Origin of the sequence: Anaerostipes sp., assembly GCF_018381315.1 — a bacterium.
Lineage (GTDB): Bacteria > Bacillota > Clostridia > Lachnospirales > Lachnospiraceae > Anaerostipes.
Map to the genome: position 1 here is coordinate 1 of NZ_JAGZSD010000003.1, position 57,671 is coordinate 57,671.

Annotated in this window: 50 protein-coding genes, 1 tRNA gene, 1 pseudogene and 1 other annotated feature (1 of these 53 running past the window's edge); of the genes and pseudogenes, 33 read left to right on the forward strand and 19 right to left on the reverse strand. The window is 41.7% G+C overall.

Annotation, left to right across the window (positions count from 1 at the left end; genetic code table 11):
- Nucleotides 1-121: 121 nt before the first annotated feature.
- Both fliB and KH180_RS02485 read left to right on the forward strand, forming a co-directional pair.
- Entirely contained in the window at nucleotides 122-1,189 is a 1,068-nt protein-coding gene (gene fliB, locus KH180_RS02480; protein WP_290756045.1) for a flagellin lysine-N-methylase, read from the forward strand.
- Nucleotides 1,190-1,218: 29 nt separating this feature from the next.
- Nucleotides 1,219-2,421 (forward strand): GGDEF domain-containing protein, encoded by a 1,203-nt coding sequence (locus KH180_RS02485; RefSeq protein ID WP_290756047.1) that lies wholly within the window; start codon nucleotides 1,219-1,221, stop codon nucleotides 2,419-2,421.
- Here KH180_RS02485 and KH180_RS02490 read toward each other — a convergent pair.
- Nucleotides 2,409-3,407, reverse strand: a complete 999-nt coding sequence (locus tag KH180_RS02490; protein ID WP_290756048.1) for an SPL family radical SAM protein — start codon at nucleotides 3,405-3,407, stop codon at nucleotides 2,409-2,411. The genes KH180_RS02485 and KH180_RS02490 overlap by 13 nt on opposite strands.
- 184 nt (nucleotides 3,408-3,591) lie before the next feature.
- Here KH180_RS02490 and KH180_RS02495 point away from each other — a divergent pair, with 184 nt between their 5' ends.
- The 3 genes from KH180_RS02495 (at nucleotide 3,592) to KH180_RS02505 (ending at nucleotide 5,676) form a co-directional block, all read left to right on the forward strand.
- Complete coding sequence (locus tag KH180_RS02495; RefSeq protein ID WP_290756050.1) at nucleotides 3,592-4,437, forward strand: hypothetical protein; 846 nt, start codon at nucleotides 3,592-3,594, stop codon at nucleotides 4,435-4,437.
- A gap of 22 nt (nucleotides 4,438-4,459) precedes the next feature.
- A complete protein-coding gene (locus tag KH180_RS02500; protein WP_290756052.1) occupies nucleotides 4,460-5,377 on the forward strand; it encodes an NYN domain-containing protein in 918 nt (305 codons plus the stop codon).
- Between the two features lie 80 nt (nucleotides 5,378-5,457).
- Complete coding sequence (locus KH180_RS02505) at nucleotides 5,458-5,676, forward strand: helix-turn-helix domain-containing protein (protein WP_137328595.1); 219 nt, start codon at nucleotides 5,458-5,460, stop codon at nucleotides 5,674-5,676.
- 95 nt (nucleotides 5,677-5,771) lie between these two features.
- Here the strand turns inward: KH180_RS02505 and KH180_RS02510 are convergent, their stop codons facing one another.
- Nucleotides 5,772-5,978 carry a DUF378 domain-containing protein gene (locus KH180_RS02510; protein WP_137328596.1) on the reverse strand — a complete coding sequence of 69 codons (207 nt, stop codon included), beginning with the start codon at nucleotides 5,976-5,978 and terminating at the stop codon, nucleotides 5,772-5,774.
- 61 nt (nucleotides 5,979-6,039) lie between these two features.
- Nucleotides 6,040-6,171, reverse strand: a complete 132-nt coding sequence (locus KH180_RS02515; protein ID WP_290756058.1) for a hypothetical protein — start codon at nucleotides 6,169-6,171, stop codon at nucleotides 6,040-6,042.
- A 117-nt stretch (nucleotides 6,172-6,288) separates the two neighbouring features.
- Here KH180_RS02515 and KH180_RS02520 point away from each other — a divergent pair, with 117 nt between their 5' ends.
- From KH180_RS02520 to KH180_RS02555, 8 genes are all read left to right on the forward strand, one after another.
- Complete coding sequence (locus KH180_RS02520) at nucleotides 6,289-6,477, forward strand: DUF6472 family protein (protein WP_290756059.1); 189 nt, start codon at nucleotides 6,289-6,291, stop codon at nucleotides 6,475-6,477.
- Between the two features lie 206 nt (nucleotides 6,478-6,683).
- Complete coding sequence (locus KH180_RS02525; RefSeq protein WP_290756061.1) at nucleotides 6,684-8,018, forward strand: hypothetical protein; 1,335 nt, start codon at nucleotides 6,684-6,686, stop codon at nucleotides 8,016-8,018.
- A gap of 4 nt (nucleotides 8,019-8,022) precedes the next feature.
- Complete coding sequence (locus KH180_RS02530; RefSeq protein WP_290756063.1) at nucleotides 8,023-9,687, forward strand: glycosyltransferase family 52; 1,665 nt, start codon at nucleotides 8,023-8,025, stop codon at nucleotides 9,685-9,687.
- A complete protein-coding gene (locus KH180_RS02535) occupies nucleotides 9,684-10,361 on the forward strand; it encodes an acylneuraminate cytidylyltransferase family protein (protein ID WP_290756065.1) in 678 nt (225 codons plus the stop codon). The genes KH180_RS02530 and KH180_RS02535 overlap by 4 nt, the downstream gene beginning before the upstream one ends.
- Nucleotides 10,354-11,952 (forward strand): aldolase catalytic domain-containing protein, encoded by a 1,599-nt coding sequence (locus KH180_RS02540; protein WP_290756067.1) that lies wholly within the window; start codon nucleotides 10,354-10,356, stop codon nucleotides 11,950-11,952. The genes KH180_RS02535 and KH180_RS02540 overlap by 8 nt, the downstream gene beginning before the upstream one ends.
- Before the next feature lie 5 nt (nucleotides 11,953-11,957).
- Nucleotides 11,958-13,073, forward strand: coding sequence for a polysialyltransferase family glycosyltransferase (locus tag KH180_RS02545; RefSeq protein ID WP_290756068.1), 1,116 nt, complete (start codon nucleotides 11,958-11,960; stop codon nucleotides 13,071-13,073).
- Nucleotides 13,048-14,796 (forward strand): glycosyltransferase family 2 protein, encoded by a 1,749-nt coding sequence (locus KH180_RS02550; protein ID WP_290756070.1) that lies wholly within the window; start codon nucleotides 13,048-13,050, stop codon nucleotides 14,794-14,796. Before KH180_RS02545 ends, KH180_RS02550 begins: the two co-directional genes overlap by 26 nt.
- 72 nt (nucleotides 14,797-14,868) lie before the next feature.
- Complete coding sequence (locus tag KH180_RS02555; RefSeq protein WP_290756071.1) at nucleotides 14,869-15,339, forward strand: VanZ family protein; 471 nt, start codon at nucleotides 14,869-14,871, stop codon at nucleotides 15,337-15,339.
- Nucleotides 15,340-15,380: 41 nt separating this feature from the next.
- Here KH180_RS02555 and KH180_RS02560 read toward each other — a convergent pair whose 3' ends face one another.
- Nucleotides 15,381-16,043: a hypothetical protein gene (locus KH180_RS02560; RefSeq protein WP_290756072.1), complete on the reverse strand. Its 663-nt coding sequence runs from the start codon at nucleotides 16,041-16,043 to the stop codon at nucleotides 15,381-15,383.
- Between the two features lie 166 nt (nucleotides 16,044-16,209).
- Here KH180_RS02560 and KH180_RS02565 point away from each other — a divergent pair, with 166 nt between their 5' ends.
- The 14 genes and pseudogenes from KH180_RS02565 (at nucleotide 16,210) to KH180_RS02625 (ending at nucleotide 35,400) form a co-directional block, all read left to right on the forward strand.
- Complete coding sequence (locus tag KH180_RS02565) at nucleotides 16,210-18,123, forward strand: DNA gyrase/topoisomerase IV subunit B (protein WP_290756074.1); 1,914 nt, start codon at nucleotides 16,210-16,212, stop codon at nucleotides 18,121-18,123.
- Nucleotides 18,124-18,135: 12 nt separating this feature from the next.
- A complete protein-coding gene (locus KH180_RS02570; protein WP_290756076.1) occupies nucleotides 18,136-20,397 on the forward strand; it encodes a DNA gyrase/topoisomerase IV subunit A in 2,262 nt (753 codons plus the stop codon).
- Nucleotides 20,398-20,417: 20 nt separating this feature from the next.
- Nucleotides 20,418-21,341 (forward strand): glycosyltransferase family 2 protein, encoded by a 924-nt coding sequence (locus KH180_RS02575; RefSeq protein ID WP_290756078.1) that lies wholly within the window; start codon nucleotides 20,418-20,420, stop codon nucleotides 21,339-21,341.
- Nucleotides 21,342-21,416: 75 nt separating this feature from the next.
- Nucleotides 21,417-22,481 carry an LCP family protein gene (locus KH180_RS02580; RefSeq protein ID WP_290756080.1) on the forward strand — a complete coding sequence of 355 codons (1,065 nt, stop codon included), beginning with the start codon at nucleotides 21,417-21,419 and terminating at the stop codon, nucleotides 22,479-22,481.
- Between the two features lie 135 nt (nucleotides 22,482-22,616).
- The gene (locus KH180_RS02585; protein ID WP_290756082.1) at nucleotides 22,617-23,897 is read left to right on the forward strand and encodes an LCP family protein; all 1,281 of its coding nucleotides are present in this window, start codon (nucleotides 22,617-22,619) and stop codon (nucleotides 23,895-23,897) included.
- Nucleotides 23,898-23,963: 66 nt separating this feature from the next.
- Entirely contained in the window at nucleotides 23,964-24,464 is a 501-nt protein-coding gene (ilvN, locus tag KH180_RS02590) for an acetolactate synthase small subunit (protein ID WP_290756084.1), read from the forward strand.
- A 70-nt stretch (nucleotides 24,465-24,534) separates the two neighbouring features.
- Nucleotides 24,535-25,551 (forward strand): ketol-acid reductoisomerase, encoded by a 1,017-nt coding sequence (ilvC, locus tag KH180_RS02595; protein WP_290756086.1) that lies wholly within the window; start codon nucleotides 24,535-24,537, stop codon nucleotides 25,549-25,551.
- A gap of 495 nt (nucleotides 25,552-26,046) precedes the next feature.
- Nucleotides 26,047-27,426: an MATE family efflux transporter gene (locus tag KH180_RS02600; protein ID WP_290756088.1), complete on the forward strand. Its 1,380-nt coding sequence runs from the start codon at nucleotides 26,047-26,049 to the stop codon at nucleotides 27,424-27,426.
- 20 nt (nucleotides 27,427-27,446) lie between these two features.
- Nucleotides 27,447-27,512: pseudogene (locus KH180_RS16925) on the forward strand (cysteine-rich KTR domain-containing protein); the annotation flags it as partial.
- 136 nt (nucleotides 27,513-27,648) lie between these two features.
- Nucleotides 27,649-29,595 carry a 5'-nucleotidase C-terminal domain-containing protein gene (locus KH180_RS02605; protein ID WP_290756090.1) on the forward strand — a complete coding sequence of 649 codons (1,947 nt, stop codon included), beginning with the start codon at nucleotides 27,649-27,651 and terminating at the stop codon, nucleotides 29,593-29,595.
- 33 nt (nucleotides 29,596-29,628) lie between these two features.
- Nucleotides 29,629-32,211: an ATP-binding protein gene (locus tag KH180_RS02610; RefSeq protein WP_290756092.1), complete on the forward strand. Its 2,583-nt coding sequence runs from the start codon at nucleotides 29,629-29,631 to the stop codon at nucleotides 32,209-32,211.
- Between the two features lie 8 nt (nucleotides 32,212-32,219).
- Nucleotides 32,220-33,674: a GntR family transcriptional regulator gene (locus KH180_RS02615; RefSeq protein WP_290756093.1), complete on the forward strand. Its 1,455-nt coding sequence runs from the start codon at nucleotides 32,220-32,222 to the stop codon at nucleotides 33,672-33,674.
- Between the two features lie 42 nt (nucleotides 33,675-33,716).
- Complete coding sequence (locus KH180_RS02620; protein WP_290756095.1) at nucleotides 33,717-34,574, forward strand: GGDEF domain-containing protein; 858 nt, start codon at nucleotides 33,717-33,719, stop codon at nucleotides 34,572-34,574.
- 91 nt (nucleotides 34,575-34,665) lie between these two features.
- Entirely contained in the window at nucleotides 34,666-35,400 is a 735-nt protein-coding gene (locus tag KH180_RS02625) for a tRNA lysidine(34) synthetase (protein ID WP_290756097.1), read from the forward strand.
- 24 nt (nucleotides 35,401-35,424) lie between these two features.
- On the opposite strand, the gene KH180_RS02630 is transcribed toward KH180_RS02625, so the two are convergent.
- On the reverse strand, nucleotides 35,425-36,528 hold the full coding sequence (locus KH180_RS02630; protein ID WP_290756099.1) for a LacI family DNA-binding transcriptional regulator: 1,104 nt from the start codon (nucleotides 36,526-36,528) through the stop codon (nucleotides 35,425-35,427).
- Between the two features lie 192 nt (nucleotides 36,529-36,720).
- Nucleotides 36,721-37,161 (reverse strand): GNAT family N-acetyltransferase, encoded by a 441-nt coding sequence (locus KH180_RS02635; RefSeq protein WP_290756101.1) that lies wholly within the window; start codon nucleotides 37,159-37,161, stop codon nucleotides 36,721-36,723.
- Between the two features lie 219 nt (nucleotides 37,162-37,380).
- Between KH180_RS02635 and KH180_RS02640 the strand changes: the two genes are divergently transcribed.
- The 3 genes from KH180_RS02640 (at nucleotide 37,381) to KH180_RS02650 (ending at nucleotide 38,275) form a co-directional block, all read left to right on the forward strand.
- A complete protein-coding gene (locus KH180_RS02640) occupies nucleotides 37,381-37,506 on the forward strand; it encodes a hypothetical protein (RefSeq protein ID WP_290756103.1) in 126 nt (41 codons plus the stop codon).
- 130 nt (nucleotides 37,507-37,636) lie between these two features.
- Nucleotides 37,637-37,711, forward strand: a tRNA-Pro gene (locus KH180_RS02645).
- 135 nt (nucleotides 37,712-37,846) lie between these two features.
- Nucleotides 37,847-38,275: an EamA family transporter gene (locus tag KH180_RS02650; RefSeq protein ID WP_290756105.1), complete on the forward strand. Its 429-nt coding sequence runs from the start codon at nucleotides 37,847-37,849 to the stop codon at nucleotides 38,273-38,275.
- A gap of 84 nt (nucleotides 38,276-38,359) precedes the next feature.
- Here KH180_RS02650 and thrS read toward each other — a convergent pair whose 3' ends face one another.
- The 3 genes from thrS to KH180_RS02665 form a co-directional block, all read right to left on the reverse strand.
- A complete protein-coding gene (gene thrS, locus KH180_RS02655) occupies nucleotides 38,360-40,294 on the reverse strand; it encodes a threonine--tRNA ligase (RefSeq protein ID WP_290756107.1) in 1,935 nt (644 codons plus the stop codon).
- A 57-nt stretch (nucleotides 40,295-40,351) separates the two neighbouring features.
- Nucleotides 40,352-40,567, reverse strand: a binding site (T-box leader).
- Between the two features lie 144 nt (nucleotides 40,568-40,711).
- A complete protein-coding gene (locus KH180_RS02660) occupies nucleotides 40,712-41,782 on the reverse strand; it encodes a hypothetical protein (RefSeq protein WP_290756109.1) in 1,071 nt (356 codons plus the stop codon).
- A 31-nt stretch (nucleotides 41,783-41,813) separates the two neighbouring features.
- Nucleotides 41,814-43,871: a S8 family peptidase gene (locus tag KH180_RS02665; protein WP_290756111.1), complete on the reverse strand. Its 2,058-nt coding sequence runs from the start codon at nucleotides 43,869-43,871 to the stop codon at nucleotides 41,814-41,816.
- Nucleotides 43,872-44,294: 423 nt separating this feature from the next.
- Between KH180_RS02665 and KH180_RS02670 the strand changes: the two genes are divergently transcribed.
- Genes KH180_RS02670 through KH180_RS02680 form a run of 3 tightly spaced genes read left to right on the forward strand, consistent with a single transcriptional unit; the run spans nucleotide 44,295 to nucleotide 46,062 of the window.
- Nucleotides 44,295-44,678, forward strand: coding sequence for a BlaI/MecI/CopY family transcriptional regulator (locus KH180_RS02670; RefSeq protein WP_290756113.1), 384 nt, complete (start codon nucleotides 44,295-44,297; stop codon nucleotides 44,676-44,678).
- A gap of 6 nt (nucleotides 44,679-44,684) precedes the next feature.
- A complete protein-coding gene (locus KH180_RS02675; RefSeq protein WP_290756114.1) occupies nucleotides 44,685-45,833 on the forward strand; it encodes a M56 family metallopeptidase in 1,149 nt (382 codons plus the stop codon).
- Entirely contained in the window at nucleotides 45,817-46,062 is a 246-nt protein-coding gene (locus KH180_RS02680) for a hypothetical protein (RefSeq protein WP_290756116.1), read from the forward strand. Before KH180_RS02675 ends, KH180_RS02680 begins: the two co-directional genes overlap by 17 nt.
- A gap of 178 nt (nucleotides 46,063-46,240) precedes the next feature.
- On the opposite strand, the gene KH180_RS02685 is transcribed toward KH180_RS02680, so the two are convergent.
- The 10 genes from KH180_RS02685 to KH180_RS02730 form a co-directional block, all read right to left on the reverse strand.
- On the reverse strand, nucleotides 46,241-48,031 hold the full coding sequence (locus KH180_RS02685) for a DUF975 family protein (protein WP_290756422.1): 1,791 nt from the start codon (nucleotides 48,029-48,031) through the stop codon (nucleotides 46,241-46,243).
- Nucleotides 48,028-49,743: a B12-binding domain-containing radical SAM protein gene (locus KH180_RS02690; protein WP_290756118.1), complete on the reverse strand. Its 1,716-nt coding sequence runs from the start codon at nucleotides 49,741-49,743 to the stop codon at nucleotides 48,028-48,030. The genes KH180_RS02685 and KH180_RS02690 overlap by 4 nt, the downstream gene beginning before the upstream one ends.
- Nucleotides 49,744-49,758: 15 nt before the next feature.
- Nucleotides 49,759-50,118, reverse strand: a complete 360-nt coding sequence (locus KH180_RS02695; RefSeq protein WP_290756120.1) for a YccF domain-containing protein — start codon at nucleotides 50,116-50,118, stop codon at nucleotides 49,759-49,761.
- 11 nt (nucleotides 50,119-50,129) lie between these two features.
- The gene (locus KH180_RS02700) at nucleotides 50,130-51,986 is read right to left on the reverse strand and encodes an ATP-dependent nuclease (RefSeq protein ID WP_290756122.1); all 1,857 of its coding nucleotides are present in this window, start codon (nucleotides 51,984-51,986) and stop codon (nucleotides 50,130-50,132) included.
- A gap of 106 nt (nucleotides 51,987-52,092) precedes the next feature.
- A complete protein-coding gene (locus KH180_RS02705; RefSeq protein WP_290756124.1) occupies nucleotides 52,093-52,650 on the reverse strand; it encodes a CDP-alcohol phosphatidyltransferase family protein in 558 nt (185 codons plus the stop codon).
- Between the two features lie 18 nt (nucleotides 52,651-52,668).
- Entirely contained in the window at nucleotides 52,669-53,727 is a 1,059-nt protein-coding gene (locus KH180_RS02710) for a tyrosine-type recombinase/integrase (protein ID WP_290756126.1), read from the reverse strand.
- 183 nt (nucleotides 53,728-53,910) lie between these two features.
- The gene (locus KH180_RS02715) at nucleotides 53,911-54,930 is read right to left on the reverse strand and encodes an alpha-hydroxy-acid oxidizing protein (RefSeq protein WP_290756128.1); all 1,020 of its coding nucleotides are present in this window, start codon (nucleotides 54,928-54,930) and stop codon (nucleotides 53,911-53,913) included.
- 78 nt (nucleotides 54,931-55,008) lie between these two features.
- Nucleotides 55,009-55,935, reverse strand: a complete 927-nt coding sequence (locus KH180_RS02720; RefSeq protein WP_290756129.1) for a DNA/RNA non-specific endonuclease — start codon at nucleotides 55,933-55,935, stop codon at nucleotides 55,009-55,011.
- Nucleotides 55,932-56,345, reverse strand: a complete 414-nt coding sequence (locus KH180_RS02725) for a hypothetical protein (protein WP_290756131.1) — start codon at nucleotides 56,343-56,345, stop codon at nucleotides 55,932-55,934. Before KH180_RS02725 ends, KH180_RS02720 begins: the two co-directional genes overlap by 4 nt.
- Before the next feature lie 20 nt (nucleotides 56,346-56,365).
- Nucleotides 56,366-57,671 carry the 3' portion of an MATE family efflux transporter gene (locus tag KH180_RS02730; protein WP_290756133.1) on the reverse strand. It continues 50 nt past the right edge of the window, so only the last 1,306 of its 1,356 coding nucleotides appear in the window; its start codon lies beyond the right edge, outside the window; its stop codon occupies nucleotides 56,366-56,368.

Below are 57,671 nucleotides of genomic sequence, written 5' to 3' on the forward strand. Positions count from 1 at the left end.
CGAAGTGAGTTCCGAACGGGCCGCCGGAGAAGCTTTGCTGAAAGTTAGAAAATCTTACATTCCTGAGACAGCAAGCCGGAGAACTGGTCAAAATGTCATACATTAACCAGGAGGACAAATAATGAATCGTCTGATACCAGATTATTATCTTGATTTTAAATGCATTGGTTCGGCCTGCAGGGACAGCTGCTGTGTCGGATGGGAGATTGATATAGATGATGAATCGTATGATGATTACTGCAGTGTTCAGGGGGAGTTTGGTGAGCGGCTGAACCGGTGTATAAATCATACAAAACCTTATCATTTTATGATGGAAGGGGACAGGTGCCCCTTTTTAAACACCGATAATTTGTGTGATATTTTTATCCGTCTGGGGGAGGAACATCTGTGCCAGATCTGTACGGATCATCCCCGGTTTTACGAAATATACGGCGGCAGAGAGGAAGCGGGCTTAGGGCTTGTCTGCGAGGAGGCAGCCAGGCTGATCCTGAGCAATAAGGATAAGGTACGGTTTATAGAAGAAGGAGAAAAGCAGGAAGATAAGAAAGAGGATCCGTGGCTTAAACTTCTGGAAACGGCCAGGGACCGGATGATTCTTCTGCTTCAGGAACGACAGCGGCCGCTTAAAAGCCGCATGACACAGATTTTATCTCAGGTATCCGATCTTCAGGAAGATTACAGCATACAGGATATGAAATCCATGTCTGAGCATATATATACACAAAAGACAGATCAGGCGGATCATGGACAGCCGGCTGATCTTATGGCTTGGTTCTGTGATTGTATAGAACTTCTTCAGAGCTTTGAAATACTCACAGATCAATGGGAGAGGATTTTAAAACTTGCAGCAGTGAAAGCAAAGGAAAACAGTATTATTTTTTCTGATGCTGATGCTGTTTTTTATGAACAGCTGATGATTTATTTTATATACCGGTATTTTCTGCAGTCCTTCTATGATTACCAGCTGCTGGATAAAATAAAATTTGCATTGTTTGGATGTCTTGTTGTCCGGGGTCTGGAGGCGGCAGTTTCAGATTATCTGCCGGCCAGGGAGATTGCAAGGCTGTTTTCAAAGGAAATCGAGTATTCAGAGGAAAATATGGAGGCTCTTTTCGAAGAATTTTTGTTTTCCGGGATATTTGAGACTCAGACACTGATGAACGTTTTATCGCTGGTTTTTAATTGTTAAAGTCCTGCTGTCAGGAATAGAGGTAATATATGAATGAAATAAAAAGATACCTGGGATTTCCCGCAGAGTCATTTTACAGGAACCAAATTGAACAAAATCTTACAAGGCATACTTATAAAATGCACGCTGCTTTTCAGCTGGTCATTTTGGCATGCCAGATTTTAATGCTGTTTTCCATATCAACTCTCCCGGGAGGACCGTTTGTAAAGCCCAGAAGGACCGCTTATTTCTGCATGTATATGGGACTGATTCTGTGTACCCTGCTGTACCTTTTTGCCAAGGTTTTGATAAAGAAAAAGATTGTGGAATATTATAAGGCATACAGCCGGGCGGAGTTTATCTATATGATCCTGATTTGTTTTTGGGGTACGGCTGTCACGCTGAATGACCAGCTTGGAGGCAACGGGCTGAATGTTTTTATCTATATGAGTCTGCTGGCGGCAGCCGTGGGCATGATGAAGCCATGGCAAAGTATTCTGCTTTTCGGAGGCAATTTTCTTCTTCTGAACATACTGCTTCCTTATTTCCCTGATCCGTATGGGGCAGATCAGAGTTTTAATAACCTGACAAACAGTTTTTTTATTTCCATACTCTGTATTGTAATATCGGTTATATTCTACCGGAACCGTGTGATGTCGGAATATGACAGGATTATTATAAACGAGCAGTACAGCAAAATAGTTGAAATCAATAAAAAGCTGAACCAGCAGGTGGTACGGGACCACCTGACAGGTCTTTATAACCGCAGTTATCTGGATACTGTTCTGGAAAAGCAGTTTCAGAGTGTGCGCAGAGAACAGAGAAATATCGCCTGCATGATGATCGATATCGACTACTTTAAACAGTATAATGACCGTTTCGGGCATATGTCCGGGGATGAATGTCTCAGGGCGTTTGCAGGTTTTCTTGAAAAGGAGATGCACGGCAGGCCGGGAAGTCTGATTCGCTACGGCGGTGAGGAGTTTCTGCTGTTTCTATTCGATCAGGATGCCGAACATGCAGAGCTTACGGCAGAACAAATGCGCAGTTCTGTGGAGTCAGGGGAATATCTTTGTGCAGGCACGGCAGAAAAGCATATCACAATCAGTATCGGTCTTTATAAAGAATGCCCGGCTGGAGAGACTTCCCTGGATCAGTTTATTGCCCGGGCAGACAATGCACTTTATGAGGCCAAACGCCGGGGCAGAAACTGCATAAGCATAAAACAGAGAGAGACATCTCAGCATACATAGACAAGGTCTGCTTCAGGAAGACGTATTCTTACATAATCTGTGAGAATGGGTTCTGCTTCCAGACGCAGATCTTTTTTGTAGCGGTATTTTCCGCGGCCGCCTCCGGACATGTTTTGTTTGTCGTAGAGATCCGGAGCTTCCGGAAATGCTTCCTTGTTGATTGCATTCTGCACATAACTGTATGTCATAAAAATCATCTCAATGGTCATGGATTTTTTTGCTTTCTCTGTCAGCTGATCAGCCAGCTGGTCAATGAGTTCCAGATACTGTTTTTTCCAGCCGGTGGTGAGGATAATGGGAGCGATCAGGATTCCTATCGGATATCCGGCTTCACACATGTCGTTGACGGCCTGAATCCTCTGTACCAGCGGTGAGGTGCCCAGTTCAATAGTTTCAATAATCTCCTGGGGATTGACACTCATCCGGAAAATTGTTTTCCCCTGGTGAGGCAGATCAAGCAGCGGCCGGACAGAGGCAAATTTAGTAGGAAATGTAATATGGCCTCTGCCTTCCCGGGCAAAAGCAGGTATGACCCACTGCAGATTTTCTGTAATTTGATTTTCTAAAACAAGATCGCTGTTGGAGCCTATCTCAAAAGTCTGAGGCTCTGCACTCTTTGTGGATGTCCGGATCAGACGTTCCATCATTTGTTCCCGGTTTACAAACAGTCTTAAATAGGCACATTTATTGTAATTGCATACTAAATAGCAGTACAGGCACATGGCAGTGCATCCGGAAGATGTGAATGGGACCAGATAATCAGATATTTTTTGGTTTTCTGTGTAGCGGTGTGTCTTTCTTGTTCCGACGATCAGATACCGTTTCATCTTAGGAAAATCACTGTTTGGTCTTTTTGTCATTTCTTCAATCCGGTTGTGATTATCGATTTCAATCCAGGGCAGATCTGAAAAATCTTCTTTTAATTTCTTCCCCAGAGGGTAATCAAGAATTCCGGGTTCATAATATACATCAGTAAAAAATTTCATAGGCAGCGCTCCTTTTTTTTATTTACGTTAGTATTTCAGATAATAAAAAAAATTATGAGTTTTTGTCTGATTTTTGGAAAGAATTTCATAGAAAATACAAAAAAATTTCTAGTTAAAACAGATTTATTATGTTATAATAAATGCAAACATATTTGTTTGCATGTAAAAGGATGGGAGTTTTAATTTGGACGAATATTCAGCGTTGATGATACATATAAAAAAGAGAATGAGATATGAAGCAGCCGAGGAGCAGAATCTCCAGGTGTATCTGACCCGCGTGGCGGAACAGCTGAACAGTATCTTCATCGACAGCCTGATCTTTCCGGTTATTTTCGGAAGATACGATGAACTTCAGGGCCTGTTTTCGTCTTCACTGTCAGCGGCCTCGTATTTCAGGCTGTTTGAGATCATGTGTTATCCGGTAGCCATCACCGGAGGAATCGGCATTGGAGATTGGACTGTGAGGATGGAAGAGGGAACTTCAGCCCAGCAGCAGGGATCTGCCTATGACCGGGCAGAGGATGCGGTCAAAACGGCAAAAAAGAGAAAAACCCAGAGGCTCAGGATTCATTCTTCTAAGGAAGACGGCATGGCAAACTATCTTCTGAATGTATCCAAGGACATGCTGAGCGCTCAAAATTCAATTCAGAACCGTCTTCAGCTGATTTCAGAGATTTTGTACCCGTTTGTAGAAAACAGGACATGGATCCGTTTTGAAAACCATGGTCTGAAGCTTCTTACGCTGAAGGAGAACTTTGAACCGGCAAAACAGATGGTGGATAAGATAGCAAAGGTGCCGGAACAGACAATCTCCTGGAAAAAGAATGTCTATGTTCAGGAACCTATTTTTATCACAGGGGAGAAAAAGGAAGGGGAAGAAGCGGTCATCCTCAAAAATGTGTCCAGCAACATTGCGGTGATTGCAAAAAAAAGCCGTCAGAATGTTGAGACGATCATGAAACGGGGAAGGCTTCTGACGATCCGGATTATGGACTATATGGCACTGCAGTATTTAAAACGATATTATTAAAAAGGGAGATAGAAAAACAAACATGGAAAATAAAGAAAAAAGATTTGCACTGCTGATTGATGCCGATAATATTTCGGCAAAGTATATCAAGCCGATTCTGGACGAGCTTTCCCAGTATGGCAATATTACATACAAGAGGATCTACGGAGACTGGACAAGCACACTGCATGCCAGCTGGAAGGAAGAACTGCTGGCAAACTCTATAACACCGATTCAGCAGTTTTCTTATACGCAGGGCAAAAATGCCACAGATTCTGCCATGATTATTGATGCCATGGATATTCTTTACACCAACCGGGTGGATGGATTCTGCATTGTTTCCAGCGACAGTGATTTTACCAGGCTTGCCAGCAGGATCAGAGAGACGGGGCTCACAGTGATCGGTATGGGCGAGGGGAAGACACCTCCTGCATTCCGTAAAGCATGTGATGTATTTACAAATCTGGAACTCTTAATTGAGGACAAGGAAGAAAAAGAAAACAAGCCGATCAGCCGGCAGCATATTGAAGCAGCCATTCATTCCATTATAACGGACAATCAGAACAGTGATAAAGAGACAACACTTGGCGAGATCGGGACGAGACTGCTGAAGAGATATCCTGATTTTGACGTGAGAAGCTACGGCTACAGTCTGCTGTCAAAGTTCCTGGAAGAGTTTGATCATTTCCGGCTTATCAAGGAGGGCAACATTGTTACTGTCTCTTTGAGGGAAGATATTGATATGAAGGAACAGCTGGATCACTATGTGACGGCTCTTGCCAAAAACGCAGGCAGGAAGGGAATGGATTTATCAGATCTTGCCAACAAGGTTTATGCGGAGTTTGGCAATTTTAAAGTCCAGGATTTCGGCTACAACCGGTTCAGCTCTTATGTGAGAAGTATACCGGGCATGCAGCTGGATATTAAAAATAATATAACAAAGGTTACATATACAAAATAATCATTGAGTTACTGGAGAAAAATTTTCTATTAGAAATACAGAAGTAGACTAACATACTAACCAAACGAGGTATTTTAACTATGAGAATTTTTTTATGGGAGATAAGGGAAGAACAGGGCTACAGCCTGAGAAACCTGGAAAAATATACGGGTATCAGCCATATGCATATCTATGATATCGAAAGGGGCCTGGTCAGTCCGACATTGGAGGAGATTGAAAAACTGGCAGGTGTTATGCGGATCAGCCCTTACCGCCTGTTTGATTTCCGGCCGGGGATCCAGGTGAATCAGGCAAACTAAAAGGACTGCTGCAAAGACATAGGATTCTGATATATGATACAGAATCTTTTGTCTTGCAGCAGTCCTTTTTCAAACGAATATGAGGATTATTGGTATTAGAGATCTTTTCCACAGCGGCCATAAAAGGTCAACAGATAAAGTCCGCAGATACCGACAATATCATAGACGATCCTGGAAAGCATCGTCATGCTGCCAAAGAGAAAAGCTACTAAATCAAACCGGAAGAAGCCAATCAGGCCCCAGTTGATCGCACCTATAATTGTAATTGTAAGTGCTATATAATCTAATGTTTTACTTCCCATAGCAACCTCCTTTTCTACTTATAATCTCTCCAATTTTTGAAAAAATATGCATCAGTCAGATTTAATTTCCGCCCGGACCATCTTTTCTCGGACGCTGAGATTCAGGCAGCGGTTCCACAATATGCGGACGCTCTCTTTTTGCATCTTTTGGATCCTGCTGTTTATGCTGTCTGTGACAATTTGTTTCGTGCATTTAGATCACTCCTTTCTTTGTAGTTCCTTATAGTATGTTTGCAAAAAGCCGGAACTATACAGTATAATAAAGACAGGAACTTAAGGCAGAGACTGAGATTAGAACAGGAGGAATATTATGGCGGGCAAACAAAGCAGCAACTGCGAATCCTGCATCAACTATGTGTACGATGACCTGTATGGTTCTTATGTGTGCGACGTGAATTTAGATGAAGATGAACTGATACGTTTTATGACATATTCTAATTTTAACTGTCCATATTTTCAGCTGAACGATGAATATAAAATCGTCAGAAAACAGATGTAAGGAACTATTAAATTTATTTGAGAAAACTTCATAATATGTTACAAAGAAGGACGTTTTTGAAGGCCGTGTGTGCGCTTTCAGAAATGTCCTTTTCATTTTTTATGACCATTATATAAAATTTCACAATGATTTTACCTCATGCTGATGAAGGCACATGGTCCGGGAAGATATAATAAACAAGAATTATAAAAAGAGAGGAAGTAAAAATGAATCAGTCTTTGTCGGCCATTGAATTTTTGGAACAGGAAAAATTATTGAAAATAAAAAATTATGGGTCTTATGATGAAGTAAGCTGTGTGCGGATCTTTTTGGGGCATCAGATCGTATTTGTGTCTCTGAAGAGTGTCCTGGTCTTTTATCAGCCTTCCGGCTGTTTTGTGCCCAATCCGTTTATGAAACAGATTATGGATTGTCTGCATTATAACCAGATTGAAATTATCGCATATGACCGGGGAGATCTCTGTGCCGGCAGGGACGAGTATCTTTCGATTCTGAAAAAAGCGGGATATCCGTACATAACAAACATTGTCCTGGCATCTGAGTTTTCACGAAAACGGTGTGATTATACATTTATGAAAAAGATGACCCGGTCATATAATCCCTGTGGAAAGAGATACGGAATGATTTCAGACCAGATGAACTTATATGCAAAGCTTAAGCATCTTGATTTTGTTCTGTACCAGTCTCCGGAAGTCAACCCCGGGAGATATTATTTTTCAAAAAAGCAGAAGCCGCCGGCCAGAGCCTTTCAGAGCTTTATCAATGAATATATGTATAACGGGACAGAGAAAATGACGGAGGCATATCATTTTGGCTTCGTATATGTGGGATTCTTTATCTATTGTTTTGTTCTGTTTTTAAACCATTATGCAAAAAAGCACAATCTTAAGACCATCTGTTTTCTGAAAAACGCAGAGACAGCCTGTGCATGGTACCGCCGCTGTTTTCCTGAACAGAAGGCGGAGATTCTCCAGGCAGATGAAGAGACAAGAGAAAATGAAGAATTTACGGAATTTTTGAAAAAGAAATGTCAGGGACCTGGGATTCTGCTGGCAGATTTCTCAGAAGGAGGAAGACTGGGAAGAAAAATCCAGAGATTATCCGGGGAGCCTATGCATATTGCAGCAGCAGAGTCTATGTTCACAGAATCTGCAGTGCACAGGTATGGAAAGGATATTAATTTGTTTTTGGATATCTTAGGTTTCCATCTATATACCATAGAGGAATACCGGGGAAGCTTCCCTGTATGGAAAGAACAGAAAGCAGATCTTTCGACTCACAAAGTACTCAGGGAGATTGCAGAGGGCAGTATGGATTTCTGCACCGGGTTTGAACAGTATATAGGTGCTGACACAGAATTAAAAAAATCATACGGCAAAGGCCGCAGTGATTTTATGGGAGAAATGATCCGCTATGCATTTGATGAAAAGCTGAATCAAAAGCTGCACAAAAATATGATCCAAAACATTACAGGTTCAAAAGCAATGAAAAAAGGCTTTCGGCTGATGAAGCGTATCTATAAAAAGATAAGAAAGGGGTAAACAGATGATTTTATATGTGGGAGCATCGCTCTATCATATTTTGTGTTTTTGTATCCACAAACTTCTTTACCATCCCGGCGAAAAAGCACTGCTGGTCATCGGAAATAATATTTTTTCAAAAAGCGGGATGGAGGAACTGAAACAGGATATTATGAGATCCGGTATTTTTGACCGGCTGGAAATTCTTGAATTTATCGAGGGAGCTTATGTAAACCCTTATCACTTAAATGAGAAATCCTCCGGTGAGATTGTAAGGAAGCATATAGAATACAGCGTTCAGTGGACAGAGGATTGGCTGATGCGAAAAAAGATAGATTTGAGCGATTATAAAGAATTTAACTCAGCCATTGATCACAGACACCTGGGAATGTATCTGCTGGCCAAAAAAATTCCATATCAGTATTTTGAAGACGGAAATGGACTGCTGTCGAGAGAGCAGGTCCAGAGGGAATTTCACAAAAAAGCACAGTATGCGTCTTATGCCGTCTCAGAAGAGCTTCACGCCTTAGGAAACAATCCCTGTGTGACAAAAAAATATGCAAACTTAAGTGCCCAGCTTCCAGGATTTTTTGATGCAAAGGCGGAAGACTTCTCCGTAAAAAAACTATTCCCAAAATTGAGCGGCGAAGAACAAAAGAAAATTTTTGCTTTATTCCACAGCCCGGAACGAAAGATCGGCAGCAATGTGAAAACAACCTTATTTTTGACACGGTATGTCCGGTATATGCAGGAGCCAACCATAGCAAATCATCATTATATGACGGCATGGCTGCTGGATATGTTTGGGGGAGACAGCCAGGTCATTATAAAAACGCATCCCAGAGACTTTTCAGGAAGATACAAAGAATGGTTTCCGGATGCTGTTGTACTGGACAAACGGTTTCCTTCAGAACTGCTGCCTTTCATTTTTCATAAGAAGTTCAACAAAATTATAACGGTCGGCTCCACTGCCATTGATGCACTGCAGGAGGAAACACTGGAGCCGATTAAAATGGATACTGATTTTGAGGCACAGGTCCCATATCTGGATCAATATGCTGCGGCAGTGTTATGCGTGCGGGAATTGTTCCCGGATCTGAGAGACGGAGGCATCGGGCAGTATGGATGCTGTATGGAACTTCTCAAGCCATTATGCAGAAATTATCTTCACAGCGGGATCACTGACCATAATTTCCAAAGGAGACAGATACTCATTGCAGATGACATCCGGGAGGATATCAGAGAACAAGCTGAGTGTATTATTTTCTTAAATACAAAGCAGCAGTATCAGTTTGCTGATTCTGACAGTGATATCTTTAAAGATATAGAATATATTTCTGTAAATTCAGAGCCTGTCAGTCTCCCGGGCCAGGACAAAAAGAAAGAATCCGGTATTTTTATTTATTCCAAAGATCCGATCATCAAAAAACATGTAAGTCTGCTGAATATAGAATTTTGTATGAGGCGGACAAAGAGGATTCTGCGTATCGGGCAGATGACAGGACTTAAGAGAGAATATAGAAAACTTTTATGTGGGATTGATTATATTCTCTGCAGAAGAGCACGAAAAGAACAGAAAGAAGTTATAGGACCCAGGCCATGGATGCCGGACACCGTTACATCTGAGGATGTTTCCAATCTGCGCAGCCTTTGGGATTTTATGAAGAAAGAGTCAGGTGAAAACATATGAAAGTAACGGCATTTGTTCCCATGAAATTAAATAATGAGCGTCTTCCGGGCAAGAATACCAAAGCATTTACAAACGGACGTCCGCTTTGCTGCTATATCCTTGAAACGCTGAAAGAAGTTATCGGCATTGATGAAATTTATGTCTACTGTTCAGATGAAAAAATCAAAGAATTCCTTCCGGAAAACATACATTTTCTAAAAAGAAGCAGAGAACTTGATCAGAGCAGTACAAAGATCAATGAGGTGCTGAAGGCTTTTGCATCGGAGGTTGCGTCTGATATCTATGTTCTTGCACATGCGACCGCTCCGTTTCTGCTTGTAAAAACCATTGAGGAAGGAATCAGAGCGGTAAAAAGCCAAGGTTATGATTCTGCATTTTCAGTTCTTAAGCAGCAGGATTTCTTCTGGAAAGACGGCAAGCCTCTGAATTATTCACCCGAGTGTGTGGTAAGGACCCAGGACCTTAAACCATATTACAGGGAGACAACGGGACTGTATATTTACACAAGACAGCTGATCATGAAGGAAGGAAGAAGGATCGGCAGGCACCCGTATTTGATTGAGACGACACAGGCAGAGGCGGCAGACATCAATGAACCGGAGGATTTTCTTCTGGCAGATGCAATTTATAACTTTTGTTTAAAAGACAGAGAAAGGGAGAAGGGCTATGAATAAAATTTCAATACTTGACTGTACACTGAGGGACGGAGGCTATGTCAATGATTTTGATTTCTCCAAATCAGCGATTCAGACGATCATTACAAAACTCGGAAAAGCACATATGGATATCATTGAGTGCGGGTTTTTAAAGGAGACAGAATATGATGAAGATAAATCATTATACTGTGACGTCCATCAGATCACCCCGCTTATCACGCCAAAAAAGGAAGGAACCATGTATGTTGCCATGATTGTCACCGGAACGATTTCCGCAGACAAGATTGCGCCGCGGACGAAAGAAACCATCGACGGTATCCGCATTACATTTCACAGGAAGGAAATGGATGAGGCATTTGTCCTTGGATATGCGCTGATGGAGAAGGGCTATGAAATTTTTATGCAGCCGGTCGGTACAACTACCTATACAGATCTTATGCTTCTGGATCTGGTCGGGAGGATCAATGAGATGAAACCATTTGCCTTTTATCTGGTGGATACTCTTGGAAAGCTCTATGCAAAACAGCTGATGAAGTTGTTTTATCTTGTAGATGATAATCTGGATGAGGAAATCCGCATCGGCTATCACTCCCATAATAACCTTCAGCTTTCTTTCTCAAATGCCCAGATGCTGATCCAAAACAGCGGAAAAAGAAGTCTGATCATCGACGGATCGGTACTTGGGATGGGCAGAGGTGCAGGAAATCTCTGCAGTGAAATTATGACACAGTACATCAATGAGACAATGGAATACCGTTACAGGACAGACCAGCTGATCGAACTGGTGGATGAATATATCAGCCCGATTTCTTTCGTACATCCCTGGGGGTATAATGCAGCCTATTTTCTTGCTGCAACCAACAACTGCCATCCTAATTATGTTACCTTTCTTATGAACAAGCAGACTTTAAATGTAAAAAGAATTCATCAGATTCTGAAACGGATACCGGAAGATGAAAGAGCACTTTACAATGAAAAAACAATCAATTCTTTGTATTTTAAATTTCAGGAGAATATTATTGATGACAGCAGTACGAAAAAAGATTTAAAAAAAATGATCGGTTCAAGGCCTGTGGCTGTTATGGCGCCGGGGAGAAGCCTGATAGATGAAAGTGAAACGATCCGGGCATTTTTAAAGGACAGTCACTATTTTGTTATTTCCGTCAATTATGTTCCTGAGGACCAGTGCCAGGACCTTCTCTTCATCAGCAATCAAAAACGATTTTATAACTTATCCAGGGATTATGATCTGGAGTCGGATCAGATGCATGTTCTGCTCACTTCCAATATTAAGACACAAAAAGAGATCACAATGCATGCAAACTATTCAGATCTGATTGTTGATGACCCGATGATTTCAGATAACGCCTGCCTTATGCTGTTTCACCTCTTAGCCGATATGGGGATTACAGAAGTTCATGTGATAGGCTTTGACGGCTACCACACCAATGTAGAGAAGAACTATTATTCTGCCAGGTATATTAACAGCTCCGGCAGAGAGAAGCTGATTCAGATCAACCAGCGTATGATCAGACAGATAAAAAAGATTGAAAAAAGTCTGAAGCTTCAGTATGTGACTTCATCTCAATATGATACAGCCAGGAGGTGATCTGTGTGGTTTTATTCCGTTGTGACTCAGTGTATCAGCTGGTCAACGCTGTTCAGATTAAGATTTCACTGCTGAGAGAAGAAGCGGCAGATTTAATATTAAGTGACCACACTGATTTTTCAGATATTGCAGAGCGTCTGGCTGCACAAAAGATATTCCGCCGCGTGTACAGGCTGGCTTCCAGAGAAGATGCCAGGGCTTATTGGGAACTTTCTGAGGATCAGAGGAGAAAGATCAGCCTGGAACCGGAAACGTTTGCGGATATTTCATATCTTGAGGAGGATTATACCGACTTTTATTTAAGTTTTGACACGGCTTATGCAAAACTTATGTATTATGCGATGATCCGGAGAGGAATGGATGTGGCGGTTCATTTATTTGAAGATGGAATGGCCACTTATATATGTGATGTAGAAAAAAGATGTGAAGAGGACGGAATGGACCATAGGTCTTATGGGCAGGCTTCATTTTTAAACAGTATATCGGAGCTTCTGCTGTATGAACCGGATCTGTTTACCGGACCGCGCCTCCCTTTTTTCATTTGTCCCATTCCTAAAATTGATGCCGGATCAGAACAAATATGCCGGCTTTTTTCTTCCGTCTTTGGCACAGCAGTACTGCCTGAGCAAAAGTATATCTTTCTGGAAGAGGCCTTTGTGGATGACAATATACCATGCAATGACCTGGAACTTTGTCTGTGTCTTGAGGAAATCGTCGGCAAAGAAAATTTAATCGTAAAGCTTCACCCAAGAAACCGCACAGACCGTTTCACACCATATGGATTTCAGGTTATGAAACAATCCAATGTTCCATGGGAAATGGTGCTTTTGACCGGAGATATCAGCAAAAAGATACTGTTCACCGTATCGTCCAATGCATCCATCACCTCCAAACTCATTTTTCAGAAAAAAATGAATGCGGTTCTGCTGTACCGGATGTTTATGGGAAAAACATGGCTTATGGCAAACAGGAACTTTGAAGCTTCCCATAAGAAAGCAGTAGCAAAGTTCAATGAGAAAAGAAAATGTGTCTACACTCCCCATTCAATGGATGAGGTAAAGGAGACATTGAAATATATAGGAGGGTTGGAGCGAATTGAACGAACAGAAGCAGTATTGTAAACCGGATATCTCTGTAGTAATTCCTGTTTACAATGCAGAACAGTATTTGAGGCAGACCATGGATTATCTGGTTCATCAGACTCTCCGCTCTATGGAATTTATATTTATTGATGACGGATCGGCGGACGGTTCTATGAAAATTTTGAAAGAATACCAGCGGCAGGACCCGGAACGCATCTTTATCTATGAAACAAAAAATGCGGGTCCGGGCGAAGCAAGGAATATGGGGATCCGGCATGCCAGGGCTGATTACATAGGATTTGCGGATGCCGATGACTATATGGAATATAATATGTTTGAACTGATGTATGAGGAGACAAAAAATGGACCGTGCGACTTAGTCTGCATTCCTTATTATTTAGTCAGAAATTTTCAAAAAAAGATCATGGGAAGGCTTTCCCGGCCGGTCACAAATGAAAGCGTGATCTTTCAGGGGGAAGTCTCCTTCTGGACGAAGCTGATCCACAGAAAACTGCTGGAAAAAGCGGGTAAAATACCTGATATGTGGTTTGAAGACACCGCCTACATGCTGGTTATTTTTTCTTATGCCGAACACATTGTATATTTAGACAAACCTTTGTATTATTACATGAAGCGGGAGGGTTCTATTACAAACAGTGCTGACAATCAAAAGACTCTGGATACGATCCGGGCAGAAAATTATGCGCTGTCACACTGTGCTGCTGATTACCGGGATGCGGTGGCTGCAAGAATCACGGACAGAATTTTATTTAACCTGAGGACCAGGTGGATGTATTCTGCACCTTTTATCAGGCACCTGAAAGCTCATAAAAATGACATTATAGGGAATCCTGTTTTAGAGCGGTATCCAAAAAGATATGAAGAGGCACTTTCTTATCTGCAGCTGCCGGATCAGGAAATACCTCTGAAGGTTTATATATGTGAGTTTGGTCTGCCTCTGGCTGAACCAGAAAAAAGAAAATACGAATCCGGAATCTTTTCAGAGACATATGAATGCAGGATTCTAAATGAATCAAACTGCAATATCCATGAACATCCTCTGGTAAAACAGGCATATGACAGAAAAGATTATCAGTTTGTGGCTCACTATTTTGCGGTAAAGACACTGTATGAACAGGGAGGGATTTATTTAGACCAGAACTTAGAAATTGAACATCCTTTTGACTGTTTCCGGCCGTTTGCATCCTTTTTCGGTTTCCTGGACCAGGATCATTTTACAGACCGTGTATTTGGCTGTATTCCTTTGGACCAGACAATGGGAGAAATTCTGAAAACTTATGAATATCCGGAATTTTACGAACATCCGTTTCTTCCGTTAAAGGACAGAATCAGGAATATTCTGACTGCTTTTGCCGGCGTGGAGCTTTCAAACAGAACAAAAAAATGTGAATATCCCTGTGCTGTGTTCGATTCCTCAGTTTTTGTCGTAAAAAGCAGCAGTAAATTCCATATCTGTTCCCATGATTTTAAAAGTCAGCAGAATGAAGAAGGATATACAGTGCTTCCGAAAACAACCGTCCAGACATTATCCAGCGGTTTGCCGGCTGATCTGTCCGGGCTGTACCGTGAATTTGACCGTGTGAGAGCGCTGAAAGATAAACTGCTCCTTCAGAGAAAAGAATTAAGAGAGGAGAAGCATAAGCTGGAAGAAAGGATATCCCTGTACGAAGATTCAACTTCGTGGAAGGCCACAAAACCTCTGCGCAGGGCAGGAAGTCTGTTCAAAAAGCTTTTGCCATAAGGGAAACGGTGTTGCCAGACACCCCAGGCTGTTATATACTTGTCTAGGTAAAAAACAGCAAAGTGGGGGAATATGAAAAATAAAAAGTTATGGCGGTCAGTTTACTGGCTTCTGACCGCATTGATGATGACAGGAATTTTTCTCTTTTCTGCAAAGACAGCCAGTACCTCAGAACAGATGAGTATGGGTGTGACAAGGTTTTTAACAAAGTATATCGGGATGAATCATGTGCTTTCTGTTATGGATCATTATGTCAGAAAGACAGCACACTTTATGGAATATGCGCTGTTGGCAGTACTCGTATATAATGCCCTGAAGATTGATATTACAAAGAAACTATATCTTTTTTCAGCAGCACAGTTCATTTGTTCCTTTTACGCAGCAACCGATGAACTGCACCAATACTTTGTTCCGGGAAGGAGCTGCCAGTTAAAAGATGTTTTGATCGACAGCTGCGGTGCGCTGACAGGTATTTGTCTCTGTTTTCTTTTCAGCGCCCTGACCAGAAAAATCAGAAGGAAGCCGGAAAAGAAATGGCACTGAACGCTGTGGTTCAGTGCCATTTCAACTTCATAACTTAACTGCTACCGTCCGGTCACAAGATTGATCAAATCTGATCCTGTCTGCTTGGAATCCTTCGGGAAATATAAAGTTACAGTTTCTTCTCCGCTTTTAATATTTTGTTTGGTCAGAGTAAAGGTTTTTGATTTCATGTTAGAAGACGGTTTCATCGTTTTAAAGCCTTTTGCTACGTTTTGTACCAAAAGCTTCTGTGCATCTTCTTTTGTCTCAATATGCTGGGGCTTCAGCGCATCCACAGTTTTTTTCTTGGCATCTTTAAACACAGACAGATAATCAATATACTGTGCCTTTACAGTGACAGATGCTTCCTTATCTTCCTGCTTGTCTACGCTCACCTCATATTTGAGATCGGCTAAAGCCTGAGATAAAGCCTGGTAAATATTCTCGGCATCTTTTGTGGATAATTTGATGCCGGCAGATTTGAAATTATCTTTTAAGGAAGAAATCGTGGATTGCTTATACACATCCAGTGTGTCGTTTACCTCAGCGGAGTCAATTCCTAAATCTGTCATTCCATCAGCTTTATGGCGGACGATCAGCTGGTAATAGGCGTCCATGGATTTATCTGCACTCGGTGCTTCTTTTTTTCCACATCCGGCGAGCAAGGCTACAGCAAAAACAGTAACCATAACCAGGGCCGTCAATTTTGAACTTTTTTTCATCATTCATTTCCCCAATCCTAGATTATTATGATAAATACCTGTTCTATTATAATGGTTTGGACGAAGAGTGTCAATGAATGACGAATAGAATCGAAAGTTTGTTTTTCCGACGGTTGTGTGTTAGAATACTTTAGAAAATCCTTGATGTAATGGGAGGAGAATGGAAAACATGAGTAATCAAAACTACGACGCAAACAGTATTTCTGTGCTGGAAGGGCTGGAGGCCGTCCGCAAACGGCCGGGAATGTATATAGGAAGCGTCTCAACAAAAGGATTGAATCATCTGATATATGAAATCGTTGACAACTCGGTGGATGAATTTCTCGCCGGGCATTGTGATCAGATTACTGTTACGTTAAAGGATGACGGGACAGCAGTGATCGAAGACAACGGGCGGGGAATCCCTGTGGGCATCAATGAGCACACAGGGATCTCAGCTGTTGAAATGGTATTTACCATGCTGCACGCAGGAGGTAAATTCGGAGACGGAGGATACAAGATTTCCGGAGGGCTCCATGGAGTCGGCGCATCTGTAGTGAATGCCTTGTCTACCTGGCTGAGTGTTACGGTCAAACAGAACGGAAAGATCTATCAGGAAGAGTTTGAACGGGGAAAGGTGACACAGCCCCTCAAAGTTATCGGAAGCTGTAAAAAGTCAGAAACAGGTACAAAAGTGCAGTTTCAGCCGGACCCTGAAATATTCGACAAAACTTATTTTAAAGCTGCTATGATCAGGAACCGGCTGCATGAGACAACATATTTAAATTCAGAACTGAAAATTACTTATATCAATGAGCGTGCCGGAGAAGAGACAACGGTTGAGTATCATGAGCCGGAAGGAATCTGCGCTTATGTAAAGAAGCTTAATGAGGGAAAGCACGTGCTGCATGATCCTGTCTACTTTAAGAGAGAAATCAACGGCATTGAAGCAGAGATTGCTTTTCAGTATACGGAAGACTTCGGGGAAAATATCCTTGGTTTCTGCAACAACATTTATACTACTGAGGGCGGAACTCATATTACAGGCTTTAAATCCAAATTCACCGCAGTGATGAACCAGTATGCAAGAGAATTGGGAATACTGAAAGAAAAAGATGCCAATTTTACCGGCGCAGATGTGAGAAACGGGATGACGGCCATTATATCCGTAAAACATCCGGAACCCAGGTTTGAAGGTCAGACAAAGACCAAACTGGACAATCCCGACGCCGGCAAAGTGGTCAGCGAAATTACCGGCGATGAGACGGTATTATTTTTTGACAAAAACCTGGAAACACTGAAAAAGGTTCTTGCCTGTGCAGAGAAGTCTGCAAAGATCCGGAAAGCGGAAGAGAAGGCAAAAACCAATCTGCTTGTAAGGCAGAAACTTTCCATAGACAGCAATGGCAAGCTTTCCAACTGTGAGAGCCGGAAACCGGAGGAGTGCGAGATCTTCATCGTGGAAGGGGATTCTGCGGGAGGATCGGCAAAAACTGCGAGAAACCGCCGTACCCAGGCGATTCTGCCTATCAGGGGAAAGATCTTAAACGTGGAAAAGGCGACTATGGACAAGGTTCTCGCCAATGCAGAGATCAAGACGATGATCAATACATTCGGCTGCGGATTCTCAGAAGGTTACGGCAATGATTTTGATATTGATAAACTGCGCTATAAAAAGATTGTGATTATGACTGATGCGGATGTGGACGGAGCTCACATTGCCACACTGCTTCTAACCTTTTTCTACCGGTTTATGCCGGAACTGATTACTCACGGACATGTCTATCTGGCAACTCCTCCCCTTTACAAGGCAATCCCTAAAAAGGGAAAGGAAACCTATCTGTTTGATGACGCGGCACTGGAACGTTATAAAGCTTCTCATAAAGGAGCCTTTACTCTTCAGCGCTATAAAGGTCTCGGAGAAATGGATGCCAGCCAGCTCTGGGAGACGACGCTGGACCCGGAAACAAGAACACTAAAGCAGATTGAGATCGAAGATGCCAGAATGGCCTCCGACGTGACTTCCATGCTCATGGGCAGTGAGGTGCCGCCGAGGAGAAAATTTATTTATGATAATGCAAGCGATGCGATGTTGGATATATAGAAAGGAAGAAAGATGGCGGAACATATAATAAGGGCAGAGTTTTCTGAAGTCATGCAGAAGTCGTATATTGATTATGCCATGAGCGTAATCTGTGCGAGGGCTCTCCCTGATATCAGAGACGGGTTAAAGCCCGTTCAGCGCCGTGTCCTGTATGCCATGGATGAGCTGAATTTAAGGTACGACAGGCCTCACAGAAAGTCTGCCAGAATTGTGGGGGATACCATGGGTAAATTCCATCCCCATGGAGACAGCTCTATTTATGAATCACTGGTAGTGATGGAACAGGATTTCAAAAAGGGAATGCCTTTGGTAGACGGACACGGAAACTTTGGCTCCATTGAAGGGGATGGAGCCGCAGCCATGCGTTACACAGAGGCAAGACTGAAAAAATTTACCCAGGAAGTCTACCTGGCAGACCTGGATAAAAATGTAGTTGATTTTGTAGCCAATTTTGATGAGACGGAAAAAGAGCCGGAAGTGCTGCCGGTAAGAGTCCCCAATCTTTTAATTAACGGGGCGGAGGGAATTGCTGTTGGCATGACTACCAGCATTCCGCCGCATAATCTGGGAGAAGTGGCGGATGCCATGACTGCATATCTTGATGATGAATCGGTGACGACAGATCAGCTGCTGACTTATATCAAAGGACCGGATTTTCCTACCGGAGGTCTGGTCGTAAATAAAAAAGATCTGAAAAATATTTATTCTGAAGGCTGCGGAAAGCTGAAGCTGCGCGGAAAAGTTGTCTTTGAGCCTGGAAAGAGACGCGGGGAGAAAGATAAGCTGGTCATCACGGAAATTCCCTATACGATGATCGGAGCAAACATCGGCAAATTCCTTTCGGATATTGTGAGTCTTATTGAATCAAAGAAAACGACAGATATTGCAGATATCTCCAATGAATCTTCTAAAGAGGGGATCCGTATTGTTCTGGAATTGAAAAAGGGAACAGATGTGGAACGTCTGAAAAACCTTCTTTATAAGAAGACAAAACTGGAAGATACGTTTGGCGTGAACATGCTTGCCATTGTGGACGGCCGGCCGGAGACACTGAGCCTCAGAGATATCATTGCACATCATACAAACTTCCATTACAGTCTTGTGAAGCGCAAATATAAGACACTGCTGGCGAAGCTTTATGACCAGCGGGAGATCAGGGAAGGATTGATCAAAGCCTGTGATATGATCGATTTGATCATAGAAATTTTAAGGGGAAGCAAAAACCTGAAAGAGGCAAAAGCCTGTCTGACAAAAGGAGAGGTGGGGAATATCCGCTTTAAGACCTCAGAATCTATGATCGAAGCCTGCAAGCTGTCTTTCACAGAAAAACAGGCAGAAGCTATCCTGGATTTAAGGCTTGGGAAACTGATCGGACTGGAGATTTTGGCACTCCGGGAGGAATACGATGAGATTGTGTCAAAAATAGCCCAATACGAGGATATTTTAAATAATCCAGATTCTATGCGCAGCGTGATGAAAAAAGATTTAGCCGGCATTAAGAAGGAATATCAGAGGAAAAGACGGACGGTTATCGAAGACGGGGCAGAGGCTGTCTATGAGGAAGAGCCGGTGAAAGAAGAGCAGGTTTACTTTGTTATGGACCGTTTTGGTTATGCTAAGACATTGGACAAGGCCACTTATCAGAGAAATCAGGAAAATGTGCCGAAGGATTACAAGTATATTGTTCCGTGCATGAATACGGACAAGATCTGTCTGTTTACGGACACCGGCGTCATGCATCAGATTAAGGTGCTTGATATACCCGCAGGAAAATACAAGGATAAGGGCACGCCGATTGATAACCTGGGTAATTACGACAGTGCGGATGAAGCCATTATAGCTGTATTGGCTGCGGAAGATATGGTTCATTCCAGTCTTTTGTTTGCCACTGAACAGGGGATGTTAAAGGTCGTTTCCGGAAGTGAATTTCAAGTGACAAAGAGAACAGTATCTGCCACAAAATTGTCAGACGGGGATGCCCTGCTGGCAGTGAAGCGGCTGAAAACCGAAGGTGGTTCTGCAGTGCAGGATATGGTAATATTAGAGACAAAAGAAGGGATTTTCCTGAGATTTGCTCTGGAGGAAGTGCCGCAAAAGAAAAAGGGTGCTGTGGGAGTGAGAGGAATAAAGCTTTCTAAGGACGATATGCTGCTTCATATTTATTTAATGGAGGCTGACGGTACTGCATCTATTGATTACAAAGGGAAACGGCTGGATTTTAATAAATTAAAACTTGCCGGACGGGATACAAAAGGCTCAAAAATCCGGCGGTGAGAACAAAAAGGAGAGATACGATGACAATTGATCTTGTTATTCCAACCTATAAGCCAGGGAAAAAGCTGGAGGAATCCCTCCGGCGCCTGTCCAGGCAGACGGTCAAATTTGATACGATTTATCTGATTAACACAGAGGAAGAATATTTCCCTGAGCATCTGACAGATGCATATCCCAATGTAGTTGTGAAGCATATTAAAAAGGAAGATTTTGACCATGGCGGAACAAGGAATTTTGGTGCCTCACTGTCGGATGCGGATATTATTGCATTTATGACAGATGATGCTGTGCCGAGAGATAAATTTTTGACAGAACATCTGCTGAAAGCATTTGAGGATCCGGAAGTGGGCGCTGCATACGGACGGCAGCTGGCAGATCCGAAGGACAATTATCTGGAGTATTATACAAGGACGTTCAATTATCCTCCCAACAGTTCAAAAAAGACAAAAGATGATCTGCCAAGACTGGGGATTAAGACATTTTTTTGTTCCAATGTCTGCAGCGCATACAGGAAAAAGGATTATGACGCAATGGGGGGCTTTATAAAGAAAACAATCTTTAATGAAGATATGATTATGGCATCCAAATTAATTGAGGCGGGCAGAGCCATTGCGTATGAGGCTGATGCTGCTGTATGGCACTGGCATAATTACCGCTGTTTTGATCAGCTGCACAGAAATTTTGACCTGGCGGTTTCCCAGGTTTCTTACGGCGGCCTGTTCCTGGAGGTTTCATCAGAGTCAGAAGGAATGAAAATGGTTCTACACACGTTAAAGCATTTATTATTTACGGGAAGATTCCTGAAGATTCCAAAATTTATGGCAGATACTGTCTGTAAATTCATAGGATATAAGCTGGGCAGAAATTATAAAAAGCTTCCGAAAAATCTGATTCTCAGGCTTACTATGAACCGTTCTTATTGGGATTCATACGAAAAGATTTAGAATTTCTTAATATTTCTAGCATTTTTTTCTGTTACAATAGATAAAATTACAGACATACGTTTGGAGGATAAGGAAATGGGAAAGAAATTTAAAATTGTTACGGCTGTTTTCCTTGTAATTGCTCTGTCTATCGGAGGAGTTTTAGGATACTATGATGCAAAATTAGAAGCTTCTGTGACACCGAAAGGAAACTTGAGCAAGGTTGACGTGGGAGACGACGTTAAATTTGATAAAGATGTAGTCAATATTCTGCTGGTAGGCTCTGACCGGAGATCAGACGAGACAGAAGCAGGGCGGTCTGACTCCTCAATGATTGCTACGATTAATATGAAAACAAAAGAGCTGAAACTGACGTCTTTAATGCGGGATATGTATGTAGATATCCCGGGCCATGGAAGAGATAAACTGAATTCGGCATACTCTTACGGCGGTGTGGATCTGCTTTACAAGACCATTGCACAAAATTTTGATATAAAGATTGATAAGTATTGTGTAGTAGATTTTTCTACATTTGAAAAGGTGATCAATGAGGTCGGCGGCATTGAAATTAATCTCGAGGAGAAAGAAGCAAATTATCTCAATACAACAAACTATATTTCCAAAAAGAAGTACCGCACGGTCAAGGCAGGAAAACAGATTTTAAACGGAAACCAGGCTCTCGGATATTCCAGAGTAAGGTATGTGTCCAACAGCAGATACGGTGACGGGGAGTTCGGAAGGACCGGCCGCCAGAGAGCTGTTTTGGAAGCCACGTACAAGAAAATTATTAAGCAGAATCCAATGAAAATTCTGGACATCGGATTCAGTGCATTGGATGATGTTTCTACCGATATGAATGCCAGCTATATTAAAGGGCTGGTTATGTCCGTAGTTGAGTTCGGAGTTCCGAAGGTCCAGCAGATGAGGATACCAATTGAGGGTACCTACATGCAGGGAAGAGCCCAGAACCGGATGTTTGTTTTCTTCATCAACTTTGATGCCAATAAGGCAGCTATGGAACACTTTATTTTCAGCAAAGGAAAAGACGAGGATTTTGCTGCAAAATACGGCGGATATCAAAATGTTGAAACTTATGGTTATTCAGCAATACCGGATTCAGAGGATGCGGTGGACAGTTCTCCTGGAAGTTATAAAAGATAACTTTTGGCTGTTACATAAAGTCGATTTAGCAAAGATATTGTAAAAACTTCAGGTTTAATTAAGAAACGACCTATTGTTTTTTGATATAATATGCTATAATTGTAGACTAATATATACCAAATCAGGAGGATTAGCATGACGCTGAAGACATATAAGATCATTTTGAGCATATTTTTAGTAATATCGGTTGCAGCAGGAGGCGTTCTTGGATATTACGATGCCAGGCTGGAAGCCGCTATTAATAAGACCGGGGATCTGGGAAATGTAGACGTAGGAAACGTCAAGTTTGACAAAGATGTTGTGAACATTTTGCTGGTAGGCTCTGACAGGCGCTCTGACGAGGAGGCTGCCGGGCGGTCTGATTCCTCTATGATCGCAACGATAAATTTTAAGACGAAAGAACTGAAACTGACCTCTATTATGAGGGATATTTATGTGGAGATACCGGGCCATGGAAAAGATAAGCTGAATTCAGCCTATGCCTACGGAGGTGTAGAGCTTCTTTATAAAACCATTGCCAAAAACTTTGGGATCAAGATTGATAAATACTGTGTCGTTGACTTTGACACCTTTGAAAAGGTAATCAACGAAGTGGGAGGTATTGAGATTGATCTGGAGGAAAAAGAAGCTAAATATTTGAATACCACGAATTATATTTCAAAGAAAAAATACCGTACAGTAAAAGCAGGCAAACAGACTTTAAACGGAAATCAGGCACTTGGATATTCCAGAATCCGTTATGTAGTATCTAAAAAGTACGGGGATGGAGATTTCGGCCGTACCGGCCGCCAGAGAGCTGTTCTTGAAGCTACCTTCAACAAGGTGAAAAACCAGAGCCTTACAAAGATTCTGGATATTGCACTGAAAGTGCTGGGTGATGTATCCACAGATATGGATGCAGATTATATGAAGAGCCTTGCAGCATCTGTAATAAAAATGGGTACCACAGATATTGACCAAATGAGGATACCGATTGAAGGTTCCTATAAGATGGGCAGAGCACAGCACAATATGTTTGTCTTCTTTATAAACTTTAATGCCAACAAAGCGGCTATGAATTATTTTATTTTTGGTGACGGCAAGGTCGGAGACGGATCGGATGAGGCCTTTGCCAAGGAATACGGAGGAACCGGAGGGGTGGAGACCTTTGGATATTCAGGGGTGTCTGACACTTCCTCTACCTCCAGCACTTCATCGGGAAGTTCCGGGAATACCGGATCCAATAATTACGGAGGTTCTACAAGAAGCAACTATTCCACGTCTTCCACAAGCAGTACCAGGAGACCGGCAGCCACATCGACCTCTAAGCCGTCCACAACAGCTACGCAGGCTACAACGGCTCAGTCTACTCAGGCAACACATGCCACAACGGCTGCGAAACCTGACAATACAGGACAGGAAGCCGGAGATGAATAGATTTTAAGTGATTTCTTGACACTGAATATTAGAATTGATAGAATTGTTAGGAGGATGAAGTCGTCTATGAAACAAATAGTATTATCAATTGTAGCTGAAAATAATCCTGGAGTGCTCAGCCGCATATCCGGACTGTTCAGCCGCAGAGGTTATAATATTGACAGTATTACGGCCTGTAAGACACAGGATGAAAAGTATTCAAGAATGACAATCGCAGTGAGCGGGGATGATACCATTCTGGCTCAGATCAAGAATCAGCTGATTAAACTTGAAGATGTCATAAGACTTGTAGAACTTGAAGATCCCACATCTGTCTGCAGGGAATTGATTTTGGTGAAGATACGTACAGGTAAGGCTCAAAAGCAGGAGATCATCACAATTGCCGATATTTTCAGAGCGAAAGTTGTGGATGTGGCAAAAGATTCACTGATGATTGAACTTACCGGAAATGTCAATAAGATTGAAGCTTTCATAAGCTTGCTGGAGGATTTTGATATTCTGGAACTTGTGAGAACAGGGCTTACCGGTCTGTCCCGCGGGGAAACCGTGCCGAGACTTGTCAAGTAGGCACACATTTAATTTAAAAGGTATGGGAATACCCCTTACTTATAAAGCCTAGAAAATGGAGGAATGTAAAATGGCAAAGATTTATTATCAAGAAGACTGTAACTTATCACTTTTAGACGGAAAGACCATCGCAGTGATCGGTTACGGAAGTCAGGGACATGCACACGCCCTTAATGCAAAAGAATCCGGATGCAACGTTATCATCGGATTATATGAAGGAAGCAAATCCTGGAAGAGAGCAGAAGAGCAGGGATTTGAAGTATATACAGCTGCTGAAGCTGCAAAAAAAGCAGACATCATCATGATCCTGATCAATGATGAAAAGCAGGCTACAATGTACAAAAATGATATTGAGCCTAACTTAGAAGCAGGAAATATGTTAATGTTCGCTCATGGTTTCAATATCCATTTCGGATGCATCGTGCCTCCGAAAGATGTAGATGTAACAATGATCGCTCCGAAAGGACCTGGACATACAGTAAGAAGCGAATATGAAGAAGGAAAAGGTGTTCCTTGTTTAGTAGCTGTAGAGCAGGATGCTACCGGCAAAGCATTAGACACAGCATTAGCATATGCATTAGCCATCGGAGGAGCAAGAGCCGGAGTTCTTGAGACAACCTTCAGAACAGAAACTGAGACAGACCTTTTCGGTGAGCAGGCAGTTCTCTGCGGCGGTGTTTGTGCATTAATGCAGGCTGGTTTTGAGACTTTAGTAGAAGCCGGATATGATCCGAGAAACGCATACTTTGAGTGTATCCATGAAATGAAGCTCATCGTTGACTTGATCTACCAGTCAGGATTCTCAGGAATGAGATATTCTATCTCTAACACTGCAGAATACGGTGACTATATTACAGGACCGAAAATTATCACAGAAGATACAAAGAAAGCTATGAAGAAGATCCTTTCTGATATTCAGGACGGAACTTTTGCAAAAGACTTCTTAGTAGATATGTCTGATGCAGGAAGCCAGGTTCACTTTAAGGCTATGAGAAAGTTAGCTTCCGAACATCCTGCAGAAGTAGTAGGAGAAGAAATCAGAAGCTTATACAGCTGGTCTGACGAAGACAAACTGATCAACAACTAATTTTATACATAACAGCAAAAAGATCCGCAGGATAATCCGGCGGATCTTTTTATAGCATAGGAAATTCCTTCAAAATCCCCTATGGCTCTCAAAGAGTGGGGGATTTTGAAGATAAGTAACTCGTCCACTTTGTTCCTTTGCGTCAGCGAAATCCGGAGACGATTGACAACATATATGGGAATCGCTATAATTACTTTGTAATAAGTTTTCAGAAAGGGTGAGTACAATGTTATTTGGAAAATTTTGCATTGAATACAGCTCCGCACAATTTGATACTTCAAAACATTGTACGGAGACTAAAAGACACGGGAACATTTATATTTAGGCTTGCTCCAACATAACCTTATTATGTGGGGCTTTGTTTGCATATATATATCATTATGATGTTCGGGCAGTAGGCAATGTTTTGTCTGCTGCCTTTTGTTTCGTCATGCAGAGGGCACACTATATCGTGGCTACCCTCTGCTTTTTTTATTCAGAAAGGATTTTAAGATAATGAAAGAAGAACAGAATTTAACAACAGGAAGCGTACCGAAGAAGTTAATTATATTTGCGCTTCCGCTATTGCTTGCTAATCTCTTGCAATCTTTTTATAGTATTGTAGATATGCTTGTTGTCGGAAATATCGTTGGAGAAACAGGTCTTGCCGCAATCAGTAATGCGTCTATGATAAGTTTTATCATCAATTCAATTTGTATCGGAGTGACAATAGGCGGTACTGTTTTAATCGCCCAATATAAGGGGGCAAATGATGAACAAGGACAAGTCGAAACAGTTGGAACATTATTCGGAATATCCCTTATTGCTTCATTTGTCGTAACGATAATAGGATTGCTTGTATATGAGCTGCTTTTTCAAATTTTGAGTGTTCCTGCGGCTTCTATGCAGGACGCTTGCGAATATATGAAAATCATCTGCTGCGGCACTATATTTGTGTTTGGTTACAATGCAGTTTGCTCCATTATGAAAGGCTTTGGAGATTCAAAAAGTCCTCTGTATTTTATAGCGGTTGCGACGGCTGTAAATATCATATTGGACTTGATTTTAGTTGGTCCGTTTGACATGGGAACAGCAGGAGCCGCCTATGCAACTATTTTTTCGCAGGGTGTTTCTCTTTTTGTATCAATCATTCACTTGAAAAGGAAAAAGTTTGTCTTTGATTTTAAAATAAAAAACTTTGCCATAAAATCAGATAAACTGGTAACTGTCTTAAAAGTTGGATTGCCTACTGCTATTCAAATGGTAATCGTTAATATATCTTATCTTCTAATTACAGGAATGTTTAATCAATTTGGCGTATCGGTTGCCGCAGCGTCCGGCGTAGGGCTTAAAGTCAATACATTCGCAGGTATGCCCTGTTGGGCAATCGGACAGGCTGTTACTGCTATGGTCGGGCAGAACGTAGGGGCAAACGATATAGAGCGTGTGAGAAAGACAGCAAAAATCGGGTTGCTTTTGAATCTATTGGTTACATTGATTGCCATTATCATTGTGCAATTATTTGCAGGGCAAATTATTATGTTATTTGAGCCGGAAAGCCCGGAAGTTATAAAAGACGGCGTTCTGTATCTAAGAATATGTTGCGGTATCAACAGTTTGATTTATGCAGTCATGTACACATTTGATTCTTTCGCTATCGGGATAGGCTCCGCAAACATCGCTATGATAAACGCGCTTTTGGACGCAGTGTTTGTCCGATTGTCCGTAAGTTGGATTTTAGCATTTGTTATTCATATTGGATTTACAGGTATCTATATCGGTCAAGCAGTTTCTCCTATATTACCCGCGATTGTCGGATTGATATATTTCAAAACTAAATCATGGGAGAAGAAAAAGCTGATACATCATGCGGAAGGGAGAGTGGAGCAGCCATGAAGCAATCAGAATGACTATTATGCCCTATATGCAATAATAAAACCTGTATTAGGGTACGGGAAGATACCGAACTAAAGAGCAGCTGAAAAATTCATAAATGTTCGGCATGTAAAATATCCGTTTTCTGTTGCTAAATAGCGGTATCTGCATTATAATAATCTGGATAAGGTACCAAGAAAGTTCCCCGAAGATTTCCAAGAAAAACAAAGAGGAGGAAACCATATGAAGCGCAATGCAGCCTGGAAAATTGCAGGTATATTAATCACTGTTCTGATACTTATGACTTTGGCAGGCTGCAGCCGGAAGCAGCCAAAAGAAAAAACTGTAATCAAAATACTTTATGCCAATAACTTTAAACAGGTAGAAGCGTTGGTAGAGTCCACCTATGATGACATTGACCTTCAGGTGGAATTATCACTTTATTCCAGCGAGCAGCTTCGGCGTTTAGAGAGAGGGGGAGGACCGGATCTGGTTATAGCACCCCAGCCTGATTCAAATCTGGTGCGGAAATATTTGATGGACATCAGCGACACAAAGGCAAGCTCAGCATATGACGGTACCATTATGAGCGCTTCAAAACTGGATGGAAAGACCTATTTGATTCCGCTGCCTGGTGTCTATGGCGGATATGTAGTTAATGAAACACTGTTTAAACAGGCTGGCCTTTCTATGCCTGCAAATAATAAAGAATTGGTAGCTGCGCTTTCCACGTTGAAGAAAAAAGGGCTTGGTGTCGGAGAAGACAACATTAATTTTTCCATCATGAACGACTATAATACATCAATTGGCATGTTTTTAGTTGGAGATATGGTACCAGATTTTCTGGGGACAGTCGAAGGAGTCAAATGGCTGGCGGATTTCAAAAATAGGAAGGCGACCTTTTCCGGCGTTTGGGAACAGAGCTTTACACTGACAGATGCTCTTGTAGAGGCAGGGGTCATGGATCCTCAGGAAATTGCCCTCCAGCGTAATTCGGTCCTTTGCCAGCAGCGTCTGAGCAATGGTACTCTTGCTGCAGCTTTTGGTGATTCTGCATTGTATTATGAATGTATTGCCAAAAATCAGGAGGCAGTTAAGGAGGGAACGTCCAAAGCATATACTTACCGCATGCTTCCGTTTCTCAGTGACAAAGGAAATAAGCCGTGGTTTCTTTTTTCTCCTTCTGCGCTCATGGGGATAAATAAATCCATTAGTAAAGAAAAGAAGGATGCCTGTAAGCGCGTATTGGATTTGCTGTCTACGTCCAAAGGCCAGGATGCCTTAATTAAAGATTTGGGTGCGGGCATGTCCTGTCTTACAGATTACCAGCAGAAGGATGATTTGATTCCAAGAGGTGCAGAAAAATATGTGAAATCCGGATATGTTTATAATGTTCTGTTCCCAGGAAAAACAGTGGAATACCTGGGAGGCAATGTGAGAAACATTATGGCCGGAAAATGTACAGTAAAAGAGGCAATGCAGGCGATTGATCAATTTCATTACGGAGGATCGGACAAGTTATCCTATGATTTTACCGAAATTGGAAAGATGAAACATGACCTGCTTTTTGAGGATTTCAACGTCCGGAGAGGTGAAACTGAACTCGGCAATTTTATAGCAGACTGTGTTGCTGAGGCCTCAGACGCCCCTATTGCAGTCGTCAACGGAGGAGGAATTCGTGCTAGTTTTTACCAGGGGGTGGTCTATGGCGGAGATGTTGACGTGGTTTGTCCATTTGATAACCGAATCATTGTTTTGGAAATGGACGGGCAGACTCTGTGGGATATGCTTGAAAACGGTGTGTCGACCTGCACGGATGAGTTTCCCAGCGGGCGGTTTTTACAGGTTTCAAAGGGGATGAATTATACTTTTGACAGCAGCAAACCGGCTGGAAGCAGGATTGTGAGCGTGACAATGTCTGATGGATCGGCTCTGAAACTGGATGAGAGATACAAGGTAGCGGTTACTGACTATATGGCCGGTTCCAAAACCTATGCGGAAGGTAACGGGGATGGGTATACAATGCTTAACATTTACGATAAATCTACCCCAAAGGGTAACGTAAAGATGGTAAAAGAAACCGGGCTGTTTTACCGCGATGCCTTGGCTCAGTATTTTGAACAGCACAGAAATACTGCTGTAGATGCGAAACAGGAAGGAAGAATCCGTGATTTGGCACAAAACAAATAAACAGAGCTGCCAGACAGAAAGGATGAGGGAAGATTGAAATCAGAAATAAAGAAGAATGAAAAACACCGGATGCTGGTTTTTGTTCCCGGGCTGCTTATATTGGTCGCCGTTCTCTGTGTTCTGGCAGTGATGATTTATCAGAAAGTATCAGAACGCACAGTGACTAATATCAGCGGGGTTTACCTCAAGGAAATGACCACGCAGATCAGCAGCCATTTACGCACTAACCTGGACAGTCAGTTTTCTCAGATTCAAACGATCACTAATGCAATATCCAGGGATGACTTGAAGGATGAATCAAGCCTAAAACATTTCTTATCACAGGCGCAGAAGGACAATGACTTTAAACACATTGCATTCATCAGTGACAAGGGAATCGCTTATTCTCCTGAAGGTACTGTACCTGCAATGTCGAAGATCACCGATCTTGATAAACTGTTGAATAACTCTGAGGAACTGATTTCTGTCAATGAAACTATTTGGGAAAACGGCACGATTCTGCTGGGAACTGCTATGGAGCCCGTACAGTTTCAAGACAGCCGATTGGTCGCTGTAATTACCGGACTGAATACTTCCGATATTGGATCAAGACTTGGCCTGGATAGTGAGACAGAAACCAATTCTTATACAAACATTGTGACCCAAAACGGAGATTTTGTTTTCAAAAGCGCTTTTTCTGCCAGTGCATTGCAGGGCAATAATTTATTCACAATCTATGAGCAGCAGGCGAGTTTTGACGAGGGATATGATTTTCAGTCTTTCCGCTCCTCTGTTGCATCAGGAGAAAGCGGCCTGACGTTGCTGACCATCGGTTCAAATCATGTATACCTTTATTATGTACCTATTGCGGGAACAGATTGGTATATGGTGACCAGTATGGCATATGAAACGGTAAATGATCAAATTGTCTACTTAAGTCAGTTCATGGCGGCTGGGGGCGTAGGCATCTTTTGCATCGTGCTTATCACTGTGCTTGCCTTCTTTTTACTGCTAAGGCGCAGTGAAAATCGCAGTAACGAACTGCTTTTGATGGAAAAAGAACGGGCAGAGAAGGCAAACAGGGCAAAAAGTGACTTTCTTTCCCAAATGTCTCACGAAATCCGTACACCGCTCAACGGTATTATGGGAATGGTAGAGCTTGGGAAAAACCATATCGGGGAACCTGACCGGATGCGTAATTGCCTGGATAAGATTACTCTTTCATCGACACATCTCCTGTCTTTGATTAACGATATTCTGGATATGTCTAAAATCGAGAGCGGAAAAATAGAGCTGCATCCTGAGCGGTTTGACTTAGGCCAGCTTCTGCGGGCACTGACGACAGTATTCCATGTGCAGGCGGTCAGCAGGCAGATCGATTTCCAAATAGTACTCTATGGTGAGGTTGCAGAGTTTTTGATTGGCGATGCACTTCGCCTGAATCAGATTTTGACGAATCTGCTCTCCAATGCGGTAAAGTTTACACCTGCCAAAGGCCATGTAAAGCTGAAAGTGGCAACACTGCGCCGTGAAGAAAAGGAGATATGGATCCGCTTTGAGGTCCGGGACACCGGACGGGGAATCGCCCCTGAAAATATTGACCGTATTTTTGAAGCCTTCACGCAGGAAAACAGCGGAATCGTCCGGCAATACGGCGGTACCGGACTTGGACTGCCTATTACAAAGAATTTTGTAGAAATGATGGGCGGCACTATTTCTGCTACAAGTGAAGTGAATGCAGGCAGTATTTTTACGGTTGATCTGCCCTTTTCTTATACAGCGGCTGATATGGATGAAAATAGACAGCGCTGCGGAAACGGCCAGCGGGTTCTGATCGTAAACCAGACAGAAGAACTAAAAACACATCTTGCAGATGTACTGAAAAAAGAAAACTTCCAGGTAGATTCTATATCCGATGAAGCCAGTGCCCTGCAGATCATCCAAACAGCCGCACAAAACGGGACTTCCTATGAACTGTGTTTTATAAAGTGGGACGCTTCCCATGATATGCAGGCATTTACTGCAGAAATTCGAAACGAGGCGAAAAACGGTTCCCTAAAAATTATTCTGACGGGACAAGACCAGGACGAGTTGGATGATACAGCGGCTTCATGCGGAGCTGACGCCACTTTGTGCAGACCGATATTCCACTCGGACGTTGAAAGGCTGATGATGAAGTTTAAAGGAGAAGAGAGAGATCAGGAACAAAAGGAAGAGACCAATGTGCTGGATGGTGCACAAGTTCTGGTAGTAGAAGATAATGAGATTAACCTGGATATTGTTGTCGCTCTGCTGCAGGATGCAGGTGCTGTTGTTACCACTGCTATAAATGGCCAGGAAGCTGTTGCACGATTTTCTGAAGCCCCCAATGGATTTTATGATCTGGTCCTGATGGATATGCAGATGCCGGTAATGGACGGCTGCAGTGCAACGCAGTCCATCCGTGCTCTTTCTCGTTCAGATGCGAAAAATGCTATTATCATTGCTATGACGGCAAACTCCTTTCCTGAGGATGTTGAAAAGTGTCTGGAGAGCGGCATGAATGCTCATATTGCGAAGCCTTTTATGATGAAAGACATAATCAGCGCCTACACAGAAGTATTGCAGGAACAGGAAAAAACAGCCTCTGAAAGGTAAAGATAAATATGTTGATGTATGACAGGGTTTATCAATCTTTAAAGAACAAAATTGAATGCGGGCTGCTGCCGGAGGGAACAAGTCTTCCTTCCCGGGCAGATTTATGCCTGGAATTTGGGACTTCAGAAAAAACGATCCGGCGGGCTTTGTCCATGCTGGATAAAAAAGGTTTGATTGAAACATCCCAAAGAAAACGTCCCGTGGTAAGATCTAATCGCAATGACAGCCATAAAACTACCACATTTGCCCTTAAAAAAATAGACAAAGATATTACAAGTGATGTGCTGAAAACCGGAGTGCTGCTGTGCTATCCGGTAATCAAAAAAGGAATCTTGTGCTGTAAGAAAGAAGACCTTAAAATTCCGCGAAGAATTGTGGATCATATGGATGTCGAAAATGCATCAGAGTTTTGGAAATTGTCCAAACGGTTTTACCGGTTTTTTGCTGCCAGAAATGAGAATTCCCTGATACTGCAGGCTGTTGACAGTCTGGGCCTTGCTGAACTGAGACCGCTTCATGATGATATTCAAATCAGAACCAGATATTATGAACAAGTGCAGGAGTTTATGAGGGTTCTTGAAACAGGCGGTGCACCGGAAAGTGTTCATTTTGATGATATGTCCGGCATGTATGGGATGACAGACGGAGCCGTCCCTGCATTTCAGGCTGATCCCCACTCTACAGTGCTTCTCGGAAGAAAGCAGATGGAGAAGCTGCTGGAGGTTTCAGAGATAAGATATTCGGCTGTATATATGGATATTATCGGATTGATTTCAGCAGGCCGCTATCGGCGGGGAGATCAGCTTCCAACTCACAAAGAACTTCAGAAGATTTATAATGTAAGTGTTGATACTACTATTAAAGCGATACAGGTCCTCCGGGAATGGGGTGTTGTAAAGACAGTCCGGGGAAATGGTATTTTTGTGGAGATGGACCAACACGATATCCAAAAGATTCACGTAACGCCTCATTTGATTGCCTGTCATGTCCGGCGTTATCTAGACTCGCTGGAACTGCTGACTCTGACTGCAGAGGGTGCCGCCGCCTGCGCTGCTGCAAATATTGCGCGGCCAGAGATTGAGACGGTAAAAGGTAAAATCAGCCGCCTGTGGAATGAGGACTATCTGTATGAGCGGTCACCCGCGATTCTTTTGGATCTTATTACGGAACATATCGGAATAAAGACCATGGGTGTTATTTATAGTCTGCTGCAAAGAAATTTTCGGATTGGCAGAAGTATTCCGGGACTGCTGACCACAGAAAAAATACCGGTGAACTGTGAGATTCACGGGCAGTGTATAGAGGTGATTAACATCCTTTCTGATGGAAATCAGGAAAAGTTCTCTGAAAAAATTGCCCAAGTGTATGAGCGTATCTATTTTCTGGTGGAAGAGGAATGCAGGCGTCTTGGATATTATGAAGAGTCGAGGAAGGTCTATGACGGAACAGCATTATGGAAATAAGATCCGCAGAAAGGGATATATCATTGAAAGGGGTACCGCAGCATGTTTGACGATTTATTTTCCATTACATTTCCTGGGTTTTTGAGTGTCAGAGATGCCAATCAAAGAATTATACATCTCAACCAGAATTTTCGGGATTGGATCGCTGCATATACAGATGTTGAGCCGTTGGGAAAAACAAATATTGAATTGGCACGTCTAGTGCCGAAAGAGGTGGCAGACACTTTTCTGCAGTGCCATGACGGAAGTATAGCGCTTCAAAATATGGATGGTCCTTCACGATTTGGCAGTGGGCTGAAAAAGATCATTGATTTTAAATCACCGGATGGAAAGCCGGAACATACATCCTATTATGATGTGACAAAGTACAGTGTTGTAATTGATGAGAACTATTACATCTTTACCATTTCTTATGATATTACCGAACTATATCTTGAGAATCAATTAAATCAGTTTTATTCTACTGTTGATCCGCTGACAGGAGCATATAACCGCCGTTATTTGAGCAGGCATATGCAGTTTGTAAAAGGAAATCCGGTAGTTTTAATCGATCTTGACAACTTTAAAATGGTCAATGATTATGAGGGACACTATGTGGGTGACAGGATCCTGAAGGATTTTGCTGCCTTTTTAAAGGATAATTTACCAGGGCTTATGTGCATAATACGGCTGGGAGGAGATGAGTTTCTGCTGGTTTTTTCGGAGGGTACAGGGAAGGATCAGCTGACCGGCTTGATGAAGCACGTCCGCCGGCGGTATGAAGAGAATTACAGCCAATACAAATATCTGTCATTCAGCTTTGGATTAGCAACGGCAACAGATCATCTTGGAGAAACCATATCCCTGCTGGATGAGGCTATGTATGCAGATAAGGCGAGGAAGAGAAGAAGAAATACTTAGGGATGGTTTTGCTGTACCAATAGTAGAACTTCCAGTATATATATGTTATACTAAAATCCGAAAATCTATCAAGAAACTGAGGAAGAAGTTTATGAAGTTACAGCAAGTATTAAGCTATGTCCGCCGGGCTGTGGACGACTATCAAATGATACAGGAAGGAGATAAGATCGCAGTAGGCATCTCAGGAGGAAAAGACAGTCTGACCATGCTGTATGCCCTTGCGCATTTACGCATCTTTTATCCGAATAAGTTTGAGATTCACGGAATTACTGTAGATCTTGGCTTTGGAAACTTTGATATAACACAGGTGGAAGCACTGTGTGAAGAATTGAAAGTACCATATACTGTTGTAAAAACAGAAATTGCAGATGTGGTTTTTGAGCGAAGAAAAGAAACCAATCCATGTTCCCTCTGTGCGAAGATGAGGAAAGGTGCTCTGAATGAAAAGATAAAAGAATTAGGCTGCAATAAAGTGGCTTATGCCCATCACAAAGATGATCTGGTGGAGACCTTTTTGATGTCTATGCTGTTTGAAGGAAGGCTTCACTGTTTTTCACCGGTAACATATCTGGACCGGATGGATCTTAACGTGATCCGTCCGCTGATGTACATGGATGAAGCGGATGTCATCGGCTTTAAGAATAAAATGAATCTTCCGGTGGAGAAGAGTCCATGCCCTATGGACGGCTATACAAAAAGGCAGTATGCCAAAGAGACATTAAAAAGGCTGGATGAAGAGCACCCAGGCTCAAAGGATCACATGTTCCGTGCTATGCTTCACGGAAATTTGGAAGGATGGCCTGAAAGGCAGGAGCGGAAGAGATAAAAAGTGAACAGAGCACCGATCGGATTACTTTCTGATCGGTGCTCTGTTTGTAGAGTCCCTGACAATGAGTTTTGGCTGATATTCAATTCTTGTGATACGCTCGGCATTATCCGAAGATGAGCGCTCTTTTCCTATTTTTTTATACAGCATCTGGAATGCCTCGCTTCCTTTTTCCTGCATAAAATGCTCAATGGTAGTAAGAGAGACAGAGATCAGACGGGAAGGGAAGTTATTGTCGAATCCACAGACACTGAAATCCTTTGGTATCTCAAAGCCGGCTTTGAGAGCGGCGTCGGCAACTCCGTATGCGATGACATCATTAACGCCAATGAGAGCCGTGATCCTTGCGGCTTCGGGACTGTGCAGACACTGGTCGCACAGTTCAAATCCAATGCTGTGCTCCAGAAAGATGTTCTGGCGTTCATAAGTGGGGATGATCTTTTTTTCATAGACAGAAACAGTACATTCCGGGGACGCCTTTTTGAAAGTATCCTGAATGCCCTGGAGTCTTCTTGTCCGCATAGTATTCGGACGCTCGAGAGTAGTAGAGATAAAAGCAGCGTGGCGGTGTCCTAATTCCAGCAGATGTTCAGCGATGAGAACACCGGCGATATAGTTGCTTGTCTCAATGGTATCCAGCTGAATAGAAGAATCCTTATCCCCTATAACAACCACAGGTACACTGTCACCGATCTGTTCCACAAATTCAGGAGCACTCGGCATCATTGCAAAGATAATTCCGGATACATGCATTTCCAAAACATCTCTCAGCATTGCCTTTTCCAGGGAAGGATCTCGGAATGTATTAAAAGTAAAGACCCTATAGTCACACAGATGGGCCGTATGTTCAATCGATTGAACGATAGTGGAGTAGTAAGGGTTGGTTACATTGGGACAAAATACAGCAATGATTTTTGAAAGTTTCCCGGGAATTTTTGTATTATGCTGGGCGGATGAAGTTTGTTTGATGACATATCCGGTGGTCTTTACAGCATCCATAACTTTCTTTATTGTTTCCGCAGAGAATGTCACATCGCTTTTCTGGTTTACGATCATGGAAACTGTTGAGATCGAAACTCCTGATTGTTTGGCTACATCCTGCAGAGTAATTTTCTTTTTATTTGTCATAAGCCTCTCCCTTTGAAAGTTACAAGTATAAGAAGTAGATTATTTGAATCTGTGTTGTTTATTTTTATTATATCATAATCTATCATAAATAAAAGCAGAAGCAAAAATGAGTGAAAAACATAGGAAATAAACGGTATCTCCATCTATACGCAAAATACTAATTTAAATTATAGATGAGGGTGGTTTTCAGTTTTATTGTATTGTCAGGATCATTTTCTGGCATGGATAATCAAATACAGTCAATAATTCATCATCTATAAATCCGCATCTGTGGTAACATTCTCTTGCTGCAATTCCTTTCGGGTCTCCGGATACAAATGTCACTACCTGTATCTGTTCACCTGGTTTGAAATTAACCTTCATTTTCTCAATCAGAGCCCGCGCAGTTCCTTTTTGGCGGCAATCAGGATGTGCAGTTAAGAACTCAAGGTTATGGTCAGACTTTGAATACAGCAATAAGCCAATGAGGTTTCCGGATTTGTCCGTGGCCAATATAGCTTCATCATGTTCTATACAGTTTTCCAGAGCTTTTTTAAATTCCTCCTGTTTATATCCTGCAAAGTCATCCTTGACAATCTCTACAAATTCAATGCAGGCATTTACATCTTTGCTTTCTGCAAGTTTAATTTCCATTTTGTCCTCTCTTTCTTTATATTTACAATTCCTGTATGTGATTTGTTTGCAATATAATACTTTTGTTTTTTTATTTTAACATACAGGGGAGCCATTTTCTATCCATAGAATGTTTGCGCTGAATCGTTGCTGCTCCCCTCCTCTTCCCTATTAGCTGTTATATATTATATTGGGAAAGTATACAAACGACTGATTCTTGGCATTGCAGAAGAAAAGAAAATGGACATTCCAGATGCCCTGCTGGCTGCCTACAATTCATTTGTCAGTGAAAAAATTGATGATTATAACAGCAGTTTCTATTATGATGCTCCGCAAAATATTCTGAATGCTTTTTTGGATGGTTAGATTGAGTAGATTTTTATTTCAGAAAGGGTGGATCATAATAAACCGGCCCTTTCTATTTTTTTGTATAAGTCCTGAACATATTTAAATAGTACTTGCATCTTTCGGCAGAATCCGATAAAATATTTTCTAGCGGGGTATGGCTCAGTTTGGTTAGAGCGCACGGCTGGGGGCCGTGAGGTCGCAGGTTCGAATCCTGTTACCCCGATATCATCCCTATTTTATAGGGATTTTTGTTTTTTATAAGATAAATACAGCCGGGATTATCCAATCGTAGTCCTTTCATATGCGGGTGGGCACCTACCGACAGTCAGGCCAAAGATAAATTAAGGAGGAATAATAAATGTTTAATTATATTTGGCCAATAGGGCTGATTGTATTTTCTAATGTAGTGTACCAGATATGTGCTAAATCGGTTCCGGAGAATATGAATCCCTTTGCTTCATTGATCGTGACATATCTGGTTGGAGCAGCTTTTTCTGCACTGATGTATTTCCTTATGAATAAGGATGGGAACTTGATACATGAGTTTAACAAGCTGAATCTGGCTCCTTTTATATTCGGAATTGTCCTTGTGGGGTTAGAAGTAGGATTTATTTATGCTTACAAAGCCGGATGGCAGATAAGTGTAGTTTCGATTGTACAAAGTTCATTTTTGGCTGCAGCATTAATATTTGTGGGGTGGCTTTTTTACAAAGAAGCATTGACATGGAATAAGCTTGCTGGTGTTATCATATGTCTTATCGGACTTCTCTTTATCAATCATAAGTAAACAAGACATTGCAGTATATAAATAAAAAAGGCAGAACCTCCTGTTATCATTCCGGAGGTTCTGCCTTTTCAAAATCATTTTATCTTATTTCTCGTTATCTTCTTTTTCTACCTGGCGGATTTCTTTTGTTTTAATTTCCTTTTGAACTGCAGAAAGGAACTCATCCAAGGACATCTGTCCTTCATCTCCTTTGAAGCGGCTTCTAACGGAAACTGCCTGGTTTTCTTCCTCTTTTCCACCCACTACTAACATGTATGGAATCTTATGAAGCTGTGCCTCGCGGATCTTATAGCCCATCTTTTCAGCCCTGGTATCAATCTCAGCGCGGATGCCGGCTTTTTTCAGTGCGTCCAGGACTTTGTTTCCATAGTCTAAATGCTTGTCTGAAATCGGAATAACCTTCACCTGTACTGGTGCCAGCCAAGTCGGGAAGGCTCCGGCAAAGTGTTCGATCAAAATACCGATAAATCGTTCTATGGAACCGAAAGCAACCCTGTGGATCATGATCGGGCGGTGCTTCTCTCCGTCTGCTCCGGTGTAGTGGAGATCAAACCGCAGAGGAAGCTGGAAGTCTAACTGAATGGTTCCGCACTGCCATGTTCTTCCGATGGAATCTTCCAAATGGAAATCAATCTTCGGTCCGTAGAAAGCCCCGTCTCCTTCATTGACTACATAGTCAAGTCCAAGATCATCCAATGCACTTCTCAGAGAATCTGTAGCCATCTCCCAATCCTCATCGCTTCCCATACTGTCTTCCGGACGTGTAGATAATTCTACATGATATTTAAATCCAAACAGACTGTAAACCTGGTCAATCAGTGCTGCAACGCCTTTAATCTCATCTTTGATCTGTTCAGGCATCATAAAGATATGGGCATCATCCTGTGTAAAGCAGCGGACACGCATAAGACCGTGGAGCTGCCCGGATTTTTCGTGGCGGTGTACAAGACCAAGCTCTCCCATGCGCAGCGGCAGGTCACGGTAAGAACGAGGCTCTGACTGGTAGACTAAAACACCGCCCGGGCAGTTCATCGGTTTGATGGCAAAGTCTTCCTCATCAATAACGGTAGTGTACATATTTTCCTGATAGTGATCCCAGTGACCTGATGTTTCCCACAGATGTCTGCTCAGCATAATCGGACTGGAGATTTCTACGTAGCCTGCTTTATTATGAATCTCCCTCCAGTAATCCAGCAAAGTATTTTTAAGAACCATGCCGTTTGGCAAAAAGAAAGGAAATCCCGGCCCTTCATCTCTCATCATAAAGAGACCAAGTTCTTTTCCAAGCTTTCTGTGATCACGTTTTTTCGCCTCCTCCATCATGGTCAGGTAATCTTTTAGATCGGCCTTTTTCGCAAATGCAGTTCCGTAGATTCGGGTAAGCATCTGGTTTTTTTCATCTCCGCGCCAATATGCCCCGGCAATGCTGGTAAGCTTAAACGCTTTCACCGGCTTTGTTGTCATCAGATGCGGTCCTGCACACAAATCGATAAATTCACCCTGCTGATAGAAACTGATAATAGAATCTTCAGGAAGATCCTCAATCAGCTCCACTTTGTACGGTTCATTGCGTTCTTTCATAAATGCTATGGCTTCTTCTCTTGGTTTTGTAAAACAGGTGATGTCCAGATTCTCTTTTACGATCTTCTTCATCTCTGCTTCAATTTTCTCCAAATCATCCTGTGTAAAAGGAGTATCCTTTTCCATATCATAATAAAAACCATTGTCAATAGACGGCCCAATGGCAAGCTTTGTCTCCGGATACAGGCGCTTTACAGCCTGAGCTAAAATATGCGATGCAGTGTGGCGGAAAGCATGTCTGCCCCCTCCTGAATCAAAGGTCAGGATATTCAGCTCACAGTCATCTTCTACGACAGTCCTTAAATCCACTACTTCTCCATTGAGTTCCCCTGCACATGCAGCTCTCGCCAGTCCTTCACTGATATCCTTTGCAATATCAATCACAGACATGCTCTGGCTGTATTCTTTTACGGATCCATCTTTTAATGTAATCTTCATAGTACATTTCCTTTCTTATCTCTTATACAATAACAAAGTCCCATGGAAATTTAATTTCCATGGGACGTTATTCACGCGGTTCCACCCTTGGTTGCCTGCTCTGTTATCATACACATACAGCAGACCGCTTCATTGACGGTAACGGTGTCAGCCGGGCTGGTTTGCAGCCGCTCCGAGGTGGTTTTCATCTGTTTTAGTACTTAAGATGCTCACACCATATGCATCTCTCTCTGAAAGACTTTCACAGACTACTCTTCTCTTCAACGCTTTTTCTATTTCTCACATATTATAACACTGATATTTTTTGAAATCAATGACTTTATCATAATTTCCCATCAAATGTTATTTGTAATGGGACAGAATCTTATAATAATTCTGTCCCTAAAAATCTTTGGATCAATTCTTTGGAATTATCCATTACTTATATTGAATTTTATACTCCCCATTCATCCTTGAACCAGACTTGCTTACTTTCACGTAATAAGTTCCGCTTCCATTTTTCAAACGATAGGTTTTTGATGAATTTCCTGACAACGTGTAACTCTTTAAAGCTTTTTTTCTGCCTTTCTTGTAAATCGTAAACTTCATTTTTCCTGAATTGTTTTTTACACTCATCTTCACATAACGTTTATATCTGCTTGTCGCTCTTGACATGCGATACCAGCGGGATGCTTTTTCTGTTGTTGTATAAAGATTTGTTACGGTCTTTTTTAACTTTACTTTTTGTGCTTTTGTCTGCTTTGTCTGGTATTTTGATGTAAGTGCAGAATTTTTTATTCTTATCTGATAGATCTGATTTTCTGCTGCTTTTGATACCAGACGATATTGCCCCTGCTTTAAGCCTGTATAAAATTCCTTCTGCACATGATCATTGGCAGAGACAGTCATTTTTTGAGTGATAGATACCCATTTTCCATTGTTCTTTTTCTGAATGTAAAACACAACGTTTGAGCCATTATAACAGACCGGAGCCACATAAATAGGTTGTATACTTCTTTTCTTCACATTAAACATCTGATATATGTTTTTATTTTGCCCAGATTGTGTATATAGAATATCATTTTTAAGACTTGGTACATTATCCTTTTTTATGCTAATATTTACAACTATATTTTCCTTCATGTCATCAGGCAATTTTATAAAAAAGACATCCGTTTTCTTGACATTTTTAATAAAAATACCGCCATCCTCTGTATCTTTAATGTTCTGGACTAGCTTTTTGTTTGAATCATAAATGGAAGTTCCTTCACCGATACATAAAATCCCATCTTGTTGTGGTTGAACAGGAATCCATTTTCCCTGACTCTTTTTGGTAAAAACATATTTTATGGTTTTAGTTTTATCGGGAACCATATAAGAAATTTTTTCTTCTGCCTTTATCACCTCAACGTCTGTATATTCAATATATGATGCCTCTACCGGAACTTTTATTATTCCCATTAATATTATTAATGACAACATAACTCCAAAAACCCTTTTTATTTTCATCTCTTTTTCCTCCTTATCAAAATAAAAACATTTAGTTATAATTAATTATTGCATAATGCTTAATTACATTTGCATCAGAAAGATGTACTTCAGATCCATAACTTGATAATCGTTTTACTTTGAATGTCGGGTTCGATGGATAATAATCTGGTGCGTTAGCCGCATGAAAATCATGGCATACAGCTACATCTGAACGTTTTCCTTGATAACGGTATAATGTATTTCGTTCTGCTCGATACGCCATTTTAAATCTTGCTGGAACAAAATTAGGATTATCCGCTTCATTCTCTTTAAATTGGCCTTTTGTTTCATTAATTGCATGTGTAATACTATACCACTGGCCATTGTAATTTCTATAAGTTGAATGAGCAAATGTGTCTGTAGATGTATGCATGGCAACTCCAAAAATGAATGCTTTTTTATTTGCATTACTATAATTCTTAAAAAAAGTTTTCCCTTGGATTTTACTCATTGCAGATCTGATTCTATTATAACTATAAGTGGTCAGTCCAGGTATATCGCTTTGTGACACTGCTGTGTAAGTTTTTCCATTACCATATTGATTTCCTATTTTAATCATAAAACGATAACTGGCAAGATAATTTACTTTTTCTTTATCTGCATTTCGTCGCTCATATAAGCCATGAAAATCTGGATTTTCTGTCATTCCACTTATTCCAACAGAATCTGTTCCTGATGTATCTGGATAAGCTGCTCCTTTTTTCATTGCAGGAATATTAACCCCATTATCTGTCAGGTATTTTTGGTGATTACTGCCTGACCATAGGCCTTCTACCTTGGTTTCATCTTGATTTGTATAAGTTTTTATCTTTTTTTCATTTGTTTTGAGCTGGATGTCTTTTTTCTCTTTATACTGCTTTTCTGCAGTATTATACATATCTTTTGCATACTTGTAATCTACCAGACCATTACCATATTCTTTTTCATCGCCTAACGGCCTTGCACTCTCTTTGATTAGAGAGCTTACAAATTTATTTGACTTTGAGAGGTCTTTCTGCCATATACGGCTTGCAACACCTACAACGTGAGGAACTGACATACTCGTTCCAGAAGTTACCATTGTCTCTCCAAAAGAGCCTGTAGCCCTGACAGCTTCTCCAGGTGCCACAATATCAATTTCTTTTCCAGTAGAACTAAAAACACTGACTTCTGCGTTTGCATTTACAGAACCTACCGCTAGTACATTATCAAATGCTGCCGGATATTGAACATTATCACTTCCTTTTTCTCCTTGATTTCCAGCGGCTGCAATAACTAAGATTCCATTTGCTTCTGCGTCATCGATCGCCTGTTTTAATGCTTCTGAGTATTGGCTTGTTCCAAAGCTGATATTAATAATATTAACACCTTTATCAATTGCCCAGTAGATCCCCTCAATAACTCTGCTGATCGGTGCTTGTTTCTCTCCATCCAAAATTCTTGCTGAATAGAGTTCAACATTCTGATTTACACCTTTCACTTCACTGCCTTCACTGACAATCAGGCTGGCAATTGATGTTCCGTGACTGGATTCGTCTTCAAACATAGGTGATAGTTCTTTATCTTCTGTTATTAAATTAATTCGTTCCTTCACATTAATATTTTCTTGAAAATCTACTCCTGAATCTAATAATGCGACTTTTACTTTTTTGGAGGGAATGCTTTCTTCAGAATCAGCATTGATGCTTTTTAAATTCCAAGAAGAATTATCTTTTCTTTTTTTCTTAGATACATTAAAAGATTTTTTCTTTGATAATGAAGTCCTTTTTGTTGATGCATCAACTTTAATATCTTCTTCTACCTTTTGAACCTGACTATCTTTTTCTACTTCTTCTGCCTCAGATGCTGTCATTTTAGAAACAAGTATATTTTCATCCTTTAATAAATCTGTATTTTGTTTCTGCTCATTTATGAAAGTACCATATTTTTTTTCAATCGTCTTTGATGCTTTTTTACTGTTCGTAATGATTATGTAATTCTTTTCTTTTTCTGCTGATTTTATAGTTATTGGAGTATAGTTTATTACAAATAGACTGATTATCATAACTATAGACATTGATACTGATATTTTTGTTTTTATCTTTTTCATAACTTTAATCTCCTTTACTTTAAAAGTAGCGTGAAATTAAGACATAAAATGATTTTTATGCTACACAAGTATAAGTTGATTTAATATAAGTCATTGAAATGTCAATTGATTTTATAATCTGTATTCTGTATTACAATACTGTGCCCGCTTCGCTAATTATCAGTCAATGCTTCTGCTGTATATTTGTGAATCTGCTTTCTCGAATATTCATTTTTATATAATCAACTCCCCTCTTTTTATTTATTTCTTAATTTACTTATACTACTATTCTAAATCATTATTTTTTGAAATTCAATAACTATTTTAAATTAAAATAATTTCTTCAAAAACAAATATATTTATTTTCAGAAAATATATTTATTATATAAAAATATTGATAAAAAATGTTATAATAAGAGAAAAAGGAAATGAGGTGATACACTTATGGGTTATAAGAAATTGACCCAAAGTCAGCTTAATATTATGAAAACATTATGGAACACAGATCATGCCATGGTTGCATCTGACTTTGTAAAGATTAATCCATCCCAAAATCTTAACAGTGTCCAGTCTGCCTTGCGGGCTCTTTTGAAGAAAGGCTATATTCAGGTTTCGGAGATTGTATATAGTGGAAAGGTCTTAACCAGAAGCTATATTCCTGTGATTTCTGCAGAGGATTATGTTACAGACAGTTGTTCCGATCTTCTGACAGACTATTTATCTACCAATATTATTTCAAACTTCATAGAAAAAGAGGAGGACATGGAAACCCTTGAACGATTACAGTCTATGCTGCAAAAACGCAGAGATGAATTGGAAGGGAGGTAAGCCTATATGCTCGGACCATCTTACGGATCTGTATTGACTTGTTGCGCGTTCAGTTCGTTACTGATGATTTTCATCTGGGTAGCATCCAGGAATCCCAAGTTTATTCTACGAAATGGGACTTCTATTTTATTTGTCAGTATTCTTCTGATTATTTTACGATTATTTGTCCCTTTTAATTTTATTTTTTCATGGGATATTTATTCTGAAAAAATTGTTCCGACTCTATTAACTGTATTTTATTGGAAGATTTTTTCCATAATACTTATGGACTATCTTATAGCTGTTTTCGTTATTGTGGCTGTCATACGGCTGCTGATTTACTTTCACAGGTTATCTGCTTTTCGTAAACTTAAGAAAATTTCTTCACCACTGTCGGACCACAATATAAATCAGCTTCTTGTAGATATTTTACAAGAACATGGCTGTAAGAAGCATATCCCCATATACTGTATTCCTTCTATCGGAACTCCTGCCATTGCGGGGCTGATTCATCCGATTATCATCTTGCCTGAGACTGATTATTCTTATGAGCAATTACAGTTTATTTTAGAACATGAGCTGCAGCATTATCTTCACCATGATTTATGGTTAAAGTTCTTCTGTGAGATCATGGTATGTCTCTACTGGTGGAATCCCTTGTCATACATCATCCGCAGACAGCTAAAGAATGTTTTAGAATATGACAATGATCTGCAGATTACAAAGTCTATGCCTGAGCATCAGCGGTTAGATTATGCACAAACTCTTTTAAATACGGCTGCGCCTAAAAAAGTTCCTAACGGTCTTCCCACCATGCATTTTCGGGAGGCGGAACCTACCTGTATGGAGATGCGTTTATGTTTACTTATGAATCGTGAGAGTGCAGACCACCGAAAGATTTCTCAGTGGATTTACATAGGGTTTGTTTTGATCATTCTTCTGCTTTCGGTCTGTTTTATCATAGAACCAAGATCTATTCCTTCTGAAGTGGAAGAAACAACCTTTGAAGAGCCAACAAAGAAAAATACTTTTTTCATTAAAAGATCGGATCAGCAGGGCTATGATATGTACGTTAATAATAAATTATGCGGAAGACTGGACGGTTTGGAACTTTTTCAGGGATACAAAGTTTATAAAACAAAAAAGGAGGCATTACATTATGAAAAAATTAAGTAAAAATTTATTGACGGTCGGTATATTATGTTTATTTTCAGCTATAGTTTTTGTGATTCCAGTTTCTGCTGCCGAAAATGCTGCTCCAGAAACATCTTTACAAACTTCTGATATGACCATCTTCAGTGCCGATATTATTTGGCGTTATAAAACAGAAAACGGAAAGCTATATAAAAGAAAATTTAATACATCTACAAATAAATGGATTGGAGAATGGATTCTTGTAAAATAATAGGGGAGAAGAAAAAAACCGTTAACGAACCTCCAGAGAACGAAGCGTGGTTTGCAGATCACTCAGAACATCTTTAGATACAGGACAGGCAACAGTCCCTTATAGGGGCTGTTGCCTGCTCTATATTCCGACTATAGTACACTGATTTGTAAAATCAATCCTTGAGATAAAACTATCTTTATTGTTTCTGGGTGATTCCTTTTCCTGTATTGGGATATTCTGCTGAATAAACCTGATCTGTAAGGAAAAGACAAAGGAGCATGGAACAGGACAAAATCACGGCTTTAGGCTGAAGTCTCTTTATTATATTATCAAGAAACGGTGCAAGGACATATACGATGGCCAGTCCGCCGATGCCGAAAACAAGCAGACCTTCTGCACAGATCCTGCCATGAAAATTCAGGAAATAGCCGCTGTAATCCCACCATCTCTCTCCGTTATGAGTTATTTCTAAAAAAACGGAGGTGAAATATTCTACACATCCGCAGAGAACTACAATACTGATAAACTCTAAAATTGGTTTGTGTCTTATTTTATTTAAGACGGTTAAGATGAGAATACCGCCGACTCCATAAATGGGAAGCCAGGGTCCGTGAAGCAGTCCTCTGTTGATGAAAGTACCGCTGGATATCAGATGCAGGCTCACCTCCCATACCCATCCAAGGAAGGACAGAATAAAGAAAATAAGCGTCAGAGACCATACGGTATAACGGCGCATATAATGCAGAGTTTCGATTCTGCTGCGTTTTGTATTTTCCGGTATGATACTAAGCCTTGTGGGATAAGACTTTCCGTCAGCCGCATCTTTCATTGCCTGTATGTGGATCTGTTCCGTCTGACAATCTTCATATTCTTTTTCGGTCTGAGTATTAATAAATATGATGCCGAGATAGTCTGAAAAAATTCTGCTGAGCTTTGTGCGGCGGTCCTGAAAATGGCTGGTTTCATCTAATACCCGGATGACATCCCTGTATGCAGACTGGAGTTCCTTTTCTTCTGCTTTTTCAAACAGATATCTGTCATTCATCAGATCTGAATGACAGATCCCTTTTGTTTTTGCCTCATGTCTCAGATATGTATAGTATTCACAGAAAGCTGCTGTCTGGTAAGCGTTTGAATAAAAAACAGCACTCAGTCCAAAAGTCATAAGCTTCAGCAGTCTCCAGCCCAAAAAGGAAAGTTCAAATACAAAGCACTGCCATTTATGCCCATTCATGATCTCTCTGGACAGCCGGATGGCATCCCTGGATTTAACCGACGGATTTTCCGCCACAATATAAGGCACCAGATAATAAGAATATTTTTTTATAATACCCCCAATGACTGTAAAGGACCACAAGGCCTGCAAAACAGATACGGCAAGCATGGTTTTGGCCGCGTTGAGCCATTTTTTAACGCGGAGCAGAAACAAAACACGCTGGGCAGGAACTTTGCGGTAAATACGTCCTTCCAGAAACATTCTCCTGGAGATGACTGAAAACATATTTACAATAAGAATCCAAAAGGATAAAACCGCAGTTAGACAAAGGACCAGAAAAATGATCAGTGTAATATTTCGGGAACCAAACAGAGAATTTAAGCCTGAAGCCAATGTGACCAGGACAGACCCGGAGGTAACAGCATTGAGTATCCTGGCAAAAACACCCCGGCTTCTTCCGAATGCAGGATTTGATTTTTTAGATGCTTCGATATGCTCCCGCTCTATTTTTTTTGAAAGCTTCCTGCCTCCCTCTGTGTCACCGGCTGCAATATCTTCTGCCACATCCACAATTCCTTTTGAAGGAGTGACTGTTCCGGATGCAGCTGCATGGGTGATCTCAGAGGAATAGGTTTTAATTGAAGCAAGGGAATCTGAAAACTCAGAACCCAGGAAAGCAGAAATTAGACAGATGGCAAGAAACAGAACGTAGTGCTTTTTCACAGACTGCCTGGCCTGCTTCTTCATTTCTTTTCTTGTCAAAATTCTCATCTCCATATCCGGACCACGTAAGCCTGATGGTTTAAGGGGTCTCTTTTTTGATAGTCAAAAAGCAGGAGAGTCTCTTTCCTGCTCCTGTCTCCGGCCACATCAAACTGGAATTTTTCAATGTGGGACATCTTGCGCAGATTCTTATTGGCATATGCGGAGAGGTCCGGATCCTTTGGAAAAACATTGTCATACAAATGAAAAAGTTCTTCTTTGTTTACCGTGTACTCTCCGGAAAAAGACGGCCTGTTTTTGATATTTTCTCTCAGGTATAAATCATAGGTTAAGAGCTCCCTAAACAAAGGAAGCTTTTTCTCATCAGCCGATTGACAGATGAATTGGTATAGGATCTCATAGGTAGAAATCCGGGAATGATTCATTTTATGAAATCCGTTCTCTTCATAAAAATTCCCCAGACACTGATACATATGAAAAGGGGAAGAAAATTCATGTTCCAAATGTGTCAGTGTATTGGTAAACTGTCCGCTGTTATAATAAATCTCCACCATACTTTCTATGGACTTTAAGACCAGCATATCTTCATAAGGAAGCCATTTGGTATACAGCACTTCATAAGGAGGAGTATCTTTATACACAAGACCATAGCGCTGCTTTTGCTTTTCCATATGAGAGCCTTTGAGCACCTTTAAAAATCCAAGCTGCAGCTGTTCCGGCTTTATCTGATAGACATCATTAAACGAGGATGCAAAGCTGTGAAGATCTTCATATGGAAGTCCTGCAATCAGATCCAGATGCTGATGGATATTGTGCCCTTCGTTGATCCTATTGACAATTCCTGCTACTGTTTTAAAATCCATTGTCCGGCGGATTTCGCTGATAGTCTCCGGATTTGTTGATTGTACACCGATTTCCAGCTGAATCAGGCCGGGGCGCATATCTGAGATCAGCTTGAGTTCTTTTTCTTTCAGCAGATCAGCTGCCACTTCAAAATGAAAATTTGTAACTCCGTTGTCATGTTCTTTAAGATAACTCCATATGGCCATGGCATGTGTCCGATTGCAGTTAAAGGTTCTGTCTACAAACTTTACCTGTGGAACCCTGCGGTCAATAAAAAACTGTAATTCCTTTTTCACAAGAGACAGATCCCTGAAGCGCAGGCATTTATCAATGGAAGAAAGGCAATAGCTGCAGGAGAACGGACAGCCGCGGCTGGATTCATAATAAATAATCTTGTGCTGAAAATCTTCCATATGATCATATACAAAAGGAACACGGCTCAGGTCCATCACCGGTCTCCACGGGTTATCTATAATTTTTTCTCCCTGTCTCCAGGTGATCCCGGAGATCTGTGAAAGATTCTCTTTTTTGCCATGGTAATAGTCCATCAGTTCCAAAAATGTCTCTTCTCCTTCTCCCTTGATCACTCCGGTCACCTGGGGACAGCGCATCAGGACATTTTGGGCATCATAAGAAACCTCCGGGCCTCCCAGCCAGACCGGAAGGAAGGGCAAAAGCTTTTTGATTTCCCTCAGGATTCTCTCTACATATTCTATGTTCCAGATATAGCAGGAAAAGCAAAGCAGATCCGGCTTTTGTTTATATAAATCCATCAGGATATCGTCTGTCTGCTGATTGATCGTATATTCGGCAATGGAAATTTCCTTTCGGTAAGGTTCTGCATAAGACCGCAGGCAGTAGACAGCCAGATTGGAATGGATATATTTTGCGTTGACCGCAGTAAGTATAACGTTCATTGATGTCTCCTGTATTTATATGATTTCTGCTCCGAATGGCATTAATGCCAGTTTTGCTATCTTAAAATGCTGAAGCCCGAATGGGATGCCGATGATCGTGATGCACAGAAAGGCACCCATAACGGCAGATCCTGCAGCCATCGGCAGGCCGGTAACGATAAGCCAGATAATATTTAGCAGCATAGAACCGGCACCGCCGCCGTAACGAACCTCTTTGCCGAACGGCCAAAAGCTTAAAGATGCAAACTTAAAGCACTGAACGCCTACCGGTATTCCTATAATAGTAATACACCAGAGGCATCCGGCAAGACACCAGCCGATTCCGCTTACAAAACCACCGCAGATAAACCACAATATATTTCCAAAACAGCCCATAATTATTCCTCCTAATCTCTTGTTCTTTTGCTTTTGAAATAGATAAAATCATCGATGGAAGCAAGAATATCCTGAAAATCTTCCTTAGGTGCCAGTTCAATATATTTTTTCAGAAGCTTCCGTTCATCCTTCTTATAAGGACCGTAAAAAATATCAAACAGATTATGACCTCTCAGATAAATCTTGATCTCTTCCATATGCTGTTTGACATCCTCAGGTGATGTCAGAGTTCTTCCCAGCACTTCAATCAAATGCCGGCCGCTCTGCAGCCGGTGAAGATATTCCTGCCACTTTTGAAATAATATTTCATAAAAATCTTCCTCTGTCTGCAGCAGATTTAAACTTACCATAACCGATGGATTCAAAAAATAGTTTTCAAAGGAATAATACTTAAGTATCAGCACATTCCTTCTGGTTACCTTCGGCAGAGGATCAACATCAGATATGCTCCGCTCATCATAATATCTGCAGAGCTGTTTTCCGAGAACATCAGGATCTTTTCCGTCACTGTCTCTGATCATCAGAAACTGATCCTTCAGATAAATCTGGTTCATGTATTTCAGATTAGCGTAAGTCTTAATGTTTGTGCAGCTGTTTGTGGTTATGATCGCGACCCGCTTCAACCGCCCCTCGCTGTCACAGACTTCGGAATAATAACGTTCCAGCAAAAGAGGAAGACGGCTTTTATCCTGCTTTCCTTCCACAATAAAAACAAAATTTACATCCATCAGATCTGCGGCAGTATAGCCAAGATCATTAAGAATTTCCCCTAAATCCGTTTTTTCCCTTACAATGGAGTAGGCATCCTGATTGAGCAGAATCTGTTTGATCTGGCGGCTGTTAAAGTTAAAGATCAGATTAGGAGCATGTGTGGTAAACATCACCTGATTCTTTTCGGAGAGCTTATAAAGAAGATCCCCTGCCGCTTTCTGCAGTTCCGGGTGAAGATAGATTTCAGGTACTTCCATCATGATAATGCATGGGATCTTGGCAGACACTTCCACGTAGGCTTCCAGCAGGGATAGGATATAGATGCTTCTTATGCCCTTTCCCTGCCGCTCCACAGTTCTTGCTTCCTGATGTTCTCTGCTGCTGATCATAGAGCGGACTTTTAACAGAGCGTTCATGTCATAGTTCATATAATATAACACGTCGCCCACTCCTCCGTTTTTGTGGAAGCTTTTATTGACTTTTTCCACAAAGCGGTCCAGATTCAGATGGTACAGTTTATATTCAAATAATTTGGAGGTCTCAAAAGCGTTCAGTTCTTCCGGCATCTTCTGATTAATCAGACCGATGCACTGGAAGCAGTGAGTGCACTGCTTCTTTCTGTCAAACAGACAGCAGTCAGAGCGCATCTGGGTCAGAAGTTTATCCTCCTGGCTGATAAATAGATCTTCCTGAATCTGGGAGATCTCTCTCTCCGTATCCATGTAATAAATCTTTGGAAAGACTTTAGGGATATAAGGATTATTTTTCTGAAAACCATCCTGATACAAAATCCTTCCGTTTCTGTTAGCTATGAAAGAGAAAGTCAGGCTGCCGTCCTGAAATGATGGGAGCCGTTCCCTAAAATTCTTCTCCCAGACATCGTATCTTTTATAGTGGCTTACAATTCCCTCTGAGTGAAGCAGCCTTAAATCCTCTGGAGTAATGGAAAGGCTGATACCGATCTCGATGTTCTGTCCTGAGGAGTGAAAATCATCTTCTGTGATCTCATACTGTCCTCCCGCTGCCCGCACAGCATCCAGGACAGAACTTTTTCCTGCGTTATTTTTTCCCACAAGAATCAAAGCATTTTCAATATTGGTCAAATGCATGGTCTTGATAGATTTAAAGTTATGAATATAAAGGCTGGTGATCTGCATAAGGAATTCTCCAATCACATAAATATATTTTTATTCTATCATATTTTCTGATCCGGCAGTCAAATATATTCCCTATATCCGAAAAGTCCCTCCATGAAAAAGTTCATTATATTTTACGGATAAGCCGATAAAACACAGGCAGATAGTACAGTCCGGAGACAGTCATCATACCTCCGCACACAATGATCAGAAGTATCTGAATATTCCCCGGCATTTCGGGGAACAGGAGAAAAAATCCCATACACCAATAAGTTATCATTGTAGCAGCCTTGCCGATAAAGGCGGCTCCGTCCAGTTTTTTCCCGCGCAGCTTCATGGCGGCCAGATTGCCCAGAAGCATATACAGTTCTTTGATGATAAAAATCAGAAACAGATATTGAAATCCATCAATCCTGCGTATCAGACAAAAGATCACAGCCCCCAGAGTCAATTTGTCAGCGATAGGGTCCAGGGCTTTGCCCAGTTCCGTCACTTGATGCAGTTTTCTTGCCGCAATGCCGTCAAAGAAATCCGTGACGCCGGACAGAATGAGGACAGCCAGAGCCTTATATGTGCCGTTTACCGAATGGGCGTTTAGATAGGCATAAACAAACACCGGGATCAGCAGAATCCGGAAGCAGCTCATGAGATTTGGTATTGTAAAGAAATCTTTTTTCTGAAACATTTTTATAGGTCTCTCCTTCTAGTTTTTCTCTCTGAGGGTCACTTTTTTTGCAGCCTGTCTCCTTTTGGTGTCAGACATGGCAGAATAATGTTTTCTTGTGGTGTTTACATCGTTATGTCCCAGTACTTCTGCTACCAGATAAATATCATCAGTTTCTTCATAGAGCGCTGTTCCATAGGTGCTCCTCAATTTGTGAGGGGTGATTTTTTTCAGGGGGGTTACTTGTTTGGCATATTTTTTCACCAGGTTTTGGACTGCCTGCACTCCGATGCGCTTTCTCTGCATAGAATAAAACAAGGCATTTTCATGTCCTTCCCGCGGAATCACCCTGCTCCGGGAACCCTCAATGTACTGAAGCAGGGCATCTGCCACTTCATCACCGAAATAAACGGTCATTTCTTTCCGTCCTTTTCTGATCAGATGCAGCCCGTTATTCTTAAAATCCACATCATTCATATCCAGGCCTACCAGCTCCGAAACACGGATGCCTGTGCCCAGAAGCAGGGTTATGACGGCCAGATCCCGCTCTTTCGTCTTTTCATAATACATCCGTTTCTGCCCTGTTAGATTGTCGCCGCCTCTTTCAATAAAATCTAACAGGGAGGCAACCTCATCAGCCTCCAGGCGAATGATCTCTTTTTCATGGATTTTTGGCAGATCCACCAGTAAAGTCGGGTTCGTACCGATCAGCTGGCGTTTATAGTAATAGGCATAAAATGTCCGCAGAGAGGACATCTTGCGGAAAATCCCACGCTCTGTATTCTGCATTCTTTTATCATCGGAAACGTAGGTTTTTAAATACTCCATGTATTCTTCCAGATCCACAGATTCAATCCTGTCTAAATCCTCCGGTTTAAAATCCAGAATCGTATAATTTTTATAAACTGGGTTTTCATCCATTAAAAAGTGAAAAAAAACACGCAGATCGTATGCATATGCAATCCGGGTACGGACCTGGGTTGTAGTGTCGATTGCCCGGAAAAATTCCTTTGAAAAGGGAGGCAGTGTCCGGATCAGCTCTCTTAGCTTCAGGGTCTGCTGCACACTCAGTTCATCATAATAAGATTGAGGTTTCATAATGTCTAAAGGCTCCTTTCCATATCAAGCGTTCTGAAACTTATTATAGCACAAACAGATTACCGTCTGGCAGACATTGAAATAAAACTCATATAAAAGTACCCAAGTACAGATGATGGTGCTGTACTTGGGTATAAAATCTGATAACGGTTTTCAGGATTACATAAGTCTCCTTATTTAAGCTCAGAGACAGCGGACCATATCCCTTTTGATCTCATCCAGGGAGTTCGCTCCGCACATTGCCATGGTATCTTCAAGCTCTGATCCTATTTTCTCAATATAAGTATGGACTCCCTCAGCTCCGCCGCCGTATACAGCGGTTACAAACGGACGGCATATGATGGCTCCGTCTGCCCCGAGAGCAAGAGCTTTAAATATGTCAGTGCCGGAGCGCAGGCCGCTGTCAACTAAGATCTTCATGGAACCGCCCGCTGCATCCGCGATTTCTTCCAAAACCTCGGCGGTAGCCGGGCACTGATCCAACACGCGTCCTCCATGGTTGGATACTACAATGGCCGAGGCACCGGCCTCCTTGGCTTTGAGTGCTCCTTTGACTGTCATTACACCCTTAACTATGAAAGGAAGCCCCGCCTCCTTGATGATCTCTGCCAATTCTTCCGCTGATTTTCTTCCGGCGGGAGGTGTCATATTTTTTAAGAATGGAAGCCCGGCTGCATCCACATCCATAGCTGCCGCAAAGGAACCGCAGCTGTGAACTTGTGACAGCTTTTCACGTACAGTTTCCAGATTCCACGGCTTGATGGTGGGAACTCCCATGCCGCCTGCTGTCTTAATGGCCTGTGTGGCTGCTGTCATCACTTCCGGATTAACCCCGTCGCCGGTAAAAGCGGCAATCCCTGCCTCTGCACATGCAGAGACCAAAACTTCGTTATATGTAACATCTGTGTATTTGTCTCCGTAGTGAAGATTCACAGCTCCTACCGGACCGGCGAAAAACGGATACCGGAATGTCTTCCCGAATATCTCAAGCCGGGTATCCACCGGCTGGTTTTCTGACAGGGTATCCATATTTACCCGAATGTCCTGCCACTTCTGATAGTTGCGGACAGCAGTGTCTCCCGAACCTTTTGCTCCCGGCCCCGGAATCTGGCTGCCGCAGGCTTTTCCATTGCATACCGGACAGGCCTTGCAGTAGGCTCCCATACATGTTCTGGCTGAAGCCAGCAATTCTTCATATGTCATACAAACCTCCAATTTGTGCTGCTAAATGTTATATTATTTTATCATCAGATACAGAAAAAGGCAATCTCAGCAGTATGGTTATCTTTTTGCTTTTCTGTAGCCTGCTTCCTGAGCTTCTTTTTCACCCTTAAATTTTACAAGATATTTGGAGGTTTTCATTTTTTCATAGTCTCTCTGTCCCGGGCAGTGATAAACTTTGGATCTTGAGTTGCCGCAGACATAATTGGATGTATTTTTTTGTTTTGTGGAAGATGTATTTTGTGATTGTGACTTTGTACTCTGGCCTGTTTTATAATCAATGGATATTCCAGGCTGTACATTATAGACAAACACATTAAACTCCACTGATTTTCCTTTATCTTCCACAGACATTGCTTCCATCTGAACGCCTCTGGCCACCAAGTCCTTACCTTCATAAACCGGAGTAACACGGTACAAGACATGATTTCCGGTTTCCTTTACATAGTCTGCCACCATATCTTCAAATGGCAGCATCCCGTCAACATTCATTGCCCTGGTTCCGGTGATCAGATTCTTTTTGTTGGCATTTTCACCGGTGAGCTGATACCCGATCAGATGGCAGCGGTTATAGAGATATTTACCGTCTACATTGCTGTATTTGACAGTGTGCCACCCGGTAGGTTTTACCATGCCGATGGCTCCGCGTTTCTTGGTAGGCATGATATCTTTTCCTATATTCGCTTCCGCCGTACCGCATCTTCCTAGAGAATCCAGTTTACTGTATGATTCGTAAGATTTGGATTTTAAATCTTTGGAAGAAAAATCCGGGCGGTTGCTGTTCACCTCCACATACATCTGGTCTGAATATTCTGGGATATTGTCTATGGACACATTTTTCCGGGAAGTACCGGAAGATCTCTGGGATTCGGTTTTTGCAGCTTTATCGGCAGATGAGCCGGCTTTATCTGCTGTCTGGCATGCCCCAAGACTGAAGGCCAGAATCAGTGTTAAGAGTGCTGCAGAGATTTTGTTTCGCAGTTTCATCGTAATAGTTTTTCCTTTCTATATCTTTCTTTTGTAATATGGTGGGAATATCCCTCAAATTCTTCTGTCTCCTCCAGTTGCCAGTCAGACAGGTCCAGGTCAAAGTATACATCTGCCGGATAGATCTTATTCCAGCGGAATATAATCAGTTCCCGGATACAGCTTTCATACTCTTTTGCCGGACAGTCCTCCAATAAGCAGTAGTCATTTGCCCCCGCCTTTGATAAGAAATCATCACAGACAACAGTATTTGGGAAATCATGATAAAGCTCATGGGTGAAGGTATTCATATAAATCCGGCAGCCCGCTGTCATATTCTTAATATAGGTTCTGAGTGCCCGGTCCTGGCTCTGTCTTCTGCGGTGGAATAAAAGACCGTTTTTATTGTCCAGGAAAGTAATTAGTTTCATGGCAAATATTCTCCTTTCTGTCAGGCGGTTTCCTCTCTGGTAACCTTGGTAATCCACTTCCAGCGGTGCAGTCTTATGAATACAGGGACTGCTTTATAAAGCTGATCCCATTTCAGCAGAAAGAAAACAATGATCGGAGGCAGATGAAGGACAAAGGCGGCAAAAATAGATACAGGAAGCAGAATCAGCCACATGCTGATCAGATTCATCTTCATACTGAAGCTGGTATTTCCTCCTCCGCGGATAATGCCGTTGTCACAGGACATCTGATAGGCGGTTCCAATGGTTGTCACCGACAAGACTGCCATAAACTGCATAGCAAGTGTTTTTGCCTGAGGAGAAATCTCATACAGGGCGAGAACCGGTTCCCGGATCATATAAATGGCCAGCCCTGACACTATGCCGATGGACAGAAATAATATCTCCAGAGTTTTTACCATGGGCCTTATGTTCTTTTCTTTTCCTCCGCCTATGGTCCAGCCGATCATGATTCCTGAGGCGCTGGCAGAACCGTAGACCACCACTGTGATGATCTGAAATACAATGGTGGCGATGGAGTTGGCTGCGATAGCGAAAGCTCCCATATGACCAAGAACTCCTGTCTGTACCATCTGGGCAAGACCCCACTGTGCCTGGCTTGTGAGCACCGGAAGTGCAGTCTTCTTATAATCACCGATGTAAGACCGGTCGATAAAGACCAGCTTTTTCAGAGTCAAATTCAGCGAATGTTCCTTATATTTTAAATACCAGATCACGATCAGAAGTTCCACTGTACGGGAGCAGAGAGTCGCAACGGCAGCTCCCCGGATGCCCAGTTCCGGAAAACCAAAATTGCCATAGATCAGGCATGAATTCAGAATAATATTCAGACAAAGCGTGGAGGCTGAAATAATATATCCTATCTTAACGATTCCAACAGCTCTCAGCGATGCTGTCAAGATGTTGGTCACGGTAAACATCAGGTATGTAAAACAAATAATCTGAAGATACTTTACTCCTTCTGCAATGACAGATGTATCATTGGTGAGAAGGCCGAGTATCTGTCCCGGAAAGAAAAAAATCAGCAGAAACATGATGGCTGCAATACCGCCGCCAAAGCGCACCGCAGTTCCAATTGTGTGTATAATTGGCTCAAACCTGCCTTTGCCGTAGTATTGAGTCCCCATGACTACAGCACCCTCGGAAGCTCCCACTACCAGCATCTGCAGAAAAAACTGAATCTGGTTGCACAGGGCCGAGCCGGACAGAGCCGTTTCGCTGTAGGCTCCAAGCATCAGGTTATCCGCCAGATTGACGCCGTAAGTCAGCAGATTCTGCAGAGCTAAA

What these genes read in the sequence shown, in the direction of transcription:
- fliB (WP_290756045.1), top strand. Translation starts at nt 122, where the DNA reads ATGAATCGTCTGATACCAGATTATTATCTTGATTTTAAATGCATTGGT.
- KH180_RS02485 (WP_290756047.1), top strand. Translation starts at nt 1,219, where the DNA reads ATGAATGAAATAAAAAGATACCTGGGATTTCCCGCAGAGTCATTTTAC.
- KH180_RS02490 (WP_290756048.1), bottom strand. Translation starts at nt 3,407, where the DNA reads ATGAAATTTTTTACTGATGTATATTATGAACCCGGAATTCTTGATTAC.
- KH180_RS02500 (WP_290756052.1), top strand. Translation starts at nt 4,460, where the DNA reads ATGGAAAATAAAGAAAAAAGATTTGCACTGCTGATTGATGCCGATAAT.
- KH180_RS02505 (WP_137328595.1), top strand. Translation starts at nt 5,458, where the DNA reads ATGAGAATTTTTTTATGGGAGATAAGGGAAGAACAGGGCTACAGCCTG.
- KH180_RS02510 (WP_137328596.1), bottom strand. Translation starts at nt 5,978, where the DNA reads ATGGGAAGTAAAACATTAGATTATATAGCACTTACAATTACAATTATA.
- KH180_RS02515 (WP_290756058.1), bottom strand. Translation starts at nt 6,171, where the DNA reads ATGCACGAAACAAATTGTCACAGACAGCATAAACAGCAGGATCCAAAA.
- KH180_RS02520 (WP_290756059.1), top strand. Translation starts at nt 6,289, where the DNA reads ATGGCGGGCAAACAAAGCAGCAACTGCGAATCCTGCATCAACTATGTG.
- KH180_RS02525 (WP_290756061.1), top strand. Translation starts at nt 6,684, where the DNA reads ATGAATCAGTCTTTGTCGGCCATTGAATTTTTGGAACAGGAAAAATTA.
- KH180_RS02530 (WP_290756063.1), top strand. Translation starts at nt 8,023, where the DNA reads ATGATTTTATATGTGGGAGCATCGCTCTATCATATTTTGTGTTTTTGT.
- KH180_RS02535 (WP_290756065.1), top strand. Translation starts at nt 9,684, where the DNA reads ATGAAAGTAACGGCATTTGTTCCCATGAAATTAAATAATGAGCGTCTT.
- KH180_RS02540 (WP_290756067.1), top strand. Translation starts at nt 10,354, where the DNA reads ATGAATAAAATTTCAATACTTGACTGTACACTGAGGGACGGAGGCTAT.
- KH180_RS02555 (WP_290756071.1), top strand. Translation starts at nt 14,869, where the DNA reads ATGAAAAATAAAAAGTTATGGCGGTCAGTTTACTGGCTTCTGACCGCA.
- KH180_RS02560 (WP_290756072.1), bottom strand. Translation starts at nt 16,043, where the DNA reads ATGATGAAAAAAAGTTCAAAATTGACGGCCCTGGTTATGGTTACTGTT.
- KH180_RS02565 (WP_290756074.1), top strand. Translation starts at nt 16,210, where the DNA reads ATGAGTAATCAAAACTACGACGCAAACAGTATTTCTGTGCTGGAAGGG.
- KH180_RS02570 (WP_290756076.1), top strand. Translation starts at nt 18,136, where the DNA reads ATGGCGGAACATATAATAAGGGCAGAGTTTTCTGAAGTCATGCAGAAG.
- KH180_RS02575 (WP_290756078.1), top strand. Translation starts at nt 20,418, where the DNA reads ATGACAATTGATCTTGTTATTCCAACCTATAAGCCAGGGAAAAAGCTG.
- KH180_RS02580 (WP_290756080.1), top strand. Translation starts at nt 21,417, where the DNA reads ATGGGAAAGAAATTTAAAATTGTTACGGCTGTTTTCCTTGTAATTGCT.
- KH180_RS02585 (WP_290756082.1), top strand. Translation starts at nt 22,617, where the DNA reads ATGACGCTGAAGACATATAAGATCATTTTGAGCATATTTTTAGTAATA.
- ilvN (WP_290756084.1), top strand. Translation starts at nt 23,964, where the DNA reads ATGAAACAAATAGTATTATCAATTGTAGCTGAAAATAATCCTGGAGTG.
- ilvC (WP_290756086.1), top strand. Translation starts at nt 24,535, where the DNA reads ATGGCAAAGATTTATTATCAAGAAGACTGTAACTTATCACTTTTAGAC.
- KH180_RS02600 (WP_290756088.1), top strand. Translation starts at nt 26,047, where the DNA reads ATGAAAGAAGAACAGAATTTAACAACAGGAAGCGTACCGAAGAAGTTA.
- KH180_RS02605 (WP_290756090.1), top strand. Translation starts at nt 27,649, where the DNA reads ATGAAGCGCAATGCAGCCTGGAAAATTGCAGGTATATTAATCACTGTT.
- KH180_RS02615 (WP_290756093.1), top strand. Translation starts at nt 32,220, where the DNA reads ATGTTGATGTATGACAGGGTTTATCAATCTTTAAAGAACAAAATTGAA.
- KH180_RS02620 (WP_290756095.1), top strand. Translation starts at nt 33,717, where the DNA reads ATGTTTGACGATTTATTTTCCATTACATTTCCTGGGTTTTTGAGTGTC.
- KH180_RS02625 (WP_290756097.1), top strand. Translation starts at nt 34,666, where the DNA reads ATGAAGTTACAGCAAGTATTAAGCTATGTCCGCCGGGCTGTGGACGAC.
- KH180_RS02630 (WP_290756099.1), bottom strand. Translation starts at nt 36,528, where the DNA reads ATGACAAATAAAAAGAAAATTACTCTGCAGGATGTAGCCAAACAATCA.
- KH180_RS02635 (WP_290756101.1), bottom strand. Translation starts at nt 37,161, where the DNA reads ATGGAAATTAAACTTGCAGAAAGCAAAGATGTAAATGCCTGCATTGAA.
- KH180_RS02640 (WP_290756103.1), top strand. Translation starts at nt 37,381, where the DNA reads ATGGACATTCCAGATGCCCTGCTGGCTGCCTACAATTCATTTGTCAGT.
- KH180_RS02650 (WP_290756105.1), top strand. Translation starts at nt 37,847, where the DNA reads ATGTTTAATTATATTTGGCCAATAGGGCTGATTGTATTTTCTAATGTA.
- thrS (WP_290756107.1), bottom strand. Translation starts at nt 40,294, where the DNA reads ATGAAGATTACATTAAAAGATGGATCCGTAAAAGAATACAGCCAGAGC.
- KH180_RS02660 (WP_290756109.1), bottom strand. Translation starts at nt 41,782, where the DNA reads ATGAAAATAAAAAGGGTTTTTGGAGTTATGTTGTCATTAATAATATTA.
- KH180_RS02665 (WP_290756111.1), bottom strand. Translation starts at nt 43,871, where the DNA reads ATGAAAAAGATAAAAACAAAAATATCAGTATCAATGTCTATAGTTATG.
- KH180_RS02670 (WP_290756113.1), top strand. Translation starts at nt 44,295, where the DNA reads ATGGGTTATAAGAAATTGACCCAAAGTCAGCTTAATATTATGAAAACA.
- KH180_RS02675 (WP_290756114.1), top strand. Translation starts at nt 44,685, where the DNA reads ATGCTCGGACCATCTTACGGATCTGTATTGACTTGTTGCGCGTTCAGT.
- KH180_RS02680 (WP_290756116.1), top strand. Translation starts at nt 45,817, where the DNA reads ATGAAAAAATTAAGTAAAAATTTATTGACGGTCGGTATATTATGTTTA.
- KH180_RS02685 (WP_290756422.1), bottom strand. Translation starts at nt 48,031, where the DNA reads ATGAGAATTTTGACAAGAAAAGAAATGAAGAAGCAGGCCAGGCAGTCT.
- KH180_RS02690 (WP_290756118.1), bottom strand. Translation starts at nt 49,743, where the DNA reads ATGAACGTTATACTTACTGCGGTCAACGCAAAATATATCCATTCCAAT.
- KH180_RS02695 (WP_290756120.1), bottom strand. Translation starts at nt 50,118, where the DNA reads ATGGGCTGTTTTGGAAATATATTGTGGTTTATCTGCGGTGGTTTTGTA.
- KH180_RS02700 (WP_290756122.1), bottom strand. Translation starts at nt 51,986, where the DNA reads ATGCAGATCACCAGCCTTTATATTCATAACTTTAAATCTATCAAGACC.
- KH180_RS02705 (WP_290756124.1), bottom strand. Translation starts at nt 52,650, where the DNA reads ATGTTTCAGAAAAAAGATTTCTTTACAATACCAAATCTCATGAGCTGC.
- KH180_RS02710 (WP_290756126.1), bottom strand. Translation starts at nt 53,727, where the DNA reads ATGAAACCTCAATCTTATTATGATGAACTGAGTGTGCAGCAGACCCTG.
- KH180_RS02715 (WP_290756128.1), bottom strand. Translation starts at nt 54,930, where the DNA reads ATGACATATGAAGAATTGCTGGCTTCAGCCAGAACATGTATGGGAGCC.
- KH180_RS02720 (WP_290756129.1), bottom strand. Translation starts at nt 55,935, where the DNA reads ATGAAACTGCGAAACAAAATCTCTGCAGCACTCTTAACACTGATTCTG.
- KH180_RS02725 (WP_290756131.1), bottom strand. Translation starts at nt 56,345, where the DNA reads ATGAAACTAATTACTTTCCTGGACAATAAAAACGGTCTTTTATTCCAC.